Annotated in this window: 59 protein-coding genes (2 of these 59 running past the window's edge); 27 read left to right on the top strand and 32 right to left on the bottom strand. The window is 66.1% G+C overall.

Annotated elements, in window-relative coordinates; genetic code table 11:
• A protein-coding gene (locus P0Y50_14660) for a hypothetical protein (protein ID WEK39756.1) crosses the window boundary here: on the bottom strand, positions 1-335 show its 5' portion. 106 nt of this gene lie to the left of the window's left edge; 335 of the gene's 441 nt are visible here — the first part of the coding sequence; it begins with the start codon at positions 333-335; its stop codon lies off the left edge, out of view.
• A gap of 97 nt (positions 336-432) precedes the next feature.
• Positions 433-1,719 carry a D-amino acid dehydrogenase gene (locus P0Y50_14655; GenBank protein WEK39755.1) on the bottom strand — a complete coding sequence of 429 codons (1,287 nt, stop codon included), beginning with the start codon at positions 1,717-1,719 and terminating at the stop codon, positions 433-435.
• Positions 1,720-1,847: 128 nt separating this feature from the next.
• Between P0Y50_14655 and P0Y50_14650 the strand changes: the two genes are divergently transcribed.
• The 5 genes from P0Y50_14650 (at position 1,848) to P0Y50_14630 (ending at position 5,615) form a co-directional block, all read left to right on the top strand.
• Positions 1,848-2,297, top strand: a complete 450-nt coding sequence (locus tag P0Y50_14650) for an Lrp/AsnC family transcriptional regulator (protein ID WEK39754.1) — start codon at positions 1,848-1,850, stop codon at positions 2,295-2,297.
• Positions 2,298-2,327: 30 nt separating this feature from the next.
• Positions 2,328-2,798, top strand: a complete 471-nt coding sequence (locus P0Y50_14645) for a hypothetical protein (GenBank protein WEK39753.1) — start codon at positions 2,328-2,330, stop codon at positions 2,796-2,798.
• A gap of 115 nt (positions 2,799-2,913) precedes the next feature.
• Positions 2,914-3,258, top strand: a complete 345-nt coding sequence (locus tag P0Y50_14640) for a RidA family protein (GenBank protein WEK39752.1) — start codon at positions 2,914-2,916, stop codon at positions 3,256-3,258.
• A 65-nt stretch (positions 3,259-3,323) separates the two neighbouring features.
• The gene (locus tag P0Y50_14635; protein ID WEK39751.1) at positions 3,324-5,003 is read left to right on the top strand and encodes a lysine--tRNA ligase; all 1,680 of its coding nucleotides are present in this window, start codon (positions 3,324-3,326) and stop codon (positions 5,001-5,003) included.
• Between the two features lie 138 nt (positions 5,004-5,141).
• Complete coding sequence (locus P0Y50_14630; protein WEK39750.1) at positions 5,142-5,615, top strand: SH3 domain-containing protein; 474 nt, start codon at positions 5,142-5,144, stop codon at positions 5,613-5,615.
• A gap of 58 nt (positions 5,616-5,673) precedes the next feature.
• Here the strand turns inward: P0Y50_14630 and P0Y50_14625 are convergent, their stop codons facing one another.
• From P0Y50_14625 to P0Y50_14605, 5 genes are all read right to left on the bottom strand, one after another.
• Positions 5,674-6,309, bottom strand: a complete 636-nt coding sequence (locus P0Y50_14625; GenBank protein ID WEK39749.1) for a helix-turn-helix transcriptional regulator — start codon at positions 6,307-6,309, stop codon at positions 5,674-5,676.
• Between the two features lie 51 nt (positions 6,310-6,360).
• Positions 6,361-6,792 carry a hypothetical protein gene (locus tag P0Y50_14620; protein WEK39748.1) on the bottom strand — a complete coding sequence of 144 codons (432 nt, stop codon included), beginning with the start codon at positions 6,790-6,792 and terminating at the stop codon, positions 6,361-6,363.
• A 91-nt stretch (positions 6,793-6,883) separates the two neighbouring features.
• Positions 6,884-7,234 (bottom strand): hypothetical protein, encoded by a 351-nt coding sequence (locus P0Y50_14615; GenBank protein WEK39747.1) that lies wholly within the window; start codon positions 7,232-7,234, stop codon positions 6,884-6,886.
• A 178-nt stretch (positions 7,235-7,412) separates the two neighbouring features.
• Complete coding sequence (locus tag P0Y50_14610; GenBank protein ID WEK39746.1) at positions 7,413-7,808, bottom strand: PaaI family thioesterase; 396 nt, start codon at positions 7,806-7,808, stop codon at positions 7,413-7,415.
• The gene (locus P0Y50_14605; GenBank protein WEK39745.1) at positions 7,805-8,257 is read right to left on the bottom strand and encodes a PaaI family thioesterase; all 453 of its coding nucleotides are present in this window, start codon (positions 8,255-8,257) and stop codon (positions 7,805-7,807) included. The genes P0Y50_14610 and P0Y50_14605 overlap by 4 nt, the downstream gene beginning before the upstream one ends.
• 84 nt (positions 8,258-8,341) lie before the next feature.
• Here P0Y50_14605 and P0Y50_14600 point away from each other — a divergent pair, with 84 nt between their 5' ends.
• Positions 8,342-9,373, top strand: a complete 1,032-nt coding sequence (locus tag P0Y50_14600) for a ligase-associated DNA damage response exonuclease (GenBank protein ID WEK39744.1) — start codon at positions 8,342-8,344, stop codon at positions 9,371-9,373.
• 15 nt (positions 9,374-9,388) lie between these two features.
• Here P0Y50_14600 and P0Y50_14595 read toward each other — a convergent pair whose 3' ends face one another.
• A complete protein-coding gene (locus tag P0Y50_14595) occupies positions 9,389-11,008 on the bottom strand; it encodes a response regulator (GenBank protein ID WEK39743.1) in 1,620 nt (539 codons plus the stop codon).
• 194 nt (positions 11,009-11,202) lie between these two features.
• Between P0Y50_14595 and queC the strand changes: the two genes are divergently transcribed.
• The 3 genes from queC to P0Y50_14580 are packed head-to-tail and all read left to right on the top strand — an operon-like array spanning position 11,203 to position 12,934.
• Complete coding sequence (gene queC / locus P0Y50_14590; protein WEK39742.1) at positions 11,203-11,934, top strand: 7-cyano-7-deazaguanine synthase QueC; 732 nt, start codon at positions 11,203-11,205, stop codon at positions 11,932-11,934.
• Positions 11,931-12,566 carry a 7-carboxy-7-deazaguanine synthase gene (queE, locus tag P0Y50_14585; protein WEK39741.1) on the top strand — a complete coding sequence of 212 codons (636 nt, stop codon included), beginning with the start codon at positions 11,931-11,933 and terminating at the stop codon, positions 12,564-12,566. The genes queC and queE overlap by 4 nt, the downstream gene beginning before the upstream one ends.
• On the top strand, positions 12,566-12,934 hold the full coding sequence (locus P0Y50_14580) for a 6-carboxytetrahydropterin synthase (protein ID WEK39740.1): 369 nt from the start codon (positions 12,566-12,568) through the stop codon (positions 12,932-12,934). The genes queE and P0Y50_14580 overlap by 1 nt, the downstream gene beginning before the upstream one ends.
• On the opposite strand, the gene P0Y50_14575 is transcribed toward P0Y50_14580, so the two are convergent.
• The 3 genes from P0Y50_14575 to P0Y50_14565 form a co-directional block, all read right to left on the bottom strand.
• Positions 12,931-13,623 carry an alpha/beta fold hydrolase gene (locus P0Y50_14575; protein WEK39739.1) on the bottom strand — a complete coding sequence of 231 codons (693 nt, stop codon included), beginning with the start codon at positions 13,621-13,623 and terminating at the stop codon, positions 12,931-12,933. The genes P0Y50_14580 and P0Y50_14575 overlap by 4 nt on opposite strands.
• 9 nt (positions 13,624-13,632) lie before the next feature.
• Entirely contained in the window at positions 13,633-13,911 is a 279-nt protein-coding gene (locus tag P0Y50_14570) for a hypothetical protein (protein WEK39738.1), read from the bottom strand.
• 65 nt (positions 13,912-13,976) lie between these two features.
• Positions 13,977-14,834, bottom strand: a complete 858-nt coding sequence (locus P0Y50_14565; GenBank protein WEK39737.1) for a thioesterase family protein — start codon at positions 14,832-14,834, stop codon at positions 13,977-13,979.
• 177 nt (positions 14,835-15,011) lie between these two features.
• Between P0Y50_14565 and P0Y50_14560 the strand changes: the two genes are divergently transcribed.
• The 3 genes from P0Y50_14560 to P0Y50_14550 are packed head-to-tail and all read left to right on the top strand — an operon-like array spanning position 15,012 to position 16,655.
• Complete coding sequence (locus P0Y50_14560; protein ID WEK39736.1) at positions 15,012-15,500, top strand: helix-turn-helix domain-containing protein; 489 nt, start codon at positions 15,012-15,014, stop codon at positions 15,498-15,500.
• A 50-nt stretch (positions 15,501-15,550) separates the two neighbouring features.
• Positions 15,551-16,249, top strand: a complete 699-nt coding sequence (locus P0Y50_14555; GenBank protein ID WEK39735.1) for a YafY family protein — start codon at positions 15,551-15,553, stop codon at positions 16,247-16,249.
• Between the two features lie 58 nt (positions 16,250-16,307).
• Positions 16,308-16,655 (top strand): glyoxalase, encoded by a 348-nt coding sequence (locus P0Y50_14550; protein WEK39734.1) that lies wholly within the window; start codon positions 16,308-16,310, stop codon positions 16,653-16,655.
• A gap of 11 nt (positions 16,656-16,666) precedes the next feature.
• On the opposite strand, the gene P0Y50_14545 is transcribed toward P0Y50_14550, so the two are convergent.
• The 7 genes from P0Y50_14545 to P0Y50_14515 form a co-directional block, all read right to left on the bottom strand.
• Complete coding sequence (locus P0Y50_14545; protein WEK39733.1) at positions 16,667-17,356, bottom strand: response regulator; 690 nt, start codon at positions 17,354-17,356, stop codon at positions 16,667-16,669.
• A gap of 163 nt (positions 17,357-17,519) precedes the next feature.
• Positions 17,520-19,853 (bottom strand): TonB-dependent receptor, encoded by a 2,334-nt coding sequence (locus tag P0Y50_14540; GenBank protein WEK39732.1) that lies wholly within the window; start codon positions 19,851-19,853, stop codon positions 17,520-17,522.
• 188 nt (positions 19,854-20,041) lie between these two features.
• Positions 20,042-21,250, bottom strand: a complete 1,209-nt coding sequence (gene mnmA / locus P0Y50_14535; protein ID WEK39731.1) for a tRNA 2-thiouridine(34) synthase MnmA — start codon at positions 21,248-21,250, stop codon at positions 20,042-20,044.
• A 91-nt stretch (positions 21,251-21,341) separates the two neighbouring features.
• Entirely contained in the window at positions 21,342-21,626 is a 285-nt protein-coding gene (locus tag P0Y50_14530; GenBank protein WEK39730.1) for a DUF1153 domain-containing protein, read from the bottom strand.
• Between the two features lie 172 nt (positions 21,627-21,798).
• Positions 21,799-23,577, bottom strand: a complete 1,779-nt coding sequence (flgE, locus tag P0Y50_14525) for a flagellar hook protein FlgE (protein ID WEK39729.1) — start codon at positions 23,575-23,577, stop codon at positions 21,799-21,801.
• Between the two features lie 48 nt (positions 23,578-23,625).
• Entirely contained in the window at positions 23,626-24,348 is a 723-nt protein-coding gene (locus P0Y50_14520; GenBank protein WEK39728.1) for a flagellar hook capping FlgD N-terminal domain-containing protein, read from the bottom strand.
• 4 nt (positions 24,349-24,352) lie between these two features.
• On the bottom strand, positions 24,353-25,930 hold the full coding sequence (locus tag P0Y50_14515; GenBank protein ID WEK39727.1) for a flagellar hook-length control protein FliK: 1,578 nt from the start codon (positions 25,928-25,930) through the stop codon (positions 24,353-24,355).
• 337 nt (positions 25,931-26,267) lie between these two features.
• On the opposite strand from P0Y50_14515, the gene flgK reads away from it, so the two are divergent.
• The 9 genes from flgK (at position 26,268) to P0Y50_14470 (ending at position 36,829) form a co-directional block, all read left to right on the top strand.
• Positions 26,268-28,385 (top strand): flagellar hook-associated protein FlgK, encoded by a 2,118-nt coding sequence (gene flgK / locus P0Y50_14510; protein ID WEK39726.1) that lies wholly within the window; start codon positions 26,268-26,270, stop codon positions 28,383-28,385.
• Entirely contained in the window at positions 28,382-29,347 is a 966-nt protein-coding gene (locus P0Y50_14505; protein WEK39725.1) for a flagellin, read from the top strand. The genes flgK and P0Y50_14505 overlap by 4 nt, the downstream gene beginning before the upstream one ends.
• Before the next feature lie 66 nt (positions 29,348-29,413).
• Positions 29,414-30,652 (top strand): putative DNA modification/repair radical SAM protein, encoded by a 1,239-nt coding sequence (locus tag P0Y50_14500; protein ID WEK39724.1) that lies wholly within the window; start codon positions 29,414-29,416, stop codon positions 30,650-30,652.
• Positions 30,652-32,118, top strand: a complete 1,467-nt coding sequence (locus P0Y50_14495) for a UdgX family uracil-DNA binding protein (protein ID WEK39723.1) — start codon at positions 30,652-30,654, stop codon at positions 32,116-32,118. Before P0Y50_14500 ends, P0Y50_14495 begins: the two co-directional genes overlap by 1 nt.
• 223 nt (positions 32,119-32,341) lie before the next feature.
• The gene (locus tag P0Y50_14490) at positions 32,342-33,457 is read left to right on the top strand and encodes an ABC transporter permease (protein ID WEK39722.1); all 1,116 of its coding nucleotides are present in this window, start codon (positions 32,342-32,344) and stop codon (positions 33,455-33,457) included.
• Entirely contained in the window at positions 33,454-34,248 is a 795-nt protein-coding gene (locus tag P0Y50_14485) for an ABC transporter ATP-binding protein (protein ID WEK39721.1), read from the top strand. Before P0Y50_14490 ends, P0Y50_14485 begins: the two co-directional genes overlap by 4 nt.
• Positions 34,249-34,260: 12 nt before the next feature.
• Positions 34,261-35,199, top strand: a complete 939-nt coding sequence (locus P0Y50_14480) for an MlaD family protein (protein WEK39720.1) — start codon at positions 34,261-34,263, stop codon at positions 35,197-35,199.
• Positions 35,196-35,858 carry an ABC-type transport auxiliary lipoprotein family protein gene (locus P0Y50_14475; GenBank protein ID WEK39719.1) on the top strand — a complete coding sequence of 221 codons (663 nt, stop codon included), beginning with the start codon at positions 35,196-35,198 and terminating at the stop codon, positions 35,856-35,858. Before P0Y50_14480 ends, P0Y50_14475 begins: the two co-directional genes overlap by 4 nt.
• 80 nt (positions 35,859-35,938) lie before the next feature.
• Positions 35,939-36,829, top strand: coding sequence for a hypothetical protein (locus P0Y50_14470; protein WEK39718.1), 891 nt, complete (start codon positions 35,939-35,941; stop codon positions 36,827-36,829).
• A gap of 50 nt (positions 36,830-36,879) precedes the next feature.
• Here P0Y50_14470 and uvrA read toward each other — a convergent pair whose 3' ends face one another.
• Both uvrA and P0Y50_14460 read right to left on the bottom strand, forming a co-directional pair.
• Complete coding sequence (gene uvrA / locus P0Y50_14465) at positions 36,880-39,822, bottom strand: excinuclease ABC subunit UvrA (GenBank protein ID WEK39717.1); 2,943 nt, start codon at positions 39,820-39,822, stop codon at positions 36,880-36,882.
• A gap of 104 nt (positions 39,823-39,926) precedes the next feature.
• Positions 39,927-40,457: a group III truncated hemoglobin gene (locus tag P0Y50_14460; GenBank protein WEK39716.1), complete on the bottom strand. Its 531-nt coding sequence runs from the start codon at positions 40,455-40,457 to the stop codon at positions 39,927-39,929.
• A 111-nt stretch (positions 40,458-40,568) separates the two neighbouring features.
• Here P0Y50_14460 and P0Y50_14455 point away from each other — a divergent pair, with 111 nt between their 5' ends.
• Positions 40,569-40,703 (top strand): hypothetical protein, encoded by a 135-nt coding sequence (locus tag P0Y50_14455; GenBank protein WEK41595.1) that lies wholly within the window; start codon positions 40,569-40,571, stop codon positions 40,701-40,703.
• A gap of 22 nt (positions 40,704-40,725) precedes the next feature.
• Positions 40,726-42,237, top strand: a complete 1,512-nt coding sequence (locus P0Y50_14450) for an ABC-F family ATP-binding cassette domain-containing protein (protein WEK41587.1) — start codon at positions 40,726-40,728, stop codon at positions 42,235-42,237.
• Positions 42,238-42,247: 10 nt separating this feature from the next.
• Here P0Y50_14450 and P0Y50_14445 read toward each other — a convergent pair whose 3' ends face one another.
• From P0Y50_14445 to P0Y50_14430, 4 genes are read right to left on the bottom strand one after another with little or no spacing between them, the layout of a single operon-like run.
• Positions 42,248-43,825 (bottom strand): EAL domain-containing protein, encoded by a 1,578-nt coding sequence (locus tag P0Y50_14445; protein ID WEK39715.1) that lies wholly within the window; start codon positions 43,823-43,825, stop codon positions 42,248-42,250.
• A 45-nt stretch (positions 43,826-43,870) separates the two neighbouring features.
• On the bottom strand, positions 43,871-44,308 hold the full coding sequence (locus P0Y50_14440; GenBank protein WEK39714.1) for a flagellar basal-body protein FlbY: 438 nt from the start codon (positions 44,306-44,308) through the stop codon (positions 43,871-43,873).
• A complete protein-coding gene (locus tag P0Y50_14435; protein ID WEK39713.1) occupies positions 44,305-44,607 on the bottom strand; it encodes a rod-binding protein in 303 nt (100 codons plus the stop codon). The genes P0Y50_14440 and P0Y50_14435 overlap by 4 nt, the downstream gene beginning before the upstream one ends.
• 2 nt (positions 44,608-44,609) lie before the next feature.
• The gene (locus P0Y50_14430; GenBank protein WEK39712.1) at positions 44,610-45,725 is read right to left on the bottom strand and encodes a flagellar basal body P-ring protein FlgI; all 1,116 of its coding nucleotides are present in this window, start codon (positions 45,723-45,725) and stop codon (positions 44,610-44,612) included.
• A gap of 183 nt (positions 45,726-45,908) precedes the next feature.
• On the opposite strand from P0Y50_14430, the gene P0Y50_14425 reads away from it, so the two are divergent.
• The 3 genes from P0Y50_14425 (at position 45,909) to gltX (ending at position 48,362) form a co-directional block, all read left to right on the top strand.
• Entirely contained in the window at positions 45,909-46,334 is a 426-nt protein-coding gene (locus P0Y50_14425) for a flagellar assembly protein FliX (GenBank protein ID WEK39711.1), read from the top strand.
• Between the two features lie 179 nt (positions 46,335-46,513).
• Positions 46,514-46,948: an RNA polymerase-binding protein DksA gene (gene dksA, locus P0Y50_14420; protein ID WEK39710.1), complete on the top strand. Its 435-nt coding sequence runs from the start codon at positions 46,514-46,516 to the stop codon at positions 46,946-46,948.
• A 79-nt stretch (positions 46,949-47,027) separates the two neighbouring features.
• Positions 47,028-48,362, top strand: coding sequence for a glutamate--tRNA ligase (gltX, locus tag P0Y50_14415; protein WEK39709.1), 1,335 nt, complete (start codon positions 47,028-47,030; stop codon positions 48,360-48,362).
• Positions 48,363-48,383: 21 nt separating this feature from the next.
• On the opposite strand, the gene P0Y50_14410 is transcribed toward gltX, so the two are convergent.
• Positions 48,384-48,677, bottom strand: a complete 294-nt coding sequence (locus P0Y50_14410) for a hypothetical protein (GenBank protein ID WEK39708.1) — start codon at positions 48,675-48,677, stop codon at positions 48,384-48,386.
• Positions 48,678-48,781: 104 nt separating this feature from the next.
• Entirely contained in the window at positions 48,782-49,387 is a 606-nt protein-coding gene (locus P0Y50_14405; protein ID WEK39707.1) for a TIGR00730 family Rossman fold protein, read from the bottom strand.
• Positions 49,388-49,498: 111 nt separating this feature from the next.
• On the opposite strand from P0Y50_14405, the gene P0Y50_14400 reads away from it, so the two are divergent.
• The gene (locus P0Y50_14400; GenBank protein ID WEK39706.1) at positions 49,499-50,248 is read left to right on the top strand and encodes a hypothetical protein; all 750 of its coding nucleotides are present in this window, start codon (positions 49,499-49,501) and stop codon (positions 50,246-50,248) included.
• A 66-nt stretch (positions 50,249-50,314) separates the two neighbouring features.
• On the opposite strand, the gene mnhG is transcribed toward P0Y50_14400, so the two are convergent.
• The 6 genes in view from mnhG to P0Y50_14370 are tightly spaced (each overlapping or abutting the next) and all read right to left on the bottom strand, a layout consistent with a single transcriptional unit that may run on beyond the window.
• Positions 50,315-50,686: a monovalent cation/H(+) antiporter subunit G gene (gene mnhG, locus P0Y50_14395; GenBank protein WEK39705.1), complete on the bottom strand. Its 372-nt coding sequence runs from the start codon at positions 50,684-50,686 to the stop codon at positions 50,315-50,317.
• Entirely contained in the window at positions 50,683-50,964 is a 282-nt protein-coding gene (locus P0Y50_14390) for a K+/H+ antiporter subunit F (GenBank protein WEK39704.1), read from the bottom strand. Before P0Y50_14390 ends, mnhG begins: the two co-directional genes overlap by 4 nt.
• Positions 50,961-51,449: a Na+/H+ antiporter subunit E gene (locus tag P0Y50_14385; protein ID WEK39703.1), complete on the bottom strand. Its 489-nt coding sequence runs from the start codon at positions 51,447-51,449 to the stop codon at positions 50,961-50,963. Before P0Y50_14385 ends, P0Y50_14390 begins: the two co-directional genes overlap by 4 nt.
• Positions 51,446-53,041, bottom strand: a complete 1,596-nt coding sequence (locus tag P0Y50_14380) for a monovalent cation/H+ antiporter subunit D (GenBank protein WEK39702.1) — start codon at positions 53,039-53,041, stop codon at positions 51,446-51,448. The genes P0Y50_14385 and P0Y50_14380 overlap by 4 nt, the downstream gene beginning before the upstream one ends.
• On the bottom strand, positions 53,038-53,382 hold the full coding sequence (locus P0Y50_14375; GenBank protein WEK39701.1) for a Na+/H+ antiporter subunit C: 345 nt from the start codon (positions 53,380-53,382) through the stop codon (positions 53,038-53,040). Before P0Y50_14375 ends, P0Y50_14380 begins: the two co-directional genes overlap by 4 nt.
• On the bottom strand, positions 53,379-54,886 hold the 3' portion of the coding sequence (locus P0Y50_14370) for a monovalent cation/H+ antiporter subunit A (GenBank protein ID WEK39700.1). 1,411 nt of this gene lie beyond the right edge of the window; the window shows 1,508 of its 2,919 coding nt (coding positions 1,412-2,919); its start codon lies off the right edge, out of view; it ends in the stop codon at positions 53,379-53,381. Before P0Y50_14370 ends, P0Y50_14375 begins: the two co-directional genes overlap by 4 nt.

Genomic DNA, 54,886 nt, shown 5'->3' with positions numbered 1-54,886 from the left:
CACTCTGCCCCTTCAAGAAGTTGCAGGTTGCAGCTTTTGCCTCCTGTCACGGCGACCCTGCCATTTCCTTCGATCCAAGAGCCGACGATCCGCTCAAAGCGTTCAGCATGGTCGGGAAATGGGAAAAAGTAGGTCCAAAGTTCGCCCACTCCGAAGTTCAGTTCGTCGAGGTTTTGAAGGCCAAGCGTGATAGGGCGAGATAGATGCGGCTGAACAGGGAACGTCCAGCACACCTCCATCGGGACGCCGTCCTCAACTACGAATTCTAGGCCGTAGCGTTTCGCTAAGCGCTCAAAGAGTGCCTCAGCTTCCGGAGTGTAATCTGTGTCTTGCATACCTTATTGTGCGGGGCGGCTCTTACGTCCGCAATGGGTCGATAAGAGACATCGCGTCCTTTTCACCACGCAGACGTTAGCAGCCCTGGTCAGCCTCTCACCCAAATCCCGGCGCAAACGCCCCGGCCCATGATCCGTAGCGGTTCAGGGACAGGTCGCGGGTTTCGATCTCGGGGGTTTGGCCGCCCATCAGGTCGGCCAGCACGCGGGCCGAGCCGCACGCCATGGTCCAGCCCAGGGTGCCGTGGCCGGTGTTCAGATAGAGGCCGGGGATGTTGGCGGCGCCGATGACCGGCGTGCCGTCGGGCGTCATGGGGCGCAGGCCGGACCAGTAGCTGGCGCCCTTCAGGTCGCCGCCGCCGGGGAACAGGCTGCCGACCGACTGCTCCAGCGTCTCGCGGCGCAGATGGGGCAGGCTGTTGTTATAGCCGGACAGTTCGGCCATGCCGCCGACGCGGATGCGGTCGCCCAGACGGGTGATGGCGACCTTGTAGCTTTCGTCCATGACGGTGGAGACGGGGGCGCGGGCGGCGTCGGTGATCCGCGCCGTGATCGAATAGCCCTTCACCGGATAGACCGGCAGTTTCAGGCCCAGCGGCGCCACCATCTGCGGCGAATAGGAGCCCAGGGCCACCACCACGGCGTCGGCCTGAAGCGCGCCGATGCTGGTGCGGGCGCCGTCGACGCGGCCGTTTGTTTCGGTCAGGCCGTGAATCTGGACGCCATTGTGGAAGACCACGCCCCGTTCCGCCGCCAGTTTCGCCAGGGCGTTGGTGAACAGGAAACAGTCGCCCGTCTCGTCATTGGGCAGGCGCAGGCCGCCGACGAAGGGAACGGCCGACGCGGCCAGACCCGGCTCGGCGGTGATGCAGCCTGCGGGGTCCAGAACCTCGCACGGGACGCCCTGGGCGCGCAGGACGTCGACGTCCTTGTGCACGTCGGCCAGCTGTTTTTCGGTGCGGAACAGTTGCAGCGTGCCTTGCTCGCGCCCGTCATAGGCGATGCCGGTCTGGCGACGCAGCAGGTCCAGCTGGTCGCGGCTGTATTCGGCCAGACGCACCATCCGACCCTTGTTCAGCGCATAGCGTTCGTGGGTGCAGTTGCGCAGCATGGCCAGGGTCCAGCGGATCATGGCCATGTCCAGCTTCGGGCGGATGATCAGGGGGGCGTGGCGCATCAGCAGCCACTTCATCGCCTTGACCGGGATCGAGGGGGCGGCCCACGGCGCGGAATAGCCGGGCGAGACCTGACCCGCATTGGCGAAGCTGGTCTGCAGCGCCGGCCCGGTCTCGCGGTCGACGACGACAACCTCATGCCCCGCCTGACTGAGTTGCCAGGCGGTGGTGACGCCGATGACGCCTGATCCAAGCACCAGAACCCGCATGTGACGTTTCCAAGTTAGTCTTGGATGGAAGTTACCCGCGCGAGGTTCGATGATCCTGCCTGTTTGCGCAATGATCGGCGGCTGATAGAGGGTTGGCGCAATTATATGCGGTCAGAAGGTGGAAAATTGTGAGCCTGCTTGATCCGGTCGATCAACGCATCTTGCAGCGTCTGCGCGCGGACGGGCGGATCAGCAATGCGGACCTGGCCACGGCGGTCGGCCTGTCGCCGTCGGCCTGTCTGCGGCGGGTGCGGCGGCTGGAGGAACGGGGCGTGATCCGGGGCTACGCCGCCGTCCTGGCCAATGACGCCGACGACGGGGTTGTGGCCTATGTCGAGATCACGCTGGAGAAACAGACCGACGACCATATGCGCCGGTTCGAGGCGGCGGTCAGGAACCACCCGGAAATCCGCGACTGCTATCTGATGGCGGGGGCGGCGGACTATATCGTGCGGGCCGTGGCGCCGGACATCGCCGCCTATGAGGTGATCCACAAGGATGTGCTGTCGCGCCTGCCCGGCGTGTCGCGCATCCACTCCAGCCTGGCGATCCGCAATGTTCTGGCGGCGGGGGGCTGAACCGTCGCGCGCCTGCGGTGTTCAGCAGTTATGAAAATCACCGAACTGCTGCCTTCCGTCCTCATCGGCGCCGTCGCCAGCGCCCGTTCCATGACCCCGATGGCGGCCATCGCCGTCGCAGAACTGGCGCTCAGGCCGACGCCGGGACGGGTGTTCCTGCTGAACCAGCCGCTGTTCAAGTTCGGCGCCCTGTTCATGGGTGTGGGCGAGTTGTTGGGCGACAAGATGAAGTCGGCGCCGGACCGCACGGTGTTTCTGGGCCTGCTGGCGCGGGTGATGAGCGCGGGCATCGCCGGGGCGGCCCTGGCGCCGCGCGGTCGCGCGCGGCTGGGCGCGGGGCTGGCGGTCGGAACGGCCGTGCCGCTGGCCTATCTGACGCTGGCGGGGCGTAAGAGGGCGATGGCGCGGATCGGCCAGACCAAAAGCGGAGTGATCGAGGACGCGGTCGTGGTGGCGGCGGGCGCAGCGGTGGTGGCGATGGTGTTGCGGGGGCGGCGGTAGGTTTCAACTTCGCATTCGGCCCTTGGGTCGAGCCCGAGGATGACGATTTGCTATGGAAATCTCGACACGCGGGTGTTCATGCCGATAGTGCAGCCCATCTGACAGGAGGCTTTCCATGATCACCCGCATCCAGCCCGGCGCCCGCATGAGCGAGGCGGTGATCCACGGCGACACCATCTATCTGTCGGGGCAGGTGGGCGAACCGGGCGATGATGTGGTCGCCCAGACCAAGACGGCTCTGGCCGAGATCGAGGCTCTGCTGGCTGAGGCAGGCAGCGACAAGTCCAGAATTCTGATGGCCCAGATCTGGCTGGCCGACATGGCGGATTTCGAGGCGATGAACAGCGTCTGGGACGCCTGGGTCGACACCGCCAATCCGCCTGCCCGCGCTACGGGTGAAAGCCGTCTGGCGACGCCGGACTATCGGGTCGAGATCATCGTCACCGCCGCAAAGGGCTGAAAGCCCGCCGGCAAAGGGCGGCGGCACGGTTGACCGCGCGGTTTGCAGACTGCAAACCGCCGCCCATGTTGCAGAACCTCGAAACCCTCGCCCGCGAGGCCAAGTCCTGGCCGTTTGAGCAAGCCCGCAATCTTCTGGCCCATGTGCTGAAGAAACGTCTGGCCGAAGGCGAGCGGGCCGAGGCCAGGGCCCTGATCGACGCGGGCAAGGCCGACGAGGCGCTGGCCAGGTTCGAGGCTCTGCGCCGCCCGGTGGTCCTGGAGACGGGTTACGGCCCGTCCGGCCTGCCGCACATGGGCACCTTCGGCGAGGTGGCGCGCACGACCATGGTGCGCAACGCCTTCCGCGCCCTGACCGGCGATCACTGGAAGACGCGGCTGATCGCGTTCAGCGACGACATGGACGGCCTGCGCAAGGTGCCGGAGGGCATTCCGAACCCGGAAATGCTGCGCGAGGACCTGAACCTGTCGCTGACCCGCGTGCGCGATCCGTTCGGCACCCATGACAGTTTCGGGGCGCACAACAATGCGCGCCTGCAGGCGTTTCTGGACTCGTTCGGCTTCGACTACGAGTTCATGTCCTCGACCGAGACCTACAGGTCCGGGCGGTTCGATGCGACGCTGCTGACCCTGCTGGAGCGGTTCGACGCGGTGCAGGCCATCATGCTGCCCACGCTGGGCGAGGAACGGCGGGCCACCTATTCGCCCTTCCTGCCGATCAGCCCCCGGACGCATCATGTTTTGCAGGTCCCGACGCTGGACCGCAATGTCGAGAAGGGGACCATCACCTTCGAAGACCCGGCGGGCGAGCCGGGCAATCGCACCGAGGTTCCGGTCACGGGCGGCCATGTGAAGCTGCAATGGAAGCCGGACTGGGCCATGCGCTGGGTCGCGCTGGACGTCGATTACGAAATGTCGGGCAAGGACCTGATCGAGAGCGTGCGCGAAAGCTCCAAGGTCTGCCGCGCCCTGGGCGGCACCCCGCCGGAAGGCTTCAACTACGAACTGTTCCTGGACATCGAAGGCAAGAAGATCTCGAAGTCCAAGGGCAATGGCCTGACGATGGACGAATGGCTGCGTTACGGCACGCCCGAGAGCCTGTCCTGGTACATGTTCCAGTCGCCGAAGTCGGCCAAGAGCCTGCACTTCAACGTCATTCCGCGCGCCATCGACGACTATCTGGCCTTCATCGAGGCCTATAAGACGCAGGAACCCGCCAAGCGGATCGACAACGCCGTCTGGTCGATCCATGCGGGTGATCCGCCGACCCACACCTCGCCGGTGTCGTTCGCCCTGCTGCTGAACCTGGTGGGCGTGGCCAATGCGTCGGACAAGGCGCAGCTGTGGGCCTATTTCGCCAAATATCTGCCGGATGCGACGCCCGAGAACGAGCCGCTGCTGGACCGGCTGATGGACCATGCGCTGAACTATTACGAGGACTTCGTGAAGCCCTCCAAGTCGTACCGCCTGCCGGACGATAAAGAGAAGGCGGCGCTCAAGGACCTGGCGGCGCGGCTGAAGGCCCTGCCAGCCGACACGACGGACGGCGAACTGATCCAGAACGAGGTCTATGCGGTGGGCAAGGACCACGCCTTCGAGCCGCTGAGGGCGTGGTTTGGGGCGCTGTACGAGGTGCTGCTGGGCGCCCCGCAGGGGCCGCGTTTCGGTTCCTTCGCCGCCATCTACGGCCTGGCGCAGACGATCGCTCTGATAGAGGCGGGCGCGAACGGGGAACTCGTCGCCTGACGTCTTGCCCGCTTCGATAGGCTGAAGGCCGATCGCCGCAACAAACATGAACGGAAAATAACGGCGAAGCTCTGGGAGCCTTCAGGTTGGTCCATGCATTCTCCCGTCATCGGCAAACGCGCTGACAGGAGAAGAGTTATGTCGAACAAGATTTTCAAGACGGGTCTGGCCACCGCTGCCGCTCTGGCCGCCATGGTCACGGCCGCCCCGATGGCCGCCCAGGCTCAGGCCAATGGCGTGACCAACTGCGACGCCCCCGGCGGCCGCCAACGCGCTGGAGCCCTGATCGGCGCCGTCGTCGGCGGCGTGGTCGGGTCGAACCTGGCCCGTAACGAACGCACCGCCGGCACCATCGTCGGCGCCGGCGCCGGCGCTGCGGCGGGTTCGTATATCGGCTGCAACCAGCAACGCGCTCGCGCCGCCTCGGTGTCGCAAGGCGGCCAGTATCGCGCATCGTCCAATCTGCGCATCCGCAGCGGCCCCGGCACCAACTATCGCACCGCCGGCACCCTCTCGGCCGGCCAACCGTTCACCGCTGTCGGCTCACAGGGCGAATGGGTTCAGATCGCCGGTGGTGGTTGGGTGAACGCCCACTACGTCACGGCCAACTGAGATACAGTAGGCTGAAACCAAGGCCCCGTCGGTTCGCCGCGGGGCCTTTCGACGTCCATCACTGACTGACCCACAGAATCCGCGCCATCCATTCGATCTCGCGTCGAGACACGGTCCGTGGCGGATAATTGGGATTGATGGACGACAGGGTGACGGTGCGGCTGGTCAGACTGGCCACCTCCTTGGCGATGGTCTCTCCGGTCATCAGGCGGACGACCACACGGTCCCCGCGCCTCACGCGCGTCTCTTCCTGGTCGACAAGGAGCCGATCACCTTCCCTGTAGAGCGGTGACATCGAATCGCCATCGATGGTCATGCTGAACAGGGTGTCCTTGGCGCGCGGCAGTTCGGTCTGATCCCAACCGTCGCCCGTGGGCAGGCCGGCATCGTCGAAAAAGCCGTCGTCGCCCGCCTTGGCCAGGCCCAGCAACGGGACGGTGGTCGGCCGCTCCGGCGCGTCGTCGGCAAGGGCCGCGAATTCCGCCAGTGAAACTCCAGTCGCCTGGAGGATCAGCGTCATGCTTTCGGTCGACGGCCAGCGTGGGCGCGGCGGATCGCCGGCGCCGAAGCGTTTTGACGGATTGAAGCTGGTGGCGTCCAATCCCGCGCGTCGGGCCAGAGCCGATGGGGTCAAACCTTCTCGTCGCGCCAGACTGTCGACGGCTTTCCAGAGTTTGGCGTGCGACAGCGGCATGGCGGCCCAACGAGTGATTCGCCCCAGCCTACATTCTGTGGATAGGAATTTCTACCTATTCAACTCTGCTGCATGCCGTTCTTGCCACGCCACGAATGTGCCGAAGATCAGAAAACCTATTATCAGGTAGCTGTTCAAATTCATGACGGTGATCAGAGATGTAAGCAGAACCGGCTGTTTGGTGAGTATCATGATGTGACACATCACGGTTATAAGCTGAATTCCGCTAACCCATACTGGCCAAGAGTGCTTGTAGCGCCAGGCAATGCCAACGAAGCCGATTAAGACGGCGAGATCGATGAGAAAAAGGCCGATCGGCATTCCTCGGAAGCCGCTATTTTCCTGAAGAATTATCGACGCCAGCCAGGCAAATAGGTAGGCGCCTGCGCCGAAACGTTCAGCGCGCCCGCCCTTCAAAAAGGCGAACAGCGCCATGCTGACCATAAAGATCGCGCCAACCACCACATAGACGATATTAAGCATGGCAAACCGCCCCCGTGCAGACATGCGCGGGGGCGATAATGACCTAAGTCACGACAAACTGAAATCGTGGTAAGCCAAGCTTACCGAGAATTCATGCGACGCGGTGCAGATGTGCTGGGGCTTGAGCGATCTTCGGATCCAGCCAGTCGTCAGGCTTGGCGATCGGGCCAGCGGCGTAGGTGCCGTAGCCGAGGCGGCGGTGGTCCTTTTGCAGTTCGGCGTGGCAGGCGACGATGGACTCGCGCGCGGCCGACAGGGCGGCGATCGTTTCCATGGCCTTGGCCTGCGAACCCGTGCCGCTCACCGGCGAAAGCGAAAGGGCCGCACGGGCGCCGATGAAGGATTGAACCAGCGTCGTCGCCTGGGTGATCGCGGCGTCGATCGCGAGTTCGGTAGCATGCAGATCGCCAGCAACGCTGGTGACGACTTCAGTGCGGTCCATGAAAGCCCCTCAAAAAGTGGTTAGCAACACCCTTATGGTTATCACGTCTTAACCTTGTTTGGTAGGGGGATGTTCATTCTTTCGGCGAGCCGCGCGTTGAAGCGCCACCGTCAGGCGGCGCCTCGATGTCAGTCCGTGCGGCTGTTTCAGCGCGAATCGCGTGTCCGCGCCCGAACGGTCAGCTCTGGTTGTCGAGCAGGAAGTGCGCGGTCAGGTTGGCGATGGGCTGTGCACGTTCTTCCTGCCACGCCTCGGCCTGGACATGGGCCAGGCGACGGCCGGCCCGGCTGATCCTGGCCCGGGCGAACACGTCGATGGGACGGCCCGTCCGCAGATAGGCCACCGTGACGTTGATCGGGCGGGGCAGGCGGGGGCTGGGGAAGGCCAGCGCCAGCTGCGCCATCGCGGTCATTTCCAGAAGGGCGGCTGTCGAACCTCCATGCAGCGCCGGCAGCATCGGATTGCCGATCAGTTTGTCCGCAAACGGCATGATCACCGTGATCTCGTCGCCGCTGACGAGCGTCTTGAGGCCCAGGAACCGGGCGTAGGGCAGGGTGGCGAGAAGGTCGGTCATGCCGCCTCTCCGGCCAGTCGCTGGCGCGATGGATTGAAGATATAGGCCGACTGGGCCGCCGCCACCGGGTCGGACGGGTCGTCCTCGAACGCCCAGGCGCGCACGAAGGCGATGGTGTGGGTCATGCGATAGCAGACGCCCTGGGCCAGCAGGTCGCGATGCGGCCGGGCGGCGCGCATATAATCCACGCGCAGATCGACGGTGGCGACCGGTTGAAAGGCGTCAAGCGCGGTCCAGATCGCCAATCCTCCGATATGATCCAGCAGAGTGGTGACCAGTCCGCCGGCGAACACGCCAGTGTCGGGATCGCCGACCAGATCCTCGCGCCAGGGCACGCGAATGCGCGGTTCGCCGTCGTGCAGGCCATCGAAGGCGAAACCCAGCGCCTCCGTATGGGCCGCGCCGGCGGCCAGCTGGGGCAGGATGGCGGTGAGGAAGCTGTCGGACATTGTGCGGGACGGCCTTTCCGGCGCTGATTTTAAAGGCTCCTGTATGGATCGGCGACCCGACCGCGTCGAGTGCGTTAGGACACCATGATCCGCGCCGAAGACTTGCTGCATCCAACGCCCGCTGGCCTCTATTGCCCGCCCGGCGACTTCTATGTCGACCCGGTGCGTCCGGTGGATCGCGCGGTCATCACCCACGGCCATTCCGATCATGCGCGTGCGGGTCACGGCGCTGTTCTTGCGACGCGCCAGACGTTGGCGATCATGGCCGAGCGCTACGGCGCCGACTTCACCGGTCAGGCGCAGTCGGTCGAATATGGGCAGGCGACAGCGATAGACGGCGTCGACCTAAGGCTTGCGCCCGCCGGTCATGTTCTGGGTTCCGCCCAGGTCGAGGTGCGCTGGAAGGGGCTGACCATGGTGGTTTCCGGCGACTACAAACGCCGTCGCGACCCAACCTGCGCGCCATTCGAGCCGACGCCGTGTCACGTCTTCATTTCCGAGGCCACCTTCGGCCTGCCTGTGTTCAGTCATCCGCCGGCAGAGGAGGAGGTGGGGCGCCTGGTCTGCTCCCTGGGGCAGTTTCCGGAGCGGGCCCATCTGGTCGGCGCCTATGCGCTGGGCAAGGCGCAACGGATCATTCGCCTGTTGCGAGAGGCCGGCTGGGACCGACCCATCTACTATCACGGCGCGATGGAGCGGCTGAACGCCCTCTATGAGCGGGAGGGCATAGACCTTGGGCCGCTGCTGCCGACCCGCGATCTGCCCAGGAACGCCCTGGGCGGTGAGGTGGCCATCGCGCCGCCCTCCGCCATTCAGGACCGCTGGGCGCGTCGGTTCGCCGACCCTGTCACGGCGTTCGCCTCAGGCTGGATGGGCGTGAAGGCGCGTGCGCGGCAAAGAGGGGTGGAGTTGCCCTTGATCGTGTCCGATCACGCGGACTGGAACGAACTGACGGCGACCTTCATCGAGTTGCAGCCCGAGGAGGTCTGGATCACGCACGGGCGCGAGGAGGGCCTGCTGCGGTGGGCCGAGATCAACGGCCAGAAGGCGCGGGCGCTGCGCCTTGTCGGCTATGACGAGGAGGACGAGGAGGCGCTGGACGTTCGGCCGGACTGAAACATCGGGCGCGTATCAGGCGGCGGATCGGCCCGATGCGTCCTGATCCTCTGCGTCCTGCGCTGCCGCCAGGGCGGCGTTCATGGCCATGCGCAGGCGTTCGGGCTTGATCGGCTTTTCGACCACCGCCGCCATGCCGATCGACAGATAGTGTTTGGCGTCTTCGGGGTCGGCGTTGGCGGTCAGGGCGACGATGGGCACGCGGCCGACCGGGCCGGGCAAGGCGCGGATGGCCTGGGTGGCCTGCACGCCGTCCATGCGCGGCATCTTGATGTCCATCAGAACCAGATCGTAGCGGCTTTCCTGAACGGCCTGGAGCGCCTCAAGGCCGTCTTCCGCAAGTTCGGAACTGCATCCGAACATCTCGCACAGCGCCTGGGCCACCACACGGTTGGTGGCGTTGTCGTCGACGATCAGGATGTGCGGCGCCGCCTTCAGGTCGAAACCGCCCAGATCGGAGACGTTGGACTGGACCTCGGCCTCCATGATCGCGCGCGGCGCCGTCAGATCGAAGGCGAAGGTCGCGCCGCGCCCCTTGTTGTTCTCGGCCCAGATCCGGCCCCCCATCCGGTCGATGACCTGACGGCAGATTGACAGGCCGAGACCAGCGCCGTCGGGGCCGGAGCCGTGAACGAAGGGTTCGAAGATGGAATCCACCCGGTCGACATCGACGCCCGGCCCGTCGTCGCGGACACGGGCTTCCATGTGGATGCCGTCGCCCTCGACCCAGGCCTTCAGCCCGGCTTCGACGACGCCGTTGCGGGCGAACTTCAGGGCGTTTCCGATCAGGTTGTTGAACACCTGTTTCAGGCGCACGCCGTCGATGACGGCCGCCAGTTCGGTGTCGCCCTCATAACCCACCAGCAGGGTCACGCCATCCTGAGAGGCGCGCGGCTCCCACATCGACTGGATGTCGTCCATGACGGCGCGCAGGGCTGTCGGCGTGCTGGACAACTCCAGCTCGCCCGCCTCGGCCTTGGACAGGTCCACTGCGTCCTGAAGGATGCGCAGCAGCGTCTCTGACGAATCCACGATGGTCTGGACGTGCGCCTGGGCTGCTGACGTCAGCGGCTGACGGCGCAACAGCTCGGCCACGGCCAACACGCCGTTCATCGGCGTGCGGAGTTCGTGGCTCATGATGGCCAGGAACTGGCTCTTGGCGCGCGCGGAGGCGATGGCCTGGGCGCGGGTATCGCTGAGGATCGCGGCCTGTTCGGCCAGTTGTTCGTTCTGTTCGCGCTGGCGCGTATTCACCGCTTGAAGCAGGGTGGCGGCGGTGCCGACGCCCTGATAGGCGCCGTTGTGGGTGACAATAAAGCCCCGCAGCAAGGCCGCGGGGCCGCCCTTCAGCATGATGTCGCAGAAGGCGTCGATGCGAACGCCGGCCTCCACCACAGCCGGCTCGGCGTCCATGGCGAAGGTGATGGGGCGAAGATCGTAAAGGGCGTGGCCGAACCGGGCGGCGATCTTCTCGAGGAAGGCGGTGCGCTCGACCAGTCCGACGGGCCTGTCGCCATCGACGACGGGTATGACCAGCGTGTCCGGCTCGCGTTCGAAACGCGCCAGCACCTCACACCCAAGCGTCGTCGGGCCCACGGGCTTGGGACGCTCGGAAAGGGTTTCGATGGTCGGCATACTGCCTGGAACTCCTACTCATTGTGAGTATAAGTCAGAAATCGCTTGCGGATTGGTTAAGCTCCGGCGGCCGGGACGCAAATCCGCCCTTTTTGCACCCCGGCCAGGGCTGGTGTATGAGGCCCGCCCGACCCATCTGGGGTCTTCATCCCTTTGTGCATGCGCGCGGCCGACCGGCCGACCGCAGGTTTGTCATGAGCGTCATCCTGGAAAAGACTCCCACATCGGCCCTGGTTCTGTTCTCCGGCGGGCAGGACAGCGCGACCTGCCTGGCCTGGGCGCTGGAGCGGTTCGCGCGGGTCGAGACGGTCGGCTTCGACTATGGCCAGCGCCATGTGGTCGAGATGCAGGCGCGCCAGACTGTGCGCGACGGCATGGCGCAGGCTTTGCCGCAGTACGCCGACCGACTGGGCGACGATCATGTGGTGGACCTGACCGGATACGGCCGGATCGCCGAAAGCGCCCTGACCGCCGACCGCAAGATCGAGATGGACGCGCGCGGCCTGCCGACGACCTTCGTGCCGGGGCGCAACCTGATCTTCCTGGTCGCGGCGGCGGCGCTGGCGGACCGGCGCGGGTTGGAGGTGCTGGTCGGCGGCATGTGCGAGACGGACTATTCCGGCTATCCCGACTGTCGTCATGACACGATGGTGGCGATGGCGCGGGCGCTGTCGCTGGGGCTGGACAAGCCGGTGGTGATCGAGACGCCGCTGATGTGGCTGACCAAGGCCCAGACGTGGGACCTGGCCCAGCAGATCGGCGGGACGGCCCTGGTCCAGATGATCATCGAGGACAGCCACACCTGCTATCAGGGCGACCGGACGCACCGGCACGCCTGGGGCTATGGCTGCGGCGAATGCCCGGCGTGCGACCTGCGCGCCGCGGGTTACAACGAGTGGGCCGCTTCTAAAGGCGTCACGACGTGACCTATTCGGCCAAGGAAGTCTTTCTGACGGTGCAGGGCGAGGGCGGGCAGGCGGGACGGCCTGCGGTCTTCCTGCGCTTCGCCGGCTGCAATCTGTGGAGCGGGCGCGAGCAGGACCGGGCCAGCGCCGTCTGCACCTTCTGCGACACCGATTTCGTCGGCGTGGACGGCGGCGGGGGCGGCAAGTTCGCGACGCCCGACCTGTTGGCCGATCATGTCGCCTCGCTGTGGCGGGGCCGGGCGGGCGATCCGAAACTGGTGGTCTGCACCGGGGGCGAGCCGCTGCTGCAACTGGACGCGTCTCTGATCGCGGCCCTTAACGCGCGCGGCTTTGAAATCGCCATAGAGTCGAACGGCACGCTTGCGGCGCCGGGCGGCATCGACTGGATCTGCGTCAGCCCCAAGGCCGATGCGCCGGTGATGCAGACGCGCGGGCAAGAGCTGAAACTGGTCTTTCCGCAGGACAAGGCCATGCCGGATCGGTTCGAGCATCTGGATTTCGAACGGTTCTGGCTTCAGCCGATGGACGGGCCGGATCAGGCCGCCAACACCGCCGCCGCCATCGAATACTGCCTGACCCACCCCCAATGGCGCCTGAGCGTCCAGACCCACAAATATATCGGCGTCCGCTAATGCCCGTCTTCGAGATCACCAAACAGGCGACGTTCGACGCCGCCCACCACTTCCCCAACGAGCCGGAGGGCAGCATCTATCGCCGCGTCCACGGCCATTCCTTCACGGTCGAGGCGACGGTGCGGTCCGAGGTGCTGGACGTCGAGCACGGCTGGGTCGCGGACCTGGGCGCGTTGGACCGGGCGCTGAAGGCGGCGGCGGAGACGCTGGACCACGGGATGCTGAACGAACATCCGGGGCTGGAACTGCCCAGCCTGGAGAATCTGTGCCTGTGGTTCGCCCGGACGCTGAAGCCCGAATGGCCCGGTCTGTGCCGCATTCAGGTGGCCCGCCCGACGATCAACGAGCGGTGCGTGCTGAGCCTTTAGGCGTCCAGCCAGTACAGCAGGGCCGCATTGACGGCGTCCGGCTGTTCCAGCGTCGAGGCGTGGCCGCAGTCGGGGACGATGACCAGATGGGCGTCGGGCAGGGCGTCGGCCATTTCGCGCGCGCGGATCGGCGGGGTCAGGGGATCGCGGTCGCCGACTAGAACCAGCGTCGGAACGCGGATGCCGGGCAGGTCGGGGCGTGAATCGGCCCGACCGATGATCGCCCTTTGCTGGCGCACGAAACCGGCGGCGCCGATGTCCAGACCCATGCGGACCTGAATATCGATCAAGCTCTGATCGGCCTTGTGCAGCGGATGCAGCAGGCGGGGCGCGATTTCGCGCATGATGGCCTCAAGCTGACCGTCCTCGGCGCGGGCGATCAGGGCCTGGCGCTGCGCTGTCTGCTCGGGCGCATCGGGACGGGCCGTGGTGCTCATCAAGGCCAGACGCTCCACGCGCTCCGGCGCCTGTCGCATGATCTCCAAGGCGATGTAGCCGCCCATCGAAACGCCGCCCAATGCAAAGCGGGGCGGGGCGTCACGCAGTATGGCGGCGGCCATCCGGGCCATGCTGTCGCCCTCCAGCGTCGAGGCCACGGTCAACGGCCTTACGGGGCTGAGCGCCGCGACCTGAGGAGCGAACATCTCGGCCGTGCAGGCCAGGCCGGGGATCAGGACCAGGGGCGTCATGAGATCACCCTAGCACGACTTGCCCTGACGCTGGCGCTGGTCGCAGCGGCGTTGTTCGCGCGCATAGTCGCGTTGCTCCCGCTCGCGCCTGAGACGGGTTTCCTCGTCCGAGGTTGTGACGGCGTCGAAGCCGGCCCCCACGACCGCGCCGGCGGCCTTTGCCGTGCCGCCGACCACGGCGGCGGTCCCGCCCACGACGGAGCCGACCAGACAGCCCTGAAGCGTCAGGCACCCCGTCGCGATCAAAACGATTTGGGATAGGCGAAACAGGGAATTTCGATGACGCATCGGTACGGCTCCGGAGATGCGGAATAGTCGCCGATAATCATGAACGAGGCCTGACCCGTATCCGCTCAGCCGCCGCGTTGCGGCAGCAGCTTGCGCCTCTGTCGCGACAGGGCCAGCGGAACGCCGTCCGCGCCCCAGGCCGTCGCCTCGTCCACCGTCCAGCCTGAACCCAGGTCCAGCATCCTGAACGAGAAGAACGCCCAGCCGTCCGGCGCGTTCTGGGGCGTCGGATCGTTCAAAATGTCGATGCGCAAATCCACCGTCGTCATCGGCGCAGGCGTCTTCGACAGCGTCCAGGCGGGCGGATACAGGGCGTCAAGCAGATAGCACAGCCCGACCTCGTCCAGCGGACGGCGATCCGCCATCCGCATCCACGTCCGCTCGACCGCCGGCTTGCCTTCATTCCCGCCCAGAATATTGGGCCCGCCGTCGAACCGATATTCGACGTGGCGCGAGAAGTGCGGGGCCATCGGCCCGTGAATGGTCGCCTCGGGGTTCAGGCGGTCCAGCGGCGGGGGCGGGCTGTGAAGCGGCGACATCCCCGGCGTCTGGGCGTCCAGGCCATAGGTCCCGGTGGCGTGATGGGTCGTGCGACCATTCTGATCCGCCTCGACCGCCGCATAGATCACGTTGCGGCCGCCGCGCAACAACCGGGGACGGAACGCCACCTGCTCGGCGAAGGTCGCCGCCGACAGATACTGCACCGACAGGGTTCGCAGAGGTGCGGTCAGACCCAGCCCCTGGCGCATCGACCGGGCGCAAAGGGCTGCGAGCAGGCCGCCGAACGGGAAGCCCTTTTCCGGCGGCAGAGCGGCAGGACCATTTGAGAAATGCCCCGGCACGGGCGCGGACAGGTCGCCGTCCGACAGGGGCTGAAAGGCGAGGGCGGTGTCGAGCGACACGGGGGATTCAATATCGGACATGGCGCGATCCTGCGTCAGGCGAAAAAACGGCGGAAGCCCCAAAGCGAGAGCTTCCGCCAGTCGAAGGAACAAGGCCGCAGCCCAAAAGGCCGCACGTCCGTTGCTAAACAAAACTGACTGAGAGGGTTTGGATTTGCAACCCTTGCCAAATGGCTGACGTGGGGTCACTTTCCATCCATGGGACGCACCGCCGACTATAGCCGCCAAAGCTGCTCCATCGCCGCCACTCTGGAGGTGATCGGCGATCCGTGGACTCTGCTGGTCATCCGTGACGCCTTCAACGGCGTCAGCCGCTTCGAACAGTGGCAGGAAAACCTTGGCGTGGCGCGCAACGTCCTGGCCTCGCGGCTGAAGAGCCTGGTCCAGCACGGCGTCTTGGAGCCGCGTCTCTATTCCGAACGCCCGCCGCGCAACGAATATATGCTGACCGCCAAGGGGAAGGATCTGTACGGCGTCTTGATAACCCTGCACGGCTGGGGCGCCAAACACGTCTATGGCGAAACCGACAGCGGCATCGACATGATCCACAAGACCTGTGGCCATACGCTGACGCCGCGCATCGCCTGCGGTTGCTGCGGCGAAATCGTCAAGCCTCGCGACATCAAACTGACCCGCGCCGAAAACCGACCCACCGTCGGCGACGTCATGCCCAAGGAAGCGGCCTGAGGGGAATGGATGCTGCCGGTTTCCGGCAGGATATCTGCTAGGGTCGTCGGGTGTCCCGCTCCGAACGCCTGCTCGATCTGCTGAACGTGTTGCGACGGCATCGTCGGCCGGTGAGCGGACAGATGCTGGCGGACGAGATGGGCGTCAGTCTGCGCACCCTGTATCGCGATATCGCCAGCCTGCAGGCGCAGGGGGCGACCATCGAGGGCGAGGCGGGGGTCGGCTATGTGCTGAAGCCGGGCTTCATGCTGCCGCCGTTGATGTTCACGCCTGAAGAGATCGAGGCCCTGGTGCTGGGCTCGCGCTGGGTGGCGGATCGGGCCGATCCGAGGATGCGGGACGCCGCGCTGGCGGCGCTGGGGCGGATTTCGGCGGTGGTGCCGCCCGATCTGCGCGAGGAGATGGACACTTCGGCCCTGTTGGTCGTGCCGGGCGCGCCTTTTCCCGTCGACGCCGTCGATCCGGGGCTGTTGCGAAAGGCCATCCGCACCGAGCGGCGGCTGAGGCTGTGTTATCGCGACGAGGCGGGGACGGCGTCGGAACGGCTGGTGTGGCCCTTCGCCCTGGCTTTTTTCGACCGGGTGCGGCTGCTGATCGCCTGGTGCGAGCTTCGCGGCGACTTCCGAAGTTTCCGCACAGACCGGATCGTCGAGGCCGAGGTGATGGAGGCGCGTTATCCCGCCCGGCGTCAGGTCCTGATGAAGCGTTGGAGGGAAACGCACGAACGGTCGCAGAGCGCGCACTGCTGACGTAAACTGGCAGCAGTCGGGGTTAGCCTGTCTTCATTCGAGAGGAGAGACAGGGCCGATGGGCGAGATCGAGGATATTCTGCTGACCGTGGCCGACACGGAGGTCAGCGCGCGATTCTACGCCGGGTTGCTGGGCTGCCGGCCGGTGGTGACGCGGCCGGACCGGGCCTTGTTCAAACTGGGTTCGGGTCGGGCGCTGGGACTGATGCGACGCAGCGGCGAAGTGGGTTCGGTCTGCGAGGTCGACTTTCCGATGGATGGCGCGGCGGCGGTCGATCAGGCCCATATCGACTGGTGGGATCGCGGCGCGCGCATACTGACGCCGCCCCACGATCTGGGAAGCGGGCGCAGCTTCATCGCCGGCGACCCGGATGGACATCGGTTGCGGGTATTCGCGGCGGCGTGAGGCGCGGACCGTTAGGCCTCGCCCTCCAGGCGATAGCCGACGCCGCGCACATTGGTCAGCAGGCCGGCGGCGTCTGCATTTTCCAGCTTGCGACGCAGGTGGCTGACATGGCTGTCGATGGTGCGGTCCAGAACCGCCTGATTGTCGAAACAGGCCTGCATGATCTCGCTGCGGCTGAAGACGCGCAGGGGAGTGCGAGCCATGTGGGCAAGGATGCGGAACTCGGTCAAGGTCAGATCCAGCCGTCGTCGCGCCCCCCCGCTCATCACCGCCGCCATATAGTTCTCAAGCTGGACTTCCAGCGGCCCGACGCGCAGCACCTTGGCGTTGCGGCCGCCGGTCGTGCGGCGCAGGATGGATTGAACGCGGGCCGTTACCTCGACCGGATCGGTCAGTCGCTCCAGATGGTCGTCGGCGCCGATGCGCAGCGCCTGCAGCCGATGATGCGGCTGATCCGCCGCCCCGATCATGACCACCGGGATGTCGCCGCGCCGCCGCAACTCGCCCAATACATCCCAGCCGTCCCGACCGGGTAAGGCGACGGCCAGCAGCACGAGGTCGGGTCGCAGGCTCGCGTGCAGGTCCAGAGCCTGTTCCCCGTCGTCGGCGACAACCGTGCGCAGGCCGTCGCGACGCAGGGCCGCGTCCAGCCTCTCGACGCTTTCGCGGTCGTCATCGGCGATCAGGATCAAGCTGCTCATGGCGCCTCCGGTCGCCGCCATGACCGGCGCCGGCGCCGAAATCCAGCGAAACCGGACGCACCCGGACAAGTTTCATCGCGTCGTCGCAAAGTCTTCACGAAGACGAAGAAAAACCCCCTCCCGCCAGAGCGGAAGGGGGCCAGTAGTCGTTCGGGAGGAACGCTTAGTAGGAGGCGCGCAGTTCGATGCCGAAGGTGCGCGGATTGTTGAAGTTGCCGTAGTCGCCCAAGGTGCTGCGGTTCGAGGGGTCACGACGATAGACGTAGGTTTCGTCCAGCAGGTTGCGCGACCACAGAGCCACTTCCAGCAGCGGACCGCCGTCACGGGTGGTGATGTCGGCGATCGCGACGCGGGCGTTCACCACGAAGGACGAGTCGTTCTTGATAGCGAACTGCTCGAAGCTGTGGTTGGCGTCGGCGTAGTTGGCGTCGACGTGGGCCTTCAAGGTCGCGCCCATGAACGGCGAGTTCCAGTCGGCGGCGACGCTGGCGGCGTTTTCAGGCGTATAGGCGATGAAGACCTGTTGGCTGATGCCGTTAAACGGGTTGATGGTGTCGGGCACCTTGGCGTCCGTGTAGGCATAGGACGCCGACAGGGTCAGGTTGTCGGTGGCCCGGAACTGACCTTCCAACTCCACACCGCGAATTTTGGTGGTGCCGGGAGCGTTGATCGTCTCGAGCGTATTGCGAGTAGAGGCGCCGATCACAGTGACCAGGCTGAAGTCGATCTGGCTGTCCGTACGGTCCATCGCATACACGGCGGCGTTCAGGCGGACGCGGCGGTCGAACAGGTCGCTCTTCAGACCCAGTTCGTAAGCCTTGACCTCTTCCGGATTGAACGAGCGGTACGTCAGCGAGCGCGAGGAGGCGCCGCCGGCGCGGTAGCCGGTCGAGTATTTGCCGTAGACGTTGATGCTGTCGGTCACGTCGTAGGCCAGGGTGATCAGCGGGTCGAAGCGATCGACCTTGGAGCGGAAGGTCAGGTCGGTCGCGGCGTTGTTCACGACCTCAAGCTTGCCGTCCTTTTCGTCCCAGGTGTAGCGGCCGCCGACGGTCAGATGCAGAGCATCCATGCTGGCCGGGGTCCAGGTCGCCTGACCATAGACGGCCTTCGATTCCGAATGGGCCGTTGAGGCGCGGTCCAGCGAGCGGGAGCCGCGGATGGTCGGGGTCGGGTCCAGGATGGTGTAGCCGGTGCCGTCCGAGTTCCACTGGTTCGTCGAGGGGGTCGCTGCGTCGTCGGACACCGTTTCCTTGAAGTAGAAGACGCCGCCGACGTAGTCGATGCTGTCGCCCAGCGAACCGACCGCCTGCAATTCCTGGCTGAACTGGTGCTGCCAGAAGCCGGCCAGCGAATAGCGGCTGAACTTGCCGTTCGGACCCGTCACGGGCGGGCGGTGGGCGCCGGCGATGTTGTCGTACTGTTCGACGTCCAGGTCGCGATAGGCCGTGATCGAACGGATTTCCAGCGCATCGGTCGGACGATAGGACAGGTGAAGATCGACGCCGCGCGTGTCGTCGACGCTCCACTGTTGCGGCACGCCGATGTCGGCCTGCGTCATACGCTTGGAGCCTTCGACCTGAACCAGCGGCGACAGGGCGCGGATGTTGTCTTTGGCTACGGAAGTCGAAGTGAACGGCACCACGGGCAGGCCGTTCGGGTTGAAGTTCAGCAGTTGGCTGTAGAACGGAGTGTTCTTATCCTTGCCGATGTCGGCGGCCAGGTCTGCGGTGAAGTTTTCGCTGGGCGTCCAGCGCGTCTGGAAGCGCAGGCCGCGACGGTCGTATTGGCCGAAGCCCGTCTCGCCCGGCAGGATGTTCTCGGTGACCGGACCTTGAACCTGCAGCACGCCGTCGACCTTGAAGGCGAAGTCGCCCAGGGCCGGGAAGTCGACGTGCAGTTCGGTGTTGTAGGATTCCAGATTGCCGACGCCGGCGATGGCGCGCATGCCGAAGACGCCCGTGGGCTTCTTGGTGACCAGCGACAGGGCGCCGCCTTCGGTGTTGCGGCCGAACAGGGTGCCTTGGGGACCCTTCAGCACTTCGACGCGTTCGATGTCGAGAAGCGCAGAGGCCAGGCCGTGTTGGCGGGCCAGATAGACGCCGTCGACATAGACGCCGACGCCCTGCTCACGAGCGGGCTGGTTGGCATCGTTCGGCACGATGCCCCGGATGCCGATCGTCAGGGCGGACTGACGAGCCTCGAAGGTGGCGACGCGCAGCGACGGCACGGCGCCGTCGGCCAGATCCATCAGGCTCTGGACGTGGCGGTTCTGAAGCGCTTCGGAGTTCATCACCGAGATGGAGATCGGCGTGTCCTGAAGATTGGTCTCGCGCTTGGTGGCAGTCACGACGATGTCGTCGAGGCCCACCGGCGCATTGGCGACGGGCGTCGAAGCGGTCGGCGCAGGCGCGGTTTGGGCGAGGGCGGAAACGGGTGCGGCGAGAAGCGCGGTCCCCAGCATCAGCTGGAGCCGCAGTTTGTTTTGACTGTGCATTTTTATCCCCTGCTTGGTCGTGCCGGGGATTACGCTGCCTTTGCGATATGCAGTTCACAGCCGCGCGACACTGAGATGCAGGTTTGATGTCCGGCGCGGAGATAGATCGCCTGAAAAAATCCTGTCAAACTCCAACATATCTCCACAATTTGCCCGAGTGAGGCCGGCCCCCAGATACGTAACCGGTGTTACGCCGTTGCTATCGTGTCGCGGATGAAGCCGCCGCCCAGCACCCGGTCCGCATCGGCGGGATCATAGAGGGCGCAGGCCTGACCCGGAGCGACGCCTTCTTCGCCCTGATCGAACACGACTGAAATCGCGCCATCGATCAGCGTCAGCCGCGCGGGCGAGGGTTGGCGCGTGGAGCGGACGCGGGCCAACACGGGGGCGCCGGCCCCAGCGGCCTCGCGGATCGTCGCCTCGTCGCCCAGCCAATTGGTTTCTTCCAGGGTCAAGGACGCGGTCAGCAGGGCTTCGCGCGGGCCGACCACGACGCGGCGGGTTTCGGGCTCGAGTTTTGTCACGAACAGTGGTTCGCCCACGGCGACGTTCAGACCTCGACGTTGGCCGATGGTGTAGTCGGTGATGCCGGAGTGCCGGCCCAGCACGCGGCCGTCCATATGAACGATCTCACCGGCTTCGCGCCCTTGCGGCCGCAGACGGTCGATCAGGGTGCGGTAGTCGCCGGAAGGCACGAAACAGATGTCCTGACTGTCCGGCTTGGCGGCGATCTTCAGCCCCAGCTCGGCGGCGACGCCGCGCACCTGGGGCTTCTCCAGATCGGCCAGGGGGAAGCGCAGGTAGTCGAGCTGGTCCTGGGTGGTCGCGAACAGGAAATAGGACTGGTCCCGTGAATGATCGATCGCCTTGCGCATCTGCGAACGGTTGCCGGCGACGGCGCGGCGGACGTAGTGGCCCGTCGCCATGGCTTCGGCGCCCAGATCGCGAGCGACATCCAGAAGGTCGCGGAACTTGACCGTCTGATTGCAGCGGATGCAGGGGACCGGCGTCTGGCCCTTCAGATAGGAGTCGGCGAACTGGTCGATCACCGCGTCCTTGAACCGGCTTTCGTAATCCAGAACATAATGAGGGATGCCGATCATGTCGGCGGCCAGGCGCGCGTCATGAATGTCCTGGCCCGCGCAGCAGGCGCCCTTTTTCTTCAAGGCCGCGCCATGATCGTAAAGCTGAAGGGTGACGCCGACCACATCATAGCCGGCCTTGTGCAGCAGGGCCGCGACGACGGTGGAATCCACGCCGCCCGACATGGCCGCCACCACCCGCGAACCGACCGGCAGGCCCACCGCCGCCCGTGCGCTTTCGACCGCCGCATCCATGTCGGTGCGGACGATGTCGGGAACGGGGCAGAGGTCTTCGACCAGGGTCATTGCGGCCATTTAGTGCGGAACCGGCGCGATTTCGAGGCCCGCAAACGAAAAGGGCCGCACCCGTCGCCGGATGCGGCCCCCAACGTCTTCGGGGAAACCCTCAGGAGCGGTAGCTTTGAATCCGCGTCGTGCGCAGACCCTGCATGCCCCATTTGTCGATCGCCTTCTGCCAGGCCAGAAACTCTTCCGCCGTCAGGCGATACTTCGCCAGGGCGTCGTCGAGGCTGAGCAGACCGCCGCGAACGGCGGCGACGACCTCGGCCTTGCGGCGGATCACCCACCGGTCCGTATTGGACGGCGGCAGGTCGTTCAGGGTCAGGGGCGTGCCAGTCGGTCCGACCACGTATTGTTCGCCTTTGCTATTAAGGCGTCGCTCTTGCAACATGGGCTTATGCCTCTTTCACCAACACCGTAGTGTCATGACGATAGGGCGGCCCGACTAAGGTCCGTTTAAGTGTCGTGGTGAAGAAACGGATAAAATCCATCCCTCCCCGAACGACTCCGTAAACCTTGCTTTCGCGACGATTCATCAAAACTAACGCTTACTTACTCGCCGATCAGCGTTTGATGTTGATCAGCTCAGAGAGCATTTCATCGGCCGTGGTGATGATTTTGGACGAGGCGGAATAGGCCCTCTGGGTGGTGATCAGGCCGGTGAACTCCGCCGACAGATCGACGGTGGAGGACTCCAGCTGCTGGGCCGCGATCGAGCCCGCGCCGCCTGTCCCAGCCGCCTTCAGATTGAAGGTTCCTGACTGCAGGCTGACGGCATAGGCGTTGCCCGACACCTCCTTCAGGCTGTCGGGGCTGGGGAAGGTGGCGACCGCGACCTGGGCGATGCGACGCATCACGCCGTTGTCGAAGACGGCGGTGACGAAGCCGCTCTCGTCGATGGTGATCTTGCTCAGATTGCCGAAGGCGGTGCCGTTGGTGACGGTCGACTGCACCACCGAGGCGGTGTTCAGCTGGCTGAGGCCGCCGGCCGAGGTGTTAAGGTCCAGGGTCACGGTCTGGTCGGCGATGCCCAGACCATCGGCCCACTTGATCTTGCCGTTGTCGCTCGCATCGTTCGGATCGATCGTATTGGTCGGGTCCGACTTCAGGAAGGACAGGGTGGCGTTCTCGGGATCGTCGAACAGGCCCTTGCCCGCGGGCCAGGCCTTCATCGTCTCCATATCCAGCCGGCCAGAGGGGGTGAAGGCGATCAGGCCGGTCTTGATCTGACCGTTGGAGTAGGGGGCGCCGGTGACTACATCGCTCGCCGGCACGGCCACGACCTCGGCGTACCACTGGTTCGGCTGTTCGCTCTTGAGGAAGCGGATTTCCAGATTGCGCTGACCGCCCTTGGAGTCCGAAACCGGGATGTTCATCTTGAAATCCGGCTTCACGCCGGAAGGATTGTCGTCGTCGGCGTCATACATCGCCATCGAGTTGACGGACGGATCGTATTTGGTCTTGGCGACGCCGTTGGTGGTCAGACCCAGATCGGACAGGTTCAGCGTAAAGGGCGTGCCCGCCGTCCCCGCGCTGGTCGGGGTTATGGTCATCTGTGTGGCGGTGCTGGTCGCCGTGCCGTTTGCGCTGTTCGCATCGTCGGGGGTGAAGGCGGTCAGGGCGCCGCTGGCGTCATAGGTGGCCACGCCGGTGATCTTGGTGATGCCTGTCTTTATGGTGACAGCGTAGTTGTTGGCGTCGATGCGCGAATAGCCCACCGTGACATCGTGCTTGGCCGGGGTGGAGGCGGTGTCCTCCACGCTCTTGTACGACTGGGCCCCCGCCGCGCTGGACACACTCTGGCTCGAACGCAGGTTGGCGTTGATCTGGACGCGCGTCGTGGGTTCCGCCGTGCCGCCGACTGAGCCGATGTTGATCGAACGCAGACGCGACAGATCGGACGGATCGGTCGCGATGTCGCCGTTGGAGTCCACGGGCCAGCCCTGCAGATAGAGGCCGGCGCTGTTCTTCAGATAGCCCAGCTTGTCGACGCGGAAGGCGCCCGCGCGGGTGAACAGGCGGGCGTCGGTCGCCGACACGCCTTCGGGCTGAGTGGTCGTGACGAAGAACCCCTGGCCGCTGACGGCCAGATCGGTGCTCTCGCTCGTCCGTTGAAGCTGGCCTTCCTGGCTGACGAAGGACCGGGTGTTGGCCGCGACGCCGCCGGCGGAATAGCCGCCGCCGGAGCGGGTCTGGCTGTTGACCAGGGTCTGGAACTCGCCAGCCGTGCGCTTGTAGCCGACGGTGTTGACGTTGGCGATGTTCTGGGAAATGGCCGCCAGAGCGGCGGAGTTGGCGGCGAGACCGGACACGCCGGCCAGCATGGCGCTGTTGAGGCTCATGGGAGAACGCTCCTTACAAGGAAATCATCGGGAAGGCGGCGGAACGCATCATGCGGCCGCCTCCTCGGTGGAGACGTTCGGATTCTCCGTATCGTCATTATTGGCTTGAGAGGTGATCTCGTTCAGCGAGATCACGGTCGAGAGCGGCAGGATCGACTTTCCGATCACCAGATACGGCGCGCCGTTGTACATTTCGACGCCGGTCACGCGGCCCTGGATCAGGGCCTGGCTGTCGATCGCGGCCCCGGAGGAATCCGTCGCGGCGACCTTCAGCGTATAGACGCCGCCGGCGTCCACCGTACTGCCGTCCTTCATCTTGCCGTCCCAGGTGAAGGTGTGCAGCCCGGACGACTTGTCGGGTGCGGACCCTTGCCAGACGACGGCGCCCTTGCTGTCGATGACCTGCAGCGTGGCCTTGTCGGCGTCCTTGCCCAATTCGTAAGCCCAGGTCGCCTTGCCGTCGTTGAACTCGGTCGCCGTCCAGGCGGCGGTGACCTGCTTGCCGATGTAGTTGGAGGCGTTGTCCAGTCCCCCGGCCGACTGCGCCTTCAGCAGGCTGGTCAGAAGGTCGTTGGTCAGCAGTTGCTGCTCCACGCCGGCCATCTGGGTCAGCTGCGAGGTGAACTGGTTGGAATCCAGCGGCTTCAGCGGGTCCTGGTTCTTCATCTGCGTGGTCAGCAGGGTCAGGAAGGTCTCGAAGTTCGAGGCCATGGCGCCCGCGCCCTTGGTGATGCGGCTGGTCGCGGTGTTGGTGGAGACGGCGTCGACCATGGGGTCAGACCTTCAGATCGACGCGCTCTGGCGTCAGGGAGTGGTTGGTCCAGACGCCGGGCGCCGGGATGACAGTCGTGTCGGCCTGGGCGGCCAGACGGTCGCCGCCGGCGAACAGGGCGTTGCGTTGCTGCTGACGGTCGAAGCCGCCGCCGCCGGCCGACGGGTCGCGCTGCGAGAATTCCAGTGCGTCGCCAGCCAGTTGAAAGCCGGCGTCCTGAAGCTGTCGACGCAGCTCGTCGGCGCGGCCGCGCAGGTCGGCGGCCGCGGCGGGATTGTCGAAGGCCAGGCGCGCGGACAACTGGCCGTCCTTTCCGATTTCCAGGCTGACATCGACGCGGCCCAGATCTTCGGGCGTCAGCACCATGTCAAACCGGGTGGATCGGCCATCCAGTCTGCGCGCGATCTGGGCCGCGAGATGGGCGGTGGTCTCCACCGTCGCGTGCGACAGGGTGGACAGGGGCGAACTGCGATCGGCGGCGGCCGAGGATTGCGCGCGCGGCGCATCCCCGGCGGCGACGGTCGGGGTGGAGCCTTCGGCGTCGACTGTCTGTGCGACCTCGGCAGGCGTCGATTCATTGGAGGCGGCCTTGGCGTCGACGGCGGATTGGGATTGCGAAGTCCCGGCGTTCGCCTGGGCCAGGGTCTTGATCTCGACGCTTGTTGAACCTGGCGTCGGTGACGCCTCGACGAGTGCGGGCTCGGCGCGTTGCGCGCCTTCGTGGCGTCCGGGGCGAAGCGACGTCGGGGCGTCCCCTTTGGATGTGGCGGCTGCCGTGTCCTCGGACTGGGCGTCCGTCTTGACGTCGCCGACCAGGACCGCGACGGCCACGGCGGCGTCCGACGTCAGAACGGCAGGCCGGGGCGCAACCGTCGTCACCGCCACCTGGACCTGGGCCGTGGGAACCTGCGCGTCCGCCGCCATCTTGGCGGCGGTCTTGGCCGCTTCTCCGGCGCTTCCCGAGGCCTGGCCGCTCCCGGCAGGGTCAAGGCCGGGCGATCCGGCAGAGGTGGAAAGCGTCGCAGAAGCCTTCAACGCGACGGCTTGCATCATTTCCGTCGCCGCTGGCGCGTCGTGTTGTGGATCGAGGGCGTGCGTGGCGGCGGCGTCGCCAGACAATGGCCGAGACTGTGGGGCGCCGGCGTCGGCGGTTGCATCGGCTTGCGCCCCTGACGATCCAGCGACGGTCGGCGTCGATTGAACCACGACGGGCAGCGCCTGCACGGAGGCGGCGTTCTGCGCCGTCCTGTCGGAAGCCTCGGTCGCTTCGGTCGAGGGCTCGGCCTCCGACTGATCTTTGTCGGTCGCGGCGGGCAAGGGCTTTAGAACGCCCGATCCGTCACGTTTTCCCGGGGTTCCGATCGACGCCGGATCGTCGGCTCTCGGAGCCGTATCGGCCACGGGTCTGACCGACTTGGCCAGCGTCCTGGAAAACAGGTCACGGTCTGCCTGTCGCGCATAGGACGCAGCCGTCGACGTCCCGGTCGAAACCGGCGCGACGGGCGCGAGCAGGGCGGAGGCGGTCGACATGGTCGAGGGGCGGCTTTCGAAAGCGGAGACGTCGGCGCCTGCTGCGCCCATGGGTTCTGTTCACTCCAACGCAAGCGGCGGGCCAAACAAATAAGCCAGCAAAAACAATCGGAAAAGGTCTCGCCCGTCGTGGCGCATCGGCGGCCGCGGTCGATTATTGCCGCGCTATCGCCACTTTTTGCCCGGCTCGCACAATCGACCGGCGGGGTGAGGCGAGGGGCCGCGCGAAACTGGCCCGACCTTTGCGCCCCTGTTGGGTCATGACGGATGCCCAATCCACGATCTTGTTGAAAAACAACGCTCTGTTTAAGCGGCGTCCGGGCGCGGCTGGGCAAGAACTGCGTGCGGCCGTGCAGGGCTTGCCGGGTAGTGCGGAGGAGATGCGTCCATGTCTCTGAACTCGATCATGAACATCGCGACCTCGGGCATGAAGACCGCCCAGTCGCAGTTGCGCGTCACCGCCGACAATATGGCGAACGTCGACACCCCCGGCTATGTCCGCAAGGTCGCGGATCAAACGTCGATCGTCAGCAACGGATACGGCTCGGGCGTGGACGTCACGCGCGTTCGCCTGGCGACCGACCGTTTTCTCCAGGCGGCGGGGTTGAGCGCGGGCGCCGACGCGGCGCGCCAGAGCGTCCGCTCTGATCTGTATGGCCAGATCCAGAGCCAGTTCGGCGATCCCAGCAGCGATACCAACTTCTTCGCCCAGGTCGACAAGCTGTTCGCCAGCTACGCCACCCTGGCCGAAACCCCGACATCGTCAGCAGGGCGTCAGGACACGATCTACAAGACCCAGTCGATGTTCAACCAGGCGGCCGACATCGCCGCCAAGATCCAGTCGACGCGGCAGGAGGCGGACGCTCGTCTGCAAAGCGCGATCGAGACGGTCAATCCGCTGCTGGAACAGATCGACAAGCTGAACAAGACCATCGCCTCAGGGACCGTCATCGGTCAGGACGTGACCGGCGCCCAGAACGCACAACTCGGCCTGATCAATGAACTGTCCAAATATCTGGACGTGAAGGTCGAGCCACGGTCGAACGGCGGCGTGACCCTGCGCACCAATGCGGGCACGACTCTGGTCGGCGAAGGTCATGCGACCGTGTCCTACCAGGCGGCTGGCACGGTGGATGCGACCACGGCCTTTTCCGACATCATGATCACCGAACCCAGCGGCACGCGCTGGCCGCTGCTGGACGGAGTGACGTCGGGCCAGATCCGCGGCTTGGTCGAGATGCGCGACGTCGACGCCCCGGCCGCCGCGGCGCGCCTGGGTGAACTGACGGCCAAACTGGCCGATGAACTGAACCGGGCCCACAACGCCAACAGCAGCGTGCCCGCACCGACCACCCTGACCGGCCGCAACACCGGCCAGTCTCTGCAGACCGCCCTGACCGGCTTTGCGGGAACGACCACGATTACGGCGGTCAACTCCGCCGGCGTGGTCCAGGCCTCGGCCCAGATCGTCTTTTCCGGCGCCACGATGACGATCAACGGCGTCGCCGCCGATCCCTCCACCTTCCTGGACGTGCTGAACGCCCAGATGGGCGGGACGGTCACGGCCAGCTTCGCCGAAGGGAGGCTGCAACTGGATGGCGCGGGCGGAAACGGGGTGGCCATCGCCGACGATGCGACGACGCCCAGCAACAAGGGTGGACGCGGCTTTTCCCACTGGTTCGGGCTGAACGACCTGGTGTCGACCACCACCCCGACCTTCTATGAGACCGGCCTGACCCTGTCCTCGCAGCACGGCTTCGATGCGGGCGAGACCGTGACCTTCCGGTTCGCGGGCGAATCCGGCGCACGCCAGCGCGACATCACCGTATCCGTCCCGGCCGGAACCGGCACGATGAGCGAACTGCTCGGCGCCTTGAACGATCCCATCACCGGCGTCGGCCGTTACGGCGCCTTCAGCCTGGATGCGGCGGGCAAGCTGGCCTTCAAGGCGTATGATCCCGCCGCCACGACGATGAGCGTCGTCAAGGACGGGACGACGCAAGACCCATCCGGCGTTTCCATGTCGCAACTGTTCGGCCTGGGCGCCACGGGCGCGACGCGAGCCGGCGCCTACAGTGTCCGCAGCGACATCCAGCAGGACCCCGGAAAGCTGGCGCTGGCGCAGTTGAACCTGTCGGCGACATCGGGGACGTCTGCGCTGAGCAAGAGCGACGGACGCGGCGGCCTGGTCCTGGGCGATGCGGGAAAACGGAATGTCGCGTTCGGCGCGGCAGGCGGGTCTTCCGCGGCGACCAAGACCCTGTCGGCCTATGCGGCCGACTTCGCCGGCGATATCGGCGGCAAGGCCTCGGCCGCCAAGACGCGCAGCGAGACCGCCGCCGCCTTGTCGAAGGAGGCGCAAGGCCGCCGCACCTCGGCCGAGGCGGTCAACATGGACGAGGAACTGGTCAATATGACCACTTTCCAGCAAGCCTATAACGCCTCGGCCCGCCTGATCCAGGCGAGCAAGGACATGTACGACGTCCTGATCGGAATCCTGCGATGAACCGCGTCTCAACCAACGGAAGCTTTCAGTCGGCCCTGCTCAGCCTGATGACCGCGCAAAGCCGGGCCCAGCAGGCGCAGGAGCGGATCGACAGCGAGAAGATCGCCACCGACATGGCCGGCTATGGTCGCGGCGCCGAACAACTGACCAGCCTGACCTCGACCCAGGCGCGGCTTGAAGGGTTCATCAACACCGGAAAGACCGTCGCGGCGCGTTTGAGCGCGCAGGATCTGGCCCTGACCCGCATCTATGAAGGCGGAACGGCCGCGCGCGAGGCCATCGCCACCGGCCTAGCGGCGGGCAATATCACCAATCTGATGACCGAACTGGGTCTGCAGTATCAGACTGTTCAGGGCGGGCTGAACGCCGAACACCAAGGATCGTATCTGTTCGCGGGCGGGCAGGGGAATGTCGCCCCTGCAACGGCCGCGACCATGGCCGATCTGGCTGCGGCGCCTTCGACCGCCTCGACCTTCGCCAACGACACGTTGAAGCAGAAGTCGCGCATCGATGAAAAAACCACCGTCGAGACCGGCTTTCTGGCCAGCGAGATCGGGGGCCCGCTGACCCAGGTGTTCCGCAATATTCAGGCCTTCCAGAACGGGACGCCCGTGACGGTCAATGGCGTGACCTATACGCCGACCGCCGCCGGAACCCTGACCGGCCAGCCCAGTACCGATGTCGCCGCCTTCCTGAAGGCGCAACTGGCTGAGTTGGACAAAGCCAACGTCGGTCTGACAGACCAGACGGCTAAGAACGGATTGATGCAGAACCATGTCGATGCCGCGCTGGACTCCCAGCAGAGCCAGAAGACGGTCCTGAAAAAGATGATGCAGGATAAGTCAGGGTACGACTCGGCGCAGGCCATCACCGACCTGAGACAGGCCCAGGTGGCGATCGAGGCCTCGGCCCAGGTGATCAACACCCTGAAGAATACGTCGCTGCTCAACCTGCTGCGCTGATCTGACTGATTTCAAAAAGAAACGGCTACGCTGGACTTGATGTGATCTGAGAACATATCATGAACCATGGCGCGTCTCGATCTTCGTCGAAAACTGGCGGTTCTGTCTGATGCGGCGAAATATGACGCCTCATGCTCGTCGTCCGGCACCGCCAAGCGGAACTCGGTCGGCGGCAAGGGGATCGGTTCGACCGAAGGCATGGGAATCTGTCACGCCTATACCCCGGACGGGCGGTGCATCAGCCTGCTGAAAATCCTGCTGACCAACTTCTGCATCTACGACTGCGCCTATTGCATCAATCGCGCATCGTCGAACGTGGAGCGGGCGCGGTTCGACGTGGACGAAGTGGTCGATCTGACGCTGAATTTCTACAAGCGGAACTATATCGAAGGCCTGTTCCTGTCGTCGGGGGTCATACGCAACAGCGACTATACTATGGAACAACTGGTCCTGGTGGCCAAGACCTTGCGCGAAGTCCACGATTTCCGGGGCTACATCCACCTGAAACTGATCCCGGAGGCCGACCCGCGTCTGGTCGAGATGGCGGGCCTTTATGCGGACCGGCTGTCGGCCAATATCGAACTGCCGCGCGACGAGGCGCTGGCCCGGTTGGCGCCGCAAAAAGACGTGGGGGTCATAAAGAAGGCGATGGGGCAGGTGCGTCTGGGCGTCGAGGCGGCCAAGCCCAGCAAGCGCGACAAGATCAAGCCGCCCAAATTCGCCCCGGGCGGCCAGAGCACCCAGTTGATCATCGGCGCGGACGGGGCGCCCGATACGGAAATCCTGGATCGCAGCGCCTCGCTCTATGGCGGTTACGGCCTGCGCCGGGTCTATTATTCCGCCTTCAGCCCCATCCCCGATTCCAGCGCGATCCTGCCGTTGTCCAGGCCCCCGCTGATGCGTGAGCATCGCTTGTATCAGGCCGACTGGCTGATGCGATTCTACGGCTTTTCGGCCCCTGAGATCGGGGAAGGGGCGACGGGGGGCATGCTTGACCTGGCCGTCGATCCCAAACTGGCCTGGGCATTGAACAAGCGCGACCAGTTCCCCGTCGATGTGAACCGCGCTCCGCGCGAGATGCTGTTGCGCGTGCCGGGGTTGGGGGTGAAGGCGGTGGACCGGATCGTGTCGGTCAGACGCTATCGGACGCTGCGGCTGGAGGACATCGGGCGGCTGACGCGCTCGGTGGCCAAGGTTCGTCCCTTCATCACGGCACTGGACTGGACGCCGGGGGCCTTGACGGACGCCGCCGATCTGAAGGCGAGCGTGACGACGCGGACGCCCGAACAACTGAGCCTGTTCTGATGCCCGTGGCGACCCTGGATGGCGAAACGGACTTCGACGGCTGGCGCAAGGCCGCGCGGGCCCTTCGCCTTGCGGGGGTCGAGCCGGCGGCGGCGCGATTCATGGTGGCGGGAGGAGCATCATCTGCTCAGGGCGGCTTGTTCGACATGGCCCCATCCCCTCAATCCTGTAAAAGCGCGGATGAGCGGAGCGGGAAGGAGTTTTCCGTGCCCGCCGCTTTCGTCGAACTGGCGCAGAACATTATCCTGCACCGCTCCGAGGATCGGTTCGATCTGATGTATCGGCTGCTCTGGCGGCTGCGGGATGAGCCGGATTTGATCCGCGTGATCTCCGACCGCGATGTGGCCGATGCGATGGAGCGGGCCAAGAACGTCAGCCGCGCCTCGCATAAGATGAAGGCCTTCGTGCGCTTTCGTCAGGTTCATGATGATCGGGGCGAGGCCTGGGCGGCCTGGTTCGAGCCGCCGCACCGGGTGTTGGAGAAGACCGCACCCTTTTTTCAGCGACGGTTCACCACCATGCGCTGGTCGATCCTGACGCCGGACGGCTCGGCCGTCTGGGATGGCGAACGCTTGCGGTTCGGTCCGCCCGCGACGCGCGACATGGCGCCGGCCGAGGACGAGATCGAAGACTTCTGGAAGACCTATTACGCCTCGACCTTCAATCCGGCTCGGCTGAAGGTAAAGACGATGCAGGGGGAAATGGCCAAGACCTATTGGAAGAACCTGCCGGAGGCCGCGCTGATCCCGGAACTGGTCGCCGCCTCTTCGGTTCGAACCGACGCCATGGTCGCCACGCCCGCCCCGTCGCCCAATGCGCGTTTCGCCCGCGCCCTGGCGCCCGATCTGCACGCCGCGCGGCCGGACGCAGAGGCGGTTCCCGACACTCTGCCCGAGGTGGAAGAAGGGGTTCAGGCCTGCCGGCGCTGTCCGCTGCATCGCGATGCGACGCAAGGGGTCTGCGGGGAGGGCCCCAAATCGGCGCGTCTGATGATAGTCGGTGAACAGCCGGGGGATCAGGAGGATCTGGCGGGCCGCCCCTTCGTCGGACCGGCGGGCGAGGTGCTGGACATCGCTCTGGAAGAAGCCGGGATCGACCGATCCGACGTCTATGTCACCAACGCCGTCAAACACTTCAAGCACGAACCGCGCGGCAAGCGCCGTCTGCACAAGACCCCCAACGCCGGCGAGGTCCAGGCCTGCCGCTGGTGGCTGGACGCCGAGCGGCGACTGATCAAGCCGAAGGTCATTCTGGCGCTGGGGGCTACGGCCGGGCTTGCGGTCTTGGGACGAAAGCCGGCGGTGATGAGCGAACGCGGCGCGCCCCTGGCGTTGCCGGACGGCGCAATCGCCATGCTGACGGTGCACCCGTCCTATCTGCTTCGCCTGCCCGATGCGGCGGCGAAGGCTCAGGCGCGCCGGCTGTTCATCGACGATCTGGTCGCCGTCCGCGCGCGTATGGATTGAAGCAAGAGAACGAATCCCGTTCGACCGCGTTTCACGCCAGCGTCGCCGTTCGGCGAAACGATGCTCGGGAGGCGGTCGCGACACGGTTTAATGACAATTGTCCGCGCGAATGTCATCGGGCGTTGACATCGGATGCAGCCTTGACCATTAGCGCGGCAGGGATTGCTGTCCGACGTGTCGGCCAAGGGATGATTTCGATGTCCGACCCGTCGTTCGAGGTCCGATGAACCAGGCGCAGTACGAGATTGTGGAGGCGGAAGGCGCGGCGCGACTGCGTCTGACCGGCGACTGGACCACGACTGCGCTCGGCCGCTTGCCGACCGAGCTGAGCCGTGACCTTGAAGGGCGCGAGATCGCCAGCATCGACACCTCCGATCTGGGTCGGTTCGACACCGCCGGCGCCTTGGCGCTGGTTCAGGCGTCCAGCGGCCGTCTGTCAAAGAGTCAGTGGAAGGACCGCCCCGAAGCCGGCCGCATCTATCACATGGTCGAGCTGCTGGAGCGCAAGACCGCTCCTGCTCCGAAACGCCCCAGCGCCTTTGTGCGAACCTTCGCCAAGATCGGTCGCGGGGTCTATGACTTCGGCGGCGAGGCTATGCTGTCGCTGTCGTTCCTGGGTCGGTTGATGGCCGCCGTGGTCGATTCCTTGCGGCGCCCGGGCGGCATCCGTTGGCCCGCCTGGGTCAGCCAGGCCGAGCGCGCCGGTCTGGACGCCATTCCCATCGTCATGATCACCAACTTCTTTATCGGGGCGGTGGTCGCCTTCATCGGCGTCGACCTGCTGACCGACTTCGGCGCCCAGGTCTTTGCGGTGCAGTTGATCGGCGTGGCCATGTTTCGCGAGTTCGCGGTGGTGATCGCTTCGGTCCTTCTGGCCGGCCGATCCTCATCCGCCTTCGCGGCCGAGATCGGCTCCATGCGGATGAACCAGGAGGTCGACGCCATGCAGGTGATGGGCGTCAATCCGTTCCAGGCTCTGGTCGTGCCCCGCGTCGCGGCCCTGGTGCTGATGCTGCCGCTGTTGACCTTCATGGGCATGATCGGCGGCCTTCTGGGCGGTCTGGTTGTGTGCTGGAGCTCGCTGAACCTCGGGCCTTCCTTTTTCTTCCAGCGTCTGGTCGAAGACGGCAGCATGGCCCAGCACATGATGGTGGGTCTGGTGAAGGCGCCGGTTTTCGCCCTGGTCATCGCCGCCATCGGCTGTCGCCAGGGAATGTCAGTGGCCGGTGATGTGGAAAGCTTGGGTCGGCGGGTGACGGCGGCGGTGGTTCAGGCCATTTTCGCCATCATCCTGCTGGACGCCGTGTTCGCCCTGATCTTCCTGGAGCTGAACATATGACCGCGCCGACGGCCGCCAGGTCTGATTCGGAAAATCTGATCGAGGTGCGCGGCCTGCTGAGCCGGTTCGGCGAGCGCACGATCCATGAGAATCTGGACATCGACCTGAAACGCGGCGAGGTCATGGGCGTCGTCGGCGGGTCCGGGGCCGGCAAGACGGTGCTGTTGAACACCATCATCGGCCTGAAGGAGCCCGAGGGCGGATCGGTCAAGGTGCTGGGCTATGACCGGGCGACGCTGACCGACGCGCAGGCCGCTGACATCGAACGCCGAACCGGCATCCTGTTCCAGCAGGGCGCGCTGTTCTCGTCATTGAGCGTGCTGGAGAACGTCGCCTCGCCCCTGGTCGAACACACCAAACTGCCCAAGTCGGTGATCTACGAACTGGCCGAGCTGAAGATCGCCATGGTCGGCCTGAAGCCCGAGCATCATTATCTGAAACCGGCCGAGCTGTCGGGCGGCATGAAGAAGCGCGCCGGCCTGGCCCGCGCCCTGGCGCTGGATCCGGAACTGGTGTTTCTCGACGAGCCGACGGCGGGTCTGGACCCCATCGGCGCCGCGGCCTTCGATGATCTGATCCGTCAGTTAGCGGACGATCTGGGCCTGTCGGTGTTCATGATCACCCACGATCTCGATACCCTTTACGCCATCTGCGACAAGGTCGCGGTCCTGGCGGACAAGCGGGTGGTCGAAAAGGCCACGGTGCAGGAGTTGGAGCACTCCGATCACCCGTGGATCAAAGAATATTTCCTGGGGCCGCGCGGTCGCGCCGCCACCAAGACCGCGGCCTGAGGAGAGCCGAGCATGGAACGAGACGCACATTACGCCGCCGTCGGGATCGCCACCGTCTGCCTTCTGGCGGCGTTGGCGGTGTTCACCATCTGGCTGGCCCGGCTACAGTTCAACCGCGATTACGACCTCTATGACATCGTTTTCTACGGGCCGGTGAACGGCCTGTCGGAAGGCGGCGAGGTGCATTTCAACGGCATTCGCGTCGGGGAAGTCACCGATCTGCACATCGACACCAAACGGGGCGATCAAGTCATCGCGCGCGTCCGCGTCGACGGCACCACCCCGGTCCGCGTGACATCGCGCGCCCAGTTGGAGCCGCAGGGGATCACGGGGCTGAACTACATCCAGATCACGGCCGGTTCGCCGAACAGCGCCCTGCTTCGGGATCAATACCCCGATCATGTCGTGCCGGTGCTGCAAAGCCAGCCGTCGCCCATCGCCGAACTGCTCAGCGGATCGGGCACCGTGCTGGCGCAGACGGTGGACGCCTTGAACCGCATCAACCGTGTCATGTCCGACGACAATATCCGCAGCTTCTCGACCAGCGTGAAGAACGTCGAGGCGCTGACGACCGAGCTTGAGGCCCGCAAGGCCATCTTCCAGCAGCTCGAAGAGGCGGTGACCAACGCCAACGCCGCCGTGAAGGAATATCAGGGCCTGGCCGTCGATACGCGTCAGATCATCAATACCGACGGCCGCCAGGCCATCGCCAACATCAATGCGGCCACGGCGGAGGCGCGCACGGCCATTGCCTCGGCCAACCGCTCGATCACCGGCCTGGAGCGGCCGGTCGACGACTTCGCGAAGTCCAGCCTGCCGCAGCTGACCGGCACGATCGAGGAGCTGCAGGAGGCGACCCGGTCGCTGCAGTCCCTGATCGATCAGGTCCGCGCCAGCCCGCGCGACTTCATCGGGCGTCCCCAATCCAAAGAGCTGGAGGTTCAGCCGTGATCAACCGTTCCGTCGTTCGTTCCGGCCTCCGCCTGGCGGCGGGCGCAGCCGTCCTGGCCGCGCTGGGCGGATGCGCGCTGCTGTCCACGCCGGATCCGGTGCAGAACTATCGCTTCGGCCTGCCGATGGAGGCGCCGTCCGCCATTGGCGACGCCCCCGCGCCCCTGACCGTCTCCATCCGCCGGATCGAGTTTCCTCAAGCGGCCGGCGATGATCGCATCCTGGGCGTGACGGGACTGGAGACGGCCTATATCGGCGGCGCGCGCTGGGTTTCGCCGGCCTCGACCCTGTTCGACGACAGCCTGAAGGCCGCCTTCGCCAATCGCGCAGACCGTATCCGCGTGCTGGGTCGGCGCGAGCCGGGCACGCCGCCGCTGGTGCTGCAGGTCACGGTGACGACGTTCGAGGCGCGTTACGCCGCGCCGGGCGCAACGCCGGAGGTCGTGGTCACGGCTCGCGCTCAACTGCGGTCCACGCCCGAGCGTCAGGCGGGCGGCGCGGCCATCCGGCCGGAGGAGGGGCGGTCTGTCGAGCGCGTCTTCGCCGTCACCCAGCCGGCCAGCGAGAACCGCGTCTCGGCCATCGTCGCCGCCTTCGACACCGCCACGCGCGACATCAACACCCAGATCGCGGACTGGACCATCCAGGCGGGGCGCTGAGGCGGGCCAGTTTCAGTAGGGCAGGGGACGCCGGTTCGCGGATGCGCTAGTCTGACGGCGAATCTGCACCCGGAGTCGCCATGAGTTTTTCCGCCACCGACGCGGCCTTCGAAGGGTTCCGGGTCGTTCGCCGTCATCCTGTCGTCGCCCTGGCCTGGGGCCTGACCTATCTGCTGCTCTATGTCGTCATGTTCGGCTTCGGCGCGGACAAGTGGGCGGCCCTGATGGCGGCGGGTGAGGCGCTGGAACAGTCGGCCAATCCGTCGATGGCCGACATCCAGGCCCTGGGCCCCATCTACGCCAACGCCTTCCTCATGGCCGTGCCTCTGGGGCTGGTGATCGGCGCGGTCCTGAGCGCCGCCGTGGCGCGCTCGGTGCTGCGGCCGAACGAGTCGCGTTGGGGCTATCTGCGTCTCGGCATGGACGAGCTTCGCGTCCTGTTGGTCAGCCTGGCCGTCAGCGTCATCGTCGGCCTGACGTCGGGCGTGGCCATGATGGCCGTGGGGGCTGCGATGGGTGTCGGCGCCGCTTCGGGCCAGCCGCTGCTGATCCTGCTGGGCGTCCTGCTGCTCTTCGCCGTCTTCGCCCTGATCGTCTGGTTGGCCATCAAGTTCAGCCTGGCCGTTCCGATGACGGTGGATCGCCGCAAGATCGTGATCCTGGAGTCATTTTCCGCGACCAAGGGGCATTTCTGGTCCCTGCTGGGCATGGCCGTGATCGCGGTGATCATGTCCCTGATCGTCAGCATTCTGGGCATGATCATCAGCGCGGCGGCCGATCTGGCGACCGGCGGGGTGCAGAGCCTGTCGCGTTATGCGGACATGGGATTGGTTCAGGTTCTGGCCAACGCCTGGCCGGCCTTGCTCCTGTCCTCGATCGTCAACGCCTTCCTGTCGGCGCTTCAACTGGCTGTCCTCTACGCCCCCTTCGCGGCGGCTTGGCAAGACATCCGGGCTTCCAAAAGCCAATAAGTCCGCCCCGTCATCCTCGCCGCGAAGGTGGGGATGACGGGGTGATCGGATCAGGCTGACGCCTTCGCCTTCTTGCGGGCGGGTTTGGCGTCTGAACCGCCCAGAGCCGCGACGCGGGCCTTGCGGCGTTCCTCATGACGGTCCAGCACCTCCTTTAGGTATTTGCCGGTCCAGCTGGCGGTGTTGTCGGCGACCTGTTCGGGCGTTCCGACCGCGACGATCTCTCCGCCGCCGTCGCCGCCTTCGGGGCCGAAGTCCAGCAGGTAGTCGGCGACCTTGATGACATCGAGATTGTGCTCGATCACCACGATGGTGTTGCCCGCTTCGACCAGTTCCTGCAGCACCTCAAGCAGCTTCCTCGTGTCCTCGAAATGCAGGCCGGTGGTCGGCTCGTCGAGGATGTAGAGGGTGCGGCCCGTGGCGCGTTTCGACAGCTCCTTGGACAGTTTGACCCGCTGCGCCTCGCCGCCAGAAAGCGTTGTCGCGGGCTGGCCCACCTTGACGTAGCCCAGTCCCACCCGCTCCAGCGTCAGCATCTTGTCGCGGATCGGCGGCACGGCCTTGAAGAAGGTGGCGGCCTCTTCGACCGTCATGTCCAGCACGTCCGAGATGGACTTGCCCTTGAACACGATCTCCAGCGTCTCGCGATTGTAGCGTTTGCCCTTGCAGACGTCGCAGGTGACATAGACGTCGGGCAGGAAGTGCATCTCGATCTTGATGACGCCGTCGCCCTGACACGCTTCGCAGCGCCCGCCCTTGACATTGAAGCTGAACCGGCCGGGGCCATAGCCGCGCGCCTTGGATTCCGGCAGGCCCGCATACCAGTCGCGGATCGGACCAAAGGCGCCGGTGTAGGTGGCGGGGTTGGAGCGCGGGGTACGGCCGATGGGCGACTGGTCGATGTCGATGACCTTGTCGAAATGCTCAAGCCCCTCGATCCGGTCGAAGGGGGCGGGGGCCTCGGACGCATTGTTCAGGCGGCGCGCGGCGGCCTTGTACAGGGTCTCGATGGTGAAGGTGGACTTGCCCCCGCCCGAGACCCCGGTGATGCAGGTGAAGACGCCGACCGGAATCTCGCCGGTGACATTTTTCAGGTTGTTGCCGGTCGCGCCGCTGATCTTCAGCATCCGCTTGCGGTTGATGGGGCGGCGGCCGTCAGCGGGGATTTCGATCTCGCGCGCGCCGGTCAGATATTTGCCGGTCAGGGAGTTGGGGTTGGCCATGACCTGGGCAGGCGTGCCCTCGGCGCAGACCTGGCCGCCATGAACCCCCGCCGCCGGTCCCATGTCGATGACATAGTCTGCGGTCAGGATGGCCTCTTCGTCGTGTTCGACCACCAGAACCGAATTGCCCAGGTCGCGCAGGCCTTTCAGGCTTTCCAGCAGGCGGGTGTTGTCGCGCTGGTGCAGGCCGATGGAGGGTTCGTCCAGCACGTACAGAACGCCGGTCAGGCCCGAACCGATCTGCGACGCCAGACGGATGCGCTGGCTTTCGCCGCCCGACAGGGTGCCGGACGACCGCGACAGGTTCAGATAGTCCAGCCCGACATTGTTCAGGAACCGCAACCGGTCGCAGATTTCCTTAAGGATGCGGCGCGCGATCTCGGCCTGTTTGTCCGTCAGATTCTCCTCGATGGTCGAGAACCAGAGGTAGGCCTTGGAAATCGACAGCACGGAGATGTCGGCGATGTCCTCGCCGCCGACCTTGACCGCCAAAGCCTCGGGCTTCAGCCGTTTGCCGTGGCAGGCGTCGCACGGGGTCTCGGACTGATAGCGACCCAGCTCCTCGCGCACCCAGGCGCTGTCTGTCTCGCGCCAGCGGCGTTCCAGGTTCGGCAGGACGCCCTCGAACGGCTTGGACACCTCATATTTGCGGGCGTTGTCGTCATAGGTGAATTTGATCTTCTCGGACCCGGTTCCGTACAGGATCGCCTTGTGCGCCTGGGCTGGAAGATCGCGCCACGCGACATCCATCGAGAAGCCGTAGTGCAGGCTGAGCGACTGCAGCGTCTGGGTGTAGAGGGGCGAGGGGCCGCGCGCCCACGGCGAGACGGCGCCCTTGTGCAGGGTCTTGTCCCGGTCGGGGATCACCAGATCGGCGTCGAAGGCCAGCTTGACCCCCAGACCGTCACAGACCGGGCAGGCGCCGAACGGGTTGTTGAACGAGAACAGACGCGGCTCGATTTCGGAGATCGTGAAGCCGGACACCGGGCAGGCAAACCGTTCCGAGAACAGGATGGAGCGAGGCGCGGTTTCGCCTTCGTTCGTCGAGGCCCATTCCGCATTGGCGATGCCGTCGGCCAGACCCAGCGCGGTCTGAAGACTGTCGGCGTAGCGGCCTTCCTGATCCGGCTTGGTGACGATCCGGTCCACGACGATGTCGATGTCGTGTTTGAACTTCTTGTCCAGCGTCGGGGCTTCGTCGATGGGATAGAACTGGCCGTCGATCTTCAGGCGCTGGAAGCCCTGACGCTGCCACTCGGCGATCTCTTTCTTGTACTCGCCCTTCCTGCCGCGCACGACGGGGGCCAGCAGCAGGATGCGCTCGCCGTCGGGCAGGGCGGTCAGCTTGTCGACCATCTGGCTGATGGTCTGGCTCTCGATCGGCAGGCCGGTGGCGGGCGAATAGGGGATGCCCACCCGCGCCCACAACAGGCGCATATAGTCGTGAATCTCTGTCACCGTGCCGACGGTCGAGCGCGGGTTCTTGGAGGTGGTCTTCTGTTCGATCGAGATGGCGGGGGACAGACCCTCGATCAGGTCCACGTCCGGCTTGCCCATCAGCTCCAGGAACTGGCGCGCATAGGCCGACAGGCTCTCGACATAGCGGCGCTGGCCCTCGGCGTAGATGGTGTCGAACGCCAGCGAGGATTTGCCCGAGCCTGACAGGCCGGTCATCACCACCAGCTGCTCGCGCGGAATATCTAGGTCCACGCCTTTGAGATTGTGCTCGCGGGCGCCGCGAACGCGGATGAAGTTGTGCTTTTCGGTCATGGAGTCCGGGAACGCGGGGAGGGCCGGACGGCTCCGGCGCGACGACGCTATATGGGGATCAATTCGCCGGTTTCAGCAAGAACAATATGAGAACAGTCTTGCGCCTATTCCGGTGTCCAGGGTTCGGGCGTGCGGATGAACCGTTCGCCCTTGGCCGGAATCACGCCGTTGGCGGTGGCGATGCCCAGTTCCAAACTCTCGGCGATGCGGCGGGCGCGTTCGATGAAATGGGCGGCGGCGACAGGCGGACACAGGTCATTGGCCGTGGCGACGAAAATCTCCAGCCAGCGGTCGAAATGGCGCGCGTCGATGGGCAGGGGCAGGTGTTTGGGCATGGGTCGGCCCTGATAGACGCCGGTGGACAAGGCGACGGACGACCAGAACAGTTTCATCTGCGCCAGATGCGGACCCCAGTCGGTGATGCGATCGGCGAAGATGGGGCCGATCAGACCGTCGTCGCGGACGCGGGCGTAGAAACCCTCGACCAGGGCGTCGATCATGGCCTCGTCGATACCGGTCTCGTCGCGCAGTCGCTGGACCGCAGCCGCGCGACGGGCCTCGGCGCCGGTGGGATCGTCGATGCGGAACGGACTGGGCATGAGGGTCAGATAGGGGCTGGGATCGGGCTTGGCCATTGGACGTTACGCCCCGGCTCACGCGGCCGTGTTCATCGCCGGGCTTGCGCATCGCCCGATCTGGACCCATCCTCCGTGTTCTGAAGCGTTTTTGCAGAAGGCCTGAAGACCATGATCATCGCATTGGCAACCGGTTCCGCCCTGTCCGCCATGCTGCTCGTGATCCTTCATGCCAATTCGCCAAAGCCCAAGCGCGTCCCCATCCGCGTTCGCGACGTTCGACAAGGTCGCCGCACGGACGTCTGAGGGCGCTCTTCTCTTCGACAATCTGAGCCTGACGTTCGGGCCTGAGCGCACTGGCGTGGTCGGGCGCAACGGCGCGGGCAAAAGCACGCTGCTGCGGCTGATCGCGGGCGAGGCTGCGCCGACGGGCGGCGTGGTCGTGCGATCCGGCACGGTCGGGGTGCTGCACCAGAGGTACGACCCCGCGCCGGATGAAACCGTGGCCCGGACGCTGGGCGTGGACCAGCCGATGGCGGTGGTGACGCGCATTCTGGCCGGCGAGGCGAGCGAGCGCGATCTGGAAGAGGCCGACTGGACGCTGCAGACGCGGCTGGACGAAGCCTTGGCCGCTGTCGGCCTGGGCGGCCTGGCGCTGAATCGGCCTACAGCCAGCCTCAGCGGCGGAGAGCAGACGCGGCTGCGGTTGGCGGCCCTGATGATGGCGCGACCGGATCTGTTGTTGCTGGATGAACCGACCAACCATCTCGATGTCGACGCCAGGGCGCGGGTGGCCGAGATCGTCGGGCGCTGGAAGGGCGGTGTGGTCGCCGTCAGCCACGACCGCAGCCTGCTTCGCCAGATGGACCGCATAGTCGAGGTCGCGAGCCTGGGCGTCAGCGTCCACGGCGGCGGCTATGACGCCTATGTCGCACACCGAGCCGTGGAGCGGGAGGCGGCCGCGCGCGACCTGGTTGAGGCCGAACGCAACCTGACCCGGATCGGCGCCGAAACCCAAAGGCGCAACCAAGCCAAGGCCAGACGCGACTCGGCCGGTCGGCGTCAGGCGGCCAAGGGCGACCAGCCGAGAATCGTTTTGGGACGCCGCGCCGAACGCGCCGAAAACAGCGGCGCCCGCGACCACCTGTTGGCCCAGCGGATGACGGACCAGGCGCAATCCGCCCTGGCCGAGGCGCAGTCGCGGGTGGAGCGGACCCGCAACCTGGCCATCCCCATGCCGCCCACGGGCCTGGCGGCGGGGCGCACGGTGCTGGCGCTGGATCGGGCGGTGTGGCGTGCGCCGGACGGTCGGGTCGTGGTCGGGCCGATTGACCTGAAGATGATCGGGCCGGAACGCGTGGCGGTCACCGGGGCCAATGGCGCGGGCAAGACAAGCCTGTTGCTGATGGCCGCCGGGATCCTGGAGCCGAGCGAAGGACGGGTGGAGCGGTCGGCCCGGGCGGTGTTGCTGGATCAGGAAGCGGCCCTGCTGCAGGCCGACGAGACGGTGATCGGGGCGTGGCGGCGGCTGAACCCCGGCGCGTCGGACAATCACGCCCATGCCGCACTGGCGCGCTTTCTGTTTCGCAATACGGCCGCCCATCGCCGCGTGGGCGTTCTGTCGGGCGGTGAGCGGCTGAGGGCGGCGCTGGCCTGCGTTCTGACGGGTGATGCGCCGCCGCAACTGCTGATCCTGGACGAACCCACCAATCACCTGGATCTCGACTCAATCGCTGCGGTCGAGGAGGCGTTGAACGCCTATGACGGCGCGATATTGGTCGTCAGCCATGACACAGACTTTCTGGCCGCGCTGAACATCGACCGGAAGATCAGCCTGTAGGCCGGAAGCCTCAGCCCCAGGCTTCGACCGTGCCGCGGCGGCGGACCATGGTCGGGGCGGCCAGCTGGGTGCGCGGCTCGGCCTCGGCGCGGCCGAACAGCCAACCCTGACCATAATCCACGCCAGCCGATTTCAGCTCGGCCGCGACCGCCTCGGTCTCGATCATCTCGCCGATGGTTTCCAGCTTCATCGAGTGGCACATCTCGACGATGGTGTGGAGCAAGGTCTTGGAACGCTCTTCCGTCAAAATGTCCTTCACGATGGCGCCGTCGATCTTGACCGCATCCACCGCCAGTTTGCGCAGATAGTCGAAGGCGGCGGCGCCGGCGCCGAAGTCGTCGATACAGACCTTGATACCCGCCTCGCGCAGGTTGGCGAGACGACGATTGGCGGCCTCGATATCGGCCACCGCCGAGGTTTCGGTGACTTCGACGATCAGCCGACGCCGCTCGTCCGGCGCGCCAGCGGTCATGCGCAACAGCTGTTCGACGTAGGTGTCGTCGCCCAGCGACGCGCCGGAGACGTTGATCGCCATCTTCAGCAGGCCCGCGCCCGGCTGGCGCATCCGCTTCAGCACCTTCTCGGCTACGGCCAGGTCGAAGGACTCGATCAGATCCAGCTCTTCGGCCATGCGGATCGCTTCGGCCGGGCCGCTGTTGGCGTTAAAGCGCGCCAGGGCCTCGAAATGGTGCACCGCCCGGGAATCGAGATGGACAATGGGCTGGTAGTGGACCTGGAACTCGCGCGACTGCACCACGCTACGGAAGGTTTCCGCCTCGCGGAAGGTGCGCTTGAGCGAGTCGGCGAAGGCGATCTGCGGATTGGCCAGGCCGTCGCCCTTCAGACAGCCCTCGATGGCGAAACGCATGGCGCGCAGCACGCACAGCGAATCGGAACCCGGCGGCACCGGTGAGTTGAACGCCTCGGCGCCCAGCGACAGTCCCTCGGCGCGGCCCGCCTCGACGATCTCGGCGGCGATGTCGCGGCGGTCGTTGGTCGGGCGCAACAGGGCGAAACGGACGTTGGTCAACTGGGCCGCGCCCGAGCCCTGGACGGCGGCCGATTGCAGCGTGGCCTCGATGCGGCGGTTCAGACGGCCCGCGATGTCCTCGCCCACCGCCTCCAGCCCCTTGATGTCCAGGAAGGACAGGGCGAGGTCCGGATTGGCGTTCAGGACGCGACCTGCGTCGTTCAAGAACTCGTCCGGCTGCATCAGGGGCCGGGTTTCGAGATCGGCCGTGGCGAAGGCCGGTCCTTCATAGGCGATGGCGCACGATACCGCCGGGGCCATCTGGGGCAGGACGAAAGCCCGGAAGGACGCCCGGCGCACCCGATCGGGGCCGGCCGCGACCAATATGGGGGTCGGCGCGATCCGCACGCCCGGCTTCATGTCCTGAACCGACGCCAGGATCGCCGACCCATCGTGCAGAAGGTCCAGAAGCGGTCGTCCCGTCCAGGTCGCGCCGGCGTCCTCGCCCGTCACGGCCCCCGCGCCGATGGCGAAGGCGACGACGCCCTGCGGGTCCACCTCGACCAGGGTGTCGGCGGATGCGAAGGCCAAGCCAAGAAGACGGGTGGTCAGCGTCATGAGGCCATGCTGACACGCATGCGCTTAAAAAATCGGCAATGCCGATCAGGCCGTCCGATTGAAAGCCACGGCGCGCCCGTCGCCTAGAGCCGCACGGCCGTCCGCGGCGTAGGCGCTGGCCGGGGTGCGGGCGGCGGTGACCTCTGCGGCGATGGTGCGGACCAGGCCCTCCGAAATCTGGCGGGCCGCATCGACCGCGCGGGCGTGGGCGTTCAGCACGGTGTCGAAGATCCGCGTGGCCTCCGCAAGCGTCTGGCGATCGTCCAGCGGGGCGTCGCGCAGCAGGGCGGGGTTGGCCTTCACATGGGCGGTGTCGCGTCGATACAGATTGGCCATCTCCTGGGTCTCGACCAGGCCGGCCGCGACGTCCTGAGGACGGCGCTCCGTGAAGGCCTGGGTTTCGGCCGCCAGCCGATCCGTCAGCCGACGGGTCAGGACGATCAGCTGGCGCACGCGCGCCTGAGCCAGTTCCTTGTCGCTCATCGCCGTCCCTCCTGCATCTTCAGCATCTCGGACATGATCGGCCCGCTCAGGCCGATGCCGCCCGCCTTGACCGTCGTCTTGGCCATTTCGTCCAGCATGAAGCTGCGCCACGTTTCCTCGGCCTGGCCGCCGCCGAACAGGCCGTCCGTCGACAGGCCATCGAACATCGGCTTCAGCATCTGCGAGATGAAGGTGGCCTCGAAGGCCTGGGCGGTGTCCTTGATCTTTTCGCGGTTGGCGGCGACCGGCGCCGCCGCGGTCGGGCGCAACAGGTCGGCCGAAACGGTCAGGTCGGTCATGCTTACATCACCTCGATGTCGGCCTGCAGGGCGCCGGCGGCCTTGATCGCCTGCAGGATGCTGATCATGTCGCGCGGGCTGACGCCGAGCGCGTTCAGGCCGTTGACCAGGGTGGACAGATTGGCCCCGCCGCCCACCAGGCGCATCTGGGTGCCCAGGTCTTCCGTGACATTGACCTGGCTGGACGGAACGACGGCGGTCTGGCCCTGGCTGAAAGGAGCGGGCTGGCTGACGATGGGCTGTTCGTCCACCGATATGGTCAGATTCCCCTGGGCGATGGCGACGCGGGAGATGCGCACGGCGTCGCCCATGACGATGACGCCGTTGACCTCGTCGATGATGACCTTGGCGGGGGTGTCGACGCTGACCGGCAGGTTTTCGATCCGGCTGATGAAGCCCGCCATGCCCAGTTGGGCCGGGGCGCGCAGGGCGACCACCGTGCCGTTCTCGGCCAGGGCCGCGCCGGGATAGGCGGCGTTGACGACGGCGGCGACGCGCTGAGCGGTGGTGAAGTCCGGGTTGCGCAGGTTCAGCCGCACCTCGTTCATGTTCGCCATCTGGAAGCCTGTCTCGCGTTCGACCAGGGCGCCCGAGGCGATGCGGCCGGCCGTCGGCACGCCGCGCGTCACCGACGAACCCGATCCGCCCGAGGCCGACACGGCGCCGGTCTGAACCGACCCTTGAGCCACCGCATAGACCTGACCGTCGGCGCCCTGCAGGCTGGTCACGACCAGGGAGCCCCCCAGCAGGCTCTTGGCGTCGCACATGGAGGCGACCGACACATCGATGCGCGAACCCGGCGTGGCGAAGGCGGGCAGGTCGGCCGTGACCATCACGGCGGCCATGTTCTTGGTGTTGGCGTTGGAGCCGCGAATATTGACGCCCAGCCGCTCGGTCATGCCTTCCAGCGACTGGCGCGTGAAGGGGCAGTTGCGCAGGCTGTCGCCCGTGCCGTTCAGGCCCATGACCATGCCGTAGCCGACCAACTGGTTGCCGCGCACGCCCTCGACTGCGGCGATGTCCTTGATGCGCGACTGCATCTGGGCCAGTGCCGGGCCGGCCGAGACCGTCAGGGCGACGACGGCGCAGGCGGCAAGGCGGGCAAGCAGATTTTGCATCGGTCGAACGTCCACGCGGCTTTACGCGCCCATCCATGCCAGGATCGTGCCGCGCGATTAACCATGGAAATTCAACGTCGGTCGATCCGGGCACGATGTCGATGCGGCAGGATTTGCCGGGGCGTTAACCAAACAGTCATCGCGGGGCGTCATCCATGATCCCATGATGCGGAGCACCTGGGCATGAAGGTTGTCGGGCCAAACGGCGTCAGCACGCCGACCAGCGCGCGCGCGACGCGATCGACCAGCGTCTTTTCGCTGGGTCAGACGGCTGCGGCCGCTGCGCCCCCGGCCGCAACGGCCAGCGCCGCCGCCGGGGGCGTGTCGGACGTCTCGGCTCTGATGGCGCTGCAGGGGGTGGAGGGGCCGCTTGAGCGTCGGCGTCGCGCCATCCGCCGGGGCGGCGGGCTGCTGGATCGTCTGGACGAACTGAAACTGGCGCTTTTGAGCGGCGATGCGGACCAGGCTTCGCTGGATCGACTGGCGCGCAGCCTGCGCGAAGAGCGGGCGGACGACGGCGATCCCGGTCTAAACGCGGTGCTGGACCAGATCGACCTGCGCGCCTCGGTCGAACTGGCCAAGGCGGAAATGCGCGGCCCGCGCGGTTGAGCCCAAAAAATCCACAGAAGTCAGACGGCTAAGCTTGGCGAGTGAGGGACATTTGTCACTCTGCTGTCGTCGGTCGCCCTATTTGGATCACGGAATCGAGAACCGCGTTGCCGCGACTCGTCAGGCTGACTATACGGCCATCTGCGCCACAGGGGGGCGTGTTAGAGAGCGTGAGATCGATGAACGCTTTGGCGTCCGTTGTGACCGACGAATCCGGCCGATACCGCCCGTCCGACGACGAGCCGTTCATGAACGAACGGCAGCAGGCCTATTTCAAGAAGAAGCTGCTGGACTGGAAGGACGACATCCTTCGCGAGTCCAAGGGCACGGTGGTCAATCTGAAGGCCGAGACCGAGAACCACCCCGATCTGGTGGATCGCGCCTCGTCCGAATCCGACCGCGCGCTGGAGTTGCGCACCCGTGACCGCCAGCGAAAGCTGATCTCCAAGATCGACGACGCCTTGCGCCGGATCGAGGACGGCTCCTACGGCTATTGCGAGGATACGGGCGAACCCATCGGCCTGGGCCGTCTGGAGGCCCGTCCGACCGCGACCCTGTCGGTCGAGGCCCAGGAACGGCACGAGCGTCGCGAGCGCGTCCACCGCGACGACTGAGGTTTAACGGGCCGACGCCTTGACTTCGCCGGGTTGGGGGGCGACCTAGCCGCCTCGCTTTCGAGGTCGTTGATCCCCTATGTCCGTCAAGGTTCGTTTCGCCCCGTCGCCCACGGGTAAGCTGCACGTCGGCAATGTCCGCACCGCCCTGGTGAACTGGCTGTTCGCCAAGGGGCAGGGCGGGTCGTTCGTGCTGCGCATCGACGACACGGACCTGGGCCGTTCGACGCCGGAGTTCGAACAGGGGATCGAGGACGATCTGACCTGGTTGGGGATGCTCTGGGACGAGCGCTATAACCAGTCCAAACGTTTCGACCGTTACGAAGAGGCGGCGGAGCGGCTGAAGGCTTCGGGCCGGCTGTATCCCGCCTATGAGACGGCCGACGAACTGGATCGTCGCCGCAAGGTGCAACTGTCGCGCGGCCTTCCGCCGATCTACGACCGCGCCGCGCTGGAACTGACCGACGAACAGAAGGCCGCCTACGAGGCCGAGGGCCGCCGTCCGCACTGGCGCTTCAAGCTGGAAGGCAAGCGGGTCGCCTGGGAAGACCTGGCGCGCGGCCATGCCGAGGTGGACACCGCCTCGATGTCGGATCCGGTGCTGATCCGCGAGGACGGTCTGTTCCTCTACACCCTGCCGTCGGTGGTGGACGACATCGACATGGCCATCACCCACATCATCCGGGGCGAGGACCACGTCACCAACACCGGCGCCCAGATCGAAATCTTCGAGGCGCTGGGCGCGGCTGTGCCCGGCTTCGCCCATATGCCGCTGCTGGTCGGGGCGGACGGCGCCGCCCTGTCGAAACGCCTGGGTTCGCTGTCGATCAGCGACATGCGCGATCAGGGTTATGAGCCCATCGCCATCACCAGCCATCTGGGCCGGATCGGCACGTCCGATCCGCTGGAGATCGGTCAGTCCATCGCGGCGCTGGGCGCCGGCTTCGCCTTCTCCAAGATGGGCCGATCGCCGGCGCGCTATGACACGGCGGATCTGGACCGGCTGAACGCCCAGGCGCTGCACGTCATGGACTACGACACGGCCAGGCCCCGGCTTCAGGCGCTGGACGCGGACCTGGGCGAGACCTTCTGGTCGGTGGTGCGCGGCAACCTGAACAGGTTCGGCGATGTCGTTGAAATGGCCAAGATCGTTCAAGGGCCGATCCAGCCGGTCATCGAAGATGCAGGCTTCATCGACACGGCCGCCGGCCTTCTGCCCGACGTGATCGACGAGACGGCATGGTCGACCTGGACCAATGCGGTGAAGGCCGAGACGGGCGCCAAGGGCAAGGCGCTGTTCATGCCGCTGCGTCTGGCGCTGACGGGCCAGGCGCACGGGCCGGACATGGCGGCCTTGGCGCCGCTGATCGGGCGTGAGACCATTCAGCGACGTCTGAGAGGCGAGGCGGCCTGAGCCGCCCCGCGCCGCTCGACATCAGGCGTTGCAGACGGCCAGTTCGTCGGCGCTGAGGGCGACGCCCTTGTAGGAGAAGGCGGTCACTGCGCCGAACCTTTGGACAACGCGGCGGCAGGCGCGCGTTGCGGGCTGCTCCGTGCCGCCCGAGGCGGTGCAGGCGGCGCCCTGGCAGGACCAGCGCGCACCGTCGATGATGGTGGCGCGCGCCGGCGCCTTGGCCGCGTCGGCCAGGGTCAGGCTGGTGGCGGCCGGGGTCTGGGCCATGGCGGGTGCGGCGGCGAAAAGAACGGCTGCGGCGAACAGGGCGCGCATGAAAACTCTCCGATAAGAAGAACGGCGTCGTGCCGCATAGTCCCAATGTCAGTTTCGGATAAAAACTGTCAATACGGAGAGATGCGAATGTAAGCGGCGATCACTTACCGACGATCATGTTTCTGCGGCTGGGCGGCGTCGGGCGACTGAATAAGGGCCAAGGCCTCTTCCACCGTATCGGCGACGGTCCAGGCGTCCAGGAAGGACGGCGGGGTCATGCCCTCGTCCACGCTGTGGCGCATCAGGGCGAAGAAGCCGTCCCAGAAACCGTTCAGGTTCAGGAAGACGACCGGCTTGTGATGCAGATCCAGCCGCTTCCACGACAGCAGTTCGACCACCTCTTCCAGCGTGCCTATGCCGCCGGGGGCGACCACGAAGGCGTCGGACTGATCGTACATCAACTGTTTACGCTCGTGCATCGAGGTGACGACGACCGTCTCGACCTCGTCGAACAGACGTTCGCGGCTGCGCAGGAAGGCCGGCATGATGCCGACGACCCGGCCCCCGGCCTCGTGCGCGCCGCGCGCCGAGGCGCCCATCAGCCCGACGCCGCCGCCGCCATAGACCAGCCGCCAGCCCGCCTCAGCCGTTGCGCGCCCGAAGGCGTAGGCCGCCTCGGTATAGGCGGGATCGGCGGTCTCGGAGGCGCCGCAGAACAGGCAGACGGATGAGCCGTCGAAGGGCAGGAACGAAACGGGGGGCAGGGACATGGGGCCTCAAACAAAACGAATGCCGGCCTGGCCCATGGCCAAACCGGCGGCGCTCGCGCTAACACCAGCACGAGCCGCTGGGTCGCCAGTCCTATATCGTCGAGGCCAAGGATGAAACGTCGGATCAGCGTAACGATCGTCGCGGCCCTTCTGGCGTCGGGGCTGACGCTTTCAGGTTGTTCGCGGGGCGAGGGCGGCGCGGTCGGACCGTCCGGGACGGAAAAGGCCTCGCCCTGGGTCCGACCGCCGATGATCGACGGCGTGACGCGCGACGGCGGCGTGCTGATCGTGCGCGGGGCGGCCGATCCCAACGCGCGCGTTGTTCTGCGGGCGCCGGACGTGGCGGCGGTGGCGGTCAACGCCGATGCGGCCGGCCGTTTCGAACTGAGGTTGCCGCCGCTGCACGGCGACGTGCGGCTGACGCCCGAGGTTCAAGTCGGCGAGGACGCCGCCATCTCGCCTGAGACCCTGGTGGTGATCCAGGGCGGGGCGGGGCCGGTCGCCTTGATCGCCGCAGGTCAGCCGACCGTCAGGCTGGACGGATCCAGCGTGCTGAACGCGGTCGATTCGGACGGTTCGACGCTCGTCGCCTCGGGACCGGCCGGGCAGAATCCGCCTGTGGTCACGATCGGCGGCGCGGAAGTCGATGTCGCACCGGCTGCACGGGACCGATGGCGGGCCATGATCGGTCGCGCAGGCGCCGCGCCGATCACTGTGGCTGGGCAGAGTTTCGACTATCCGGGCGACGGCGGCGGCAGCGGTTTCTCGATTGCTCGCGCGGGCCAGGGGTGGCGTATCGTCTGGCCTGTGGCGCCGGTCGGTCATCAGAGCGCCTGGCTGCCGGACCAGGCTGGCCATTAGGATTTCGCAAACCAATTCGCTTAACGACTGGCCTTAGCCCTCAGGGGCGCCATCACCGAACCTGGATCAGCCCGGCGCTCCCTTGCCGGGCTTCTTTTTGTCCGCCTCGTCTGCGGTTTCGGCCTTCTCCGTGCGGTCTCGGAACAGGGCGGCGCGGGCCAGCAGGATCAGCGTCACCGGCGTCGTCACCGTCAGGAACAGACCGATCAGGATTTCGCGCGGCATGAACCGCCGCTCGACCGTGGTGAACCAGACGATAGAGGCCAGCAGGATCAACGCCATGCCCAGTGTCGCCCCCAGGGTGGGGGCGTGGACCCGCTCGTAAAAGGTCTTCAACCGCGTCAGGCCGACCGCGCCCAACAGCGACAGGGCCGAACCGGCGACCGCCAGACCCACGACGACGAAGGCGACCCACGCAGGCATGTCAGGTTCGGTCATTCGATCACCTCGCCGCGCATCAGGAACTTGGCCAGGGCCACGGTGGCGGTGAAGCCCAGCATGCCGATGATCAGGGCCGCCTCGAAATAGAGCTGGCTGTCGGTACGGATACCGAACAAGACGACCAGAAGCATGCCGTTCAGATAGAGAGTGTCCATGCCCAATACGCGATCCTGGGCGCGCGGCCCACGGATGATCCGCCACGCCGCCAGTCCCATGGCGCAAATCAGCATCAGCTGGGCCAGACCCAGCCCCCAGACCAGCACCGCCGCCGTCATTCGAAGATCTCCATCAGCCGACGCTCGTAGCGGTGTTTGATCAGCCGCACCCAGCTGTCTTCGTCCACCAGGTCCAGAACATGCAGCAGCAGACGACCTGTGGCGGATTCATATTCGACCCACAGGGTGCCGGGCGTCGAGGTGATGATGATGGCCAGGACCGCCAGACCGTACCGATCGCGCAGGTCCAGCGGGATATGGATGAATCCGGATGTCCGCTCATGTCGACGGCGACCCAGGATGATCTGCGACACCGCCCAGTTGGAGCGCACGATGTCGCCGGCGACGTCGATGGCGAGCCGCGCCATCGTCCCGGGCGATTTCAGCCGCACGCGATCCACGCCAAGGGCCAGCATGATGATCGGCGCCAGCACGGCCAACAGCAAGGCCAGCACCAGAGACGGCGGCTTGATCGAGGCGCTGAGCAGGATCGAAGCGACGAACAGGCCCAGCGACAGGATAGGATAGGGCAGGATGCGTCTCATAGGCCGTCGCCTTTCAGGACGGCGTCGACATAGCCCTGCGGTTCGGCCAGCCAGGCGGCCGTATGATCAGTGTAGATCAGGGCGGAACCGGCGAAGATGGCCAGGAACACGCAGGCCCCGAGCAGGGCGGCGACGGCCGTCAGTTCGGCTGCGCCCACGACGAACGCCGGGGCGTCCTCGTCGCGGGTCCAGATGGCGCCCACGCCTAACCGCGTCAGGCCGATCAGGGCGCCCAGGCTGGACACGGACAGCACCGCCACCAGCGTCCATTGCGCCGGCCCTCCGGCGCTGACCAGGGCGTCTATCATCGACAGCTTGCCGACGAATCCTGCCAGGGGCGGCATTCCCGCCACCATCAGCGTGCAGATCAGGAAGGCCCCGCCGAGGGCCGCGACGGCCGCCGGAATGACCAGACCAGGCTCGTTGCGCTCCTCGTCATCGAACGGATCGCGGTATTCGTCGTCGAAGACGGCCCGCGCCTCGCCCACATCGGCCTCGCGCCCACGCTGAAGGATTTCGGCCAGCAGGAACAGGGCCGCGCAGGCCAGCGTGGACCCGATCAGATAGAAGAGCGCGCCGCTGAGGGCCGCCGTATCCCCGACGCCCAGGATGGCCAGGACGGTCCCCGACGAGACCATCACCCCGAATCCGGCGGCCCGCGACAGGTCACGCGAGGCGATCAGGCCGAAGGTTCCGAAGGCTATGGTCGCCAGCCCGCCGAACATCAGCCAGGTCAGGCCGAACCCGGCCGAGGCGCCGGCCCCCGCGCCGAACAGCAGCAGGCTGAGGCGAATGACGACATAGACCCCCACCTTGGAAAGAATGGCGAAGACCGCCGCCGCCGGCGCGCTGGCGGCCGAATAGGTCGAGGTCAGCCAGAAACCCACGGGCCACATGGCGCACTTGATCAGGAAGGCCGTACCCAGAATCGCCGCCCCGATGTGGAACAGCCCCAGGTCGCTCGCCGCGATGGCCGGAACGCGCATCGCCAGATCGGCCATGTTCAGCGTGCCCGTGACGCCATAGATCAGGCTGACCCCGATCAGGAACAGCAGGGAGGCGGTCAGGTTGACGGCGATATAGATGACGCCGGCCCGCACCCTGGCCTCGCCCGATCCATGCAGGGCCAGTCCATACGAGGCGGCCAGCATCACCTCGAAGAAGACGAACAGATTGAACAGGTCGCCGGTCAACAGGGCGCCGTTCACCCCCATGATCAGCAGCAGGAACAGGGCGTGAAAGCGCGGCCCGGCCCGATCCCATCGCGCCAGGGCGAAGATCAGGGCGCACCCGCCCAGAACGCTGGTCAGGGCCACCATCATCGTCGACAGCCGGTCTGCGACCAGCACGATGCCATAGGGCGCGGCCCACGACCCGAGGCGATAGACGCGCGCGGTGTCGCCCCCGCCCACGGCGCCATTGGCGCTTTCGTGCAGCAGGATCAGGGCCATGATCAGGATGGCCGCCATGGCCGCCAGGCTGAGCGAGGCTTTCAGGATGCGGCGACGCTCGTTCACCAGCAGCATGGCCGAGGCGATGATCATGGGCAGCACGATGGGGCCGATGATCAGATGGGACTGCCAATCGGTCATGCGTCCGGCTCCTTGCCGTCGACATGGTCGCTGCCGGTGATGCCGCGCGCCGCCAGGATGACCACCAGGAACAGGGCGGTCAGGGCGAAGCTGATGACGATGGCCGTCAGGACCAGGGCCTGGGGCGTCGGATCGGTGTAGCGCGCGGGGTCGGCGCTCCCGTCCGCCAGCACCGGCGGTGCGCCCGACCTCAGCCGGCCCATGGCGAAGATGAAGATATTGACCGCATAGGACAGCAGCGACAGCCCCATGATGACCTGGAAGGTGCGCGGCCGCAGCAGCAGCCAGACACCCGAGGCGCCCAGCACGCCGATGGCTAGGGCGAGAACCAGTTCCATCATGACGGTTCTCCTTCCTCGGCGTCTCTTTGTTTGGGTTTGCGCAGCGATTGGTGGGCCAGGGCCACCAGAGTCAGGACGGTGGCGCCGACCACCAGCACCACCACGCCCAGGTCGAACAGCACCGCGCTGGCCAGCGGCACGCGACCCAGGATCGGCAGATCGGCGTACTGGAACCAGGAGGTCAGGAACGGATAGCCGAACAGCCACGACCCGACGCCGCTGAGCGCCGCGATCACCAGGCCGGCGCCGATCCAGAAGATGGGCCGGATCGCCAGCCGTTCCTCCACCCAGCGCGCGCCGGAAGCCATATATTGCAGCACAAAGGCGATCGACAGCGCCACCCCCGCCGCAAACCCCCCGCCCGGCAGGTCATGCCCCCGCAGGAACAGATGCACGGCCAGCAGGATGATGAAGGGGAAGATCCAGCGCATCACCACGCGCGGGATCAGCATGGTCTCTTTCAGCGTGTCGCCCTCCGACCGTGTCTCGTGATTGCGGTCCGAGGCGTTCTGAACCCGTTGCTGGCTGGGTCCGGAAAGGGTGTCGTCGGCGGGCCGGAAGCGGCGCAGCAGGGCGAAGACGGTCAGGCCGACGATGCCCAGGACCGTGATCTCGCCGAAGGTGTCGAAGGCGCGGAAGTCGACCAGGATGACGTTGACGATGTTGCGCCCGCCCGCGTCCTTATAGGCGTGTTCGACGAAGAAGCGCGAAATCCCCTCGACCGAAGGCCGGGTCATGACGGCGTAGGATATGGCGGCCAGGGCCGTGCCGACGACGGCGGCGATGATCAGATCTATGCGGCGGCGCCGACGCGACCGCTTTTCCATGGCCTCGGGCAGGCGGATGGTCTCCAGCCGCTTCGGCAGCCAACGCAGGCCCAGCAGCAGCAGGACGGTGGTCACCACCTCGACCAGCAACTGGGTCACGGCCAGGTCCGGCGCCGACAGCCAGACGAAGGACAGGCAACTGGCCAGACCCGCGCCGCCCATAAGAACGACAGCCGCGAGGCGGTGGTATTTCGCCTGCCAGGCCGCCGCGACGGCGCAGCTGGCCCCGACCAGCCAAAGGCCGGCAAACGCCCAGTTCGCCAAGGTGGGCGTCGGCATGATCGGCGTGATGATCAGGCCCGCGCCTGTCGCGGACAGACCGCCCGCCAGCAGGGCGACCAATACGATGGCGCGCAGCTGCGGTTGCTGGCGCGTGGCCCCGAACAGGCGAACCATGGCCTCGGAGGCCTTGAACAGGCCGGTCATGGCGCGTTCGAACAGCCAGCCGCCGTTCAGCCGCTTCCAGCCCCACGGTCCGCCGCGCGGATTGGCGTTGATGCGTCGTCCGAACGCGACATACAGGGCCACGCCGCCGCCCAGGGCGACGAAACTGAGCACCAGCGGCAGGTTGAACCCGTGCCACAGGGCCAGGCTGTAATAGGGCAGGTCGAAGCCCAGCACCGAGACAGCCGCGCTTTTCAGGAACGGCCCCACGGTCACCGCCGGGAAGATGCCGA

The organism is Candidatus Brevundimonas colombiensis, assembly GCA_029202665.1.
Taxonomy (GTDB): Bacteria; Pseudomonadota; Alphaproteobacteria; order Caulobacterales; family Caulobacteraceae; genus Brevundimonas; species Brevundimonas colombiensis.
The sequence above is the reverse complement of the archived record's forward strand: the minus strand, read 5'-3'. Positions and strand labels throughout refer to the sequence as shown.

Coding starts and splice junctions, on each gene's coding strand:
- P0Y50_14655 (WEK39755.1), bottom strand. CDS start 1,719: ATGCGGGTTCTGGTGCTTGGATCAGGCGTCATCGGCGTCACCACCGCC.
- P0Y50_14645 (WEK39753.1), top strand. CDS start 2,328: ATGAAAATCACCGAACTGCTGCCTTCCGTCCTCATCGGCGCCGTCGCC.
- P0Y50_14640 (WEK39752.1), top strand. CDS start 2,914: ATGATCACCCGCATCCAGCCCGGCGCCCGCATGAGCGAGGCGGTGATC.
- P0Y50_14635 (WEK39751.1), top strand. CDS start 3,324: ATGTTGCAGAACCTCGAAACCCTCGCCCGCGAGGCCAAGTCCTGGCCG.
- P0Y50_14630 (WEK39750.1), top strand. CDS start 5,142: ATGTCGAACAAGATTTTCAAGACGGGTCTGGCCACCGCTGCCGCTCTG.
- P0Y50_14625 (WEK39749.1), bottom strand. CDS start 6,309: ATGCCGCTGTCGCACGCCAAACTCTGGAAAGCCGTCGACAGTCTGGCG.
- P0Y50_14620 (WEK39748.1), bottom strand. CDS start 6,792: ATGCTTAATATCGTCTATGTGGTGGTTGGCGCGATCTTTATGGTCAGC.
- P0Y50_14615 (WEK39747.1), bottom strand. CDS start 7,234: ATGGACCGCACTGAAGTCGTCACCAGCGTTGCTGGCGATCTGCATGCT.
- P0Y50_14610 (WEK39746.1), bottom strand. CDS start 7,808: ATGACCGACCTTCTCGCCACCCTGCCCTACGCCCGGTTCCTGGGCCTC.
- P0Y50_14605 (WEK39745.1), bottom strand. CDS start 8,257: ATGTCCGACAGCTTCCTCACCGCCATCCTGCCCCAGCTGGCCGCCGGC.
- P0Y50_14600 (WEK39744.1), top strand. CDS start 8,342: ATGATCCGCGCCGAAGACTTGCTGCATCCAACGCCCGCTGGCCTCTAT.
- P0Y50_14595 (WEK39743.1), bottom strand. CDS start 11,008: ATGCCGACCATCGAAACCCTTTCCGAGCGTCCCAAGCCCGTGGGCCCG.
- queC (WEK39742.1), top strand. CDS start 11,203: ATGAGCGTCATCCTGGAAAAGACTCCCACATCGGCCCTGGTTCTGTTC.
- P0Y50_14580 (WEK39740.1), top strand. CDS start 12,566: ATGCCCGTCTTCGAGATCACCAAACAGGCGACGTTCGACGCCGCCCAC.
- P0Y50_14575 (WEK39739.1), bottom strand. CDS start 13,623: ATGACGCCCCTGGTCCTGATCCCCGGCCTGGCCTGCACGGCCGAGATG.
- P0Y50_14570 (WEK39738.1), bottom strand. CDS start 13,911: ATGCGTCATCGAAATTCCCTGTTTCGCCTATCCCAAATCGTTTTGATC.
- P0Y50_14565 (WEK39737.1), bottom strand. CDS start 14,834: ATGTCCGATATTGAATCCCCCGTGTCGCTCGACACCGCCCTCGCCTTT.
- P0Y50_14560 (WEK39736.1), top strand. CDS start 15,012: ATGGGACGCACCGCCGACTATAGCCGCCAAAGCTGCTCCATCGCCGCC.
- P0Y50_14550 (WEK39734.1), top strand. CDS start 16,308: ATGGGCGAGATCGAGGATATTCTGCTGACCGTGGCCGACACGGAGGTC.
- P0Y50_14545 (WEK39733.1), bottom strand. CDS start 17,356: ATGAGCAGCTTGATCCTGATCGCCGATGACGACCGCGAAAGCGTCGAG.
- P0Y50_14540 (WEK39732.1), bottom strand. CDS start 19,853: ATGCACAGTCAAAACAAACTGCGGCTCCAGCTGATGCTGGGGACCGCG.
- mnmA (WEK39731.1), bottom strand. CDS start 21,250: ATGGCCGCAATGACCCTGGTCGAAGACCTCTGCCCCGTTCCCGACATC.
- P0Y50_14530 (WEK39730.1), bottom strand. CDS start 21,626: ATGTTGCAAGAGCGACGCCTTAATAGCAAAGGCGAACAATACGTGGTC.
- flgE (WEK39729.1), bottom strand. CDS start 23,577: ATGAGCCTCAACAGCGCCATGCTGGCCGGCGTGTCCGGTCTCGCCGCC.
- P0Y50_14520 (WEK39728.1), bottom strand. CDS start 24,348: ATGGTCGACGCCGTCTCCACCAACACCGCGACCAGCCGCATCACCAAG.
- P0Y50_14515 (WEK39727.1), bottom strand. CDS start 25,930: ATGGGCGCAGCAGGCGCCGACGTCTCCGCTTTCGAAAGCCGCCCCTCG.
- flgK (WEK39726.1), top strand. CDS start 26,268: ATGTCTCTGAACTCGATCATGAACATCGCGACCTCGGGCATGAAGACC.
- P0Y50_14505 (WEK39725.1), top strand. CDS start 28,382: ATGAACCGCGTCTCAACCAACGGAAGCTTTCAGTCGGCCCTGCTCAGC.
- P0Y50_14500 (WEK39724.1), top strand. CDS start 29,414: ATGGCGCGTCTCGATCTTCGTCGAAAACTGGCGGTTCTGTCTGATGCG.
- P0Y50_14495 (WEK39723.1), top strand. CDS start 30,652: ATGCCCGTGGCGACCCTGGATGGCGAAACGGACTTCGACGGCTGGCGC.
- P0Y50_14490 (WEK39722.1), top strand. CDS start 32,342: ATGAACCAGGCGCAGTACGAGATTGTGGAGGCGGAAGGCGCGGCGCGA.
- P0Y50_14485 (WEK39721.1), top strand. CDS start 33,454: ATGACCGCGCCGACGGCCGCCAGGTCTGATTCGGAAAATCTGATCGAG.
- P0Y50_14480 (WEK39720.1), top strand. CDS start 34,261: ATGGAACGAGACGCACATTACGCCGCCGTCGGGATCGCCACCGTCTGC.
- P0Y50_14470 (WEK39718.1), top strand. CDS start 35,939: ATGAGTTTTTCCGCCACCGACGCGGCCTTCGAAGGGTTCCGGGTCGTT.
- uvrA (WEK39717.1), bottom strand. CDS start 39,822: ATGACCGAAAAGCACAACTTCATCCGCGTTCGCGGCGCCCGCGAGCAC.
- P0Y50_14460 (WEK39716.1), bottom strand. CDS start 40,457: ATGGCCAAGCCCGATCCCAGCCCCTATCTGACCCTCATGCCCAGTCCG.
- P0Y50_14455 (WEK41595.1), top strand. CDS start 40,569: ATGATCATCGCATTGGCAACCGGTTCCGCCCTGTCCGCCATGCTGCTC.
- P0Y50_14445 (WEK39715.1), bottom strand. CDS start 43,825: ATGACGCTGACCACCCGTCTTCTTGGCTTGGCCTTCGCATCCGCCGAC.
- P0Y50_14440 (WEK39714.1), bottom strand. CDS start 44,308: ATGAGCGACAAGGAACTGGCTCAGGCGCGCGTGCGCCAGCTGATCGTC.
- P0Y50_14435 (WEK39713.1), bottom strand. CDS start 44,607: ATGACCGACCTGACCGTTTCGGCCGACCTGTTGCGCCCGACCGCGGCG.
- P0Y50_14430 (WEK39712.1), bottom strand. CDS start 45,725: ATGCAAAATCTGCTTGCCCGCCTTGCCGCCTGCGCCGTCGTCGCCCTG.
- P0Y50_14425 (WEK39711.1), top strand. CDS start 45,909: ATGAAGGTTGTCGGGCCAAACGGCGTCAGCACGCCGACCAGCGCGCGC.
- dksA (WEK39710.1), top strand. CDS start 46,514: ATGAACGCTTTGGCGTCCGTTGTGACCGACGAATCCGGCCGATACCGC.
- gltX (WEK39709.1), top strand. CDS start 47,028: ATGTCCGTCAAGGTTCGTTTCGCCCCGTCGCCCACGGGTAAGCTGCAC.
- P0Y50_14410 (WEK39708.1), bottom strand. CDS start 48,677: ATGCGCGCCCTGTTCGCCGCAGCCGTTCTTTTCGCCGCCGCACCCGCC.
- P0Y50_14405 (WEK39707.1), bottom strand. CDS start 49,387: ATGTCCCTGCCCCCCGTTTCGTTCCTGCCCTTCGACGGCTCATCCGTC.
- P0Y50_14400 (WEK39706.1), top strand. CDS start 49,499: ATGAAACGTCGGATCAGCGTAACGATCGTCGCGGCCCTTCTGGCGTCG.
- mnhG (WEK39705.1), bottom strand. CDS start 50,686: ATGACCGAACCTGACATGCCTGCGTGGGTCGCCTTCGTCGTCGTGGGT.
- P0Y50_14390 (WEK39704.1), bottom strand. CDS start 50,964: ATGACGGCGGCGGTGCTGGTCTGGGGGCTGGGTCTGGCCCAGCTGATG.
- P0Y50_14385 (WEK39703.1), bottom strand. CDS start 51,449: ATGAGACGCATCCTGCCCTATCCTATCCTGTCGCTGGGCCTGTTCGTC.
- P0Y50_14380 (WEK39702.1), bottom strand. CDS start 53,041: ATGACCGATTGGCAGTCCCATCTGATCATCGGCCCCATCGTGCTGCCC.
- P0Y50_14375 (WEK39701.1), bottom strand. CDS start 53,382: ATGATGGAACTGGTTCTCGCCCTAGCCATCGGCGTGCTGGGCGCCTCG.